Raw genomic sequence first — 56,355 nt, forward strand, 5'->3', positions numbered from 1 at the left:
ACTCACTTAACCTCAATCTCTCGAACCGCCCGGTGCGGACCCGCATGCCGGGTGGTGTGGCAGGGGCGCGATCAAATACGATCGCCCCCTATGCCGATGAGTCCCCTGTCCTGTCGCCTGGCTAGCTTTGCGGAACAGTGGCGTAAATTTCGATCATGTTACCGTAACGTACTTACCTGCGGATGCTTCCCTCCGCTATCTGGTTGCGGCTCGCGACAGCTGCGACCGGACAGCACGTGTTACCGAAAGCTGGAGGGGACATGAAGACCACACTCATTTCCGTCTCAGTGGCGTTGGCCGCTGCCTTTGCGTCTGTCGGGGCGGTCAGCGCCGATGCCGCCGATTTGGTCATCTCGATGCCGAATTGGCCTTCCGGTCAGGCGACGGCGAATATCCTGAAGGTGGCGATTGCCAAGGAATATAAGCTCGATGCCGAGGTCCGGGAGCTCGGAACGCTCACCGCCTTCAACGGTCTCGAAAGCGGCGATGTCGATATCAATCCCGAAGTATGGCGGCCGAATCTCGACAGCCTGATCGAGAAATACGTCAACGAAAAGCACGTCGTCGAGGTGGCGGCGCGCGGCATCGATGCCTGGCAAGGCCTCTGCGCCACGCCGGATGCAGTCGCCGCCGGTATAAAGGATATCGCGGATCTGAGTGATCCTGCCAAGACCGCGCTTCTGGATACCGACGGCGACGGACGCGGAGAGCTGTGGATCGGGGCGCCGACATGGTTGTCGACAGGCATCGAGAGAGTGCGGGCCAATAGTTATGGCTATGCGAAAAACCTGACGCTGGTCGAAGCCGAGGAAGAGGTCGGCATGGCTGCAGTCGATGCGGCAGTTGCGACCGGCCGACCTATGGTGTTTGCCTGCTACGCGCCACATCACGTCTTCGAGTTGCACAATATCGTGCGACTGACAGAGCCACCCTATGTCGCCGCCAAATGGAAGATCATGCCGGCGAGCGATCCGACCTGGATCAGCGATTCCAGCGCATCGGTCGCCTGGCCGGCTGCGAGTTTTCACATCGCCTATGCGACCGCCTTCGCAAAGAAGCACGCCGACGTTGCGAGTTTTCTCGAAAAGGTCGATTTCACGCCAGAGGAAATTACGCACATGACCTACGCCTTGCAGGTGGAGCGTCAGCCGCCCCTGGAATTCGCGAAGCAGTGGGTAGACAGCCATGCATCTCGCATCGACGGATGGGCAAAGCCATGAAAACAGATCCGACAAAGAACGCCGAGAGCGTAGTAGAGGCAAGATCGGAACGAGGCTGGAAGCCGAGGCGCAACGCAGCCGTCATGCTCCTGGCAGCGGTCGTGGGCCTTGGCCCTCTCGTTGCGCTCGCGGCGCAGACGCAGATCTTCGATCCCCAGACCCGAACCTGGGTCGACTATGATGCGAGGAAGGCTCGTCAATACTACGCCCGCAACAAACAAGTGCCGGATGCCTTTCGCAGGCAGGTCGTACCCTTCCGGACGGCTGAAGAGCCGGGAACGATCATTATCGACGGCAACCAGCACTTTCTCTACCTGGTCCAGCCCGGCGGCCAGGCGATCCGCTATGGCATAGGCGTTGGTCGGGAAGGCTTCGGCTGGGCCGGCATTGTGCGTGTCGGGCGCACGGCGGAATGGCCGACATGGACACCGCCCGCCGAAATGGTAGCCCGTGATCCGAATGCAGTGAAATGGGCGAACGGCATGCCGGGCGGTCCCGACAACCCGCTCGGGGCGAGGGCTCTTTACCTTTATGAAGGCAACAACGACACGATCTACCGCATTCACGGCACGCCGGAATCATGGTCAATCGGGCTGGATGTCTCCTCCGGATGCATACGCATGAACAACGACGATATCATCGACCTGCACTCTCGCGTGAAGATCGGTGCAAAGGTGATTGTGCTGATGCAAGGCGCCGCACTCTACAAGGGCGTATGATCGCAAAATAGGGGATGGAGAATGACGAAATTGAATGGCTGGGCCGCGGCACGACTGCTTATCCCGCTTGTGCTCCTAGCGCCAATGACGGCATGCGTGTCGTCGCCGCCGCCCGACCAGATGGCTCGGACGAAACTCCAGACGGCTCCCGCCGATCTGCAGCTCTTATGCGCTGACGCCGCGGCAAAATCTGCCGGCCTTACTCAGAGCAAGGTGCTTCCGACGAATTCGCAGCAGTTGGACGCTACCACCTACCGAGTCGAGTTGAATGCGACCGGCCGCAGATTTAATTGCATCATCGACAACACTGGCAAGGTCGCTTCGGTACAGCCCGTGGCGTAAGGTTTCTTCAGCCCGGCCCGCGCCAAGACGGCAAGGGGTGTCAGGTGATGAACTCCGCTCTGATCTTTTCAGAATCGCTGCCGATCGTCGGGGCGGCGAGATCGCTCTTGTGGCGCGCTCCATTGACACGGATCGGGCTCGCCGTCGTGCGGACCGAAACACCGTCGCCACGGGTTACCGTCTGCAGCATGTCGAGCTGACGGAAGGCGGCGGTTTGAAGCAGTTTCGGCCAGTCCAGCACTTCCGCCGCCCATATACCGGCAGGCTCCAGGATGGCGAGCCATTCCTTTACCGTCTTCTCGTGCAAGCGGCTGGTGATCAAGCTCTTGATCTCGTCGCGGCGAGAGAAGGCCTCGTCCGGCGTGTAGTCCGCAAGCGCCGGAAGCTCGAAAAGGGGCGCCAGTTTCGGCAACGGCGTCATGGCCAACGCCATCCAGCCATCGGCGCAGTGATAGACGCCGTAGGGGGCCGAGAGATAGGCGTGGGCGTTGCGCACGGACGATTTCTTCGGCAAGCGACCACCGTCGTTCAGATGGGTGGTCAGTACCTCGAACTGGAAATCGATCATCGCCTCCAGCAGACTGGTTTCGACATGGACGCCTTGACCGGTGACGCCGCGCCGCACGAGGCCGGCGAGAATGCCCTGGACGAGGAGATTGCCGGCCAGCATATCCGCGACGGCCAGGCCGAAGGGTACCGGACCGTCATCGGCCTCGCCGTTCAGCCACATTGCGCCGGAGCGGGCCTGGGCGAGTAGATCCTGGCCGGGAAACTGCCGCCATTCGTTGTCAGGGCCATAGCCGGTGATGCTGCCGTAGACGATGCGCGGATTGATTTTGGCGACCGCGGCGTAATCGAGTCCCAGGCGGTCGATGACCCCGGGGCGGAAATTCTGGATGATTACGTCAGCCTTCTCGATCAGCGCCTGCAAGTCCTGCAGGTCACCTTCATCCTTCATGTTGACGGCAAAACTCTCCTTGCCGCGATTGATCGCGTGGAACAGCGTCGAATCGCCACCGATTTCCGTGTCGCTGAGATAAAGCCGGCGGCAGAGATCGCCGCCATCGGGACGCTCGACCTTGATCACCCGCGCGCCGAGGTCGCCAAGCCGAAGGGCGGCCATTGGCCCGGCCAGGAACTGGCTCATATCCAGCACCGTGATGCCGGCGAGCAGGCTGTCGTCATTTCCTTCGGTCATGTCAGCCGTTCAATTCCGGAGCGTCAGCGGGCCGGCCGTGCTTGTAGCGCACCGTCTGGATATGCTCGCAATAAAGCACCAGTTCGCCTTCCCCCTTGAAGACTTCGTAGGAAGAGCGGATCAGGCCGAGATCCTTGTATTTCGGCTGTTTGTCGAGATTGGTGCGGATGGTGTAGATCGTGTCGCCGATGAAGGTGGGTTTGATGAAGCGCAGCTTGTCGTAGCCGTAGGAGAAGGCGTTGATACAGTTGGTGGCAACGAGGCCGAGGCCGGCGGAGAATACGAAGGCGCCGGCGACGAGGCGCTTGCCGAAAAGGCCCTCCGTCTCTGCGAAGATCTGGTCGCTGACATAAGGATGCATATCGAGGACGAGGGCGTTGAACTGCTGGGATTCGCCTTCGGAGATTGTCCGCCGCAGCGAGCGGATCTTGTGACCGATCTCGAAGTCTTCATAGAACCAGTTTTCCGAGTTCCAGACGGGAATGTCGGCGTGATCCGCCGGCATGGTCTTCGGATGGGTGCTGGAAATGCCGACGGTGGCAGTCATGGCATGGGCTTTCAATGGATTTGTATGGCGCACTCAGAAAGACCAGAGTCGCTTGGCGTTGAGCTGATAGAGAAGCGCTCGCTCGTCTGCGCTTGCTCCTTGCGTTAGTGCATGGGTCGCGGCGACCCACGTGGAGAGACCGCCGCCCAGCGTGCAGACCGGCCAATCGCTTCCCCATATGACCCGATCCCAGCCGAAGCTTGTGATCGAATGCTCTACGAAGGGGCGTAGGCTCTCGACAGTCCAGCTATCTGGATCGGCATAAGCGACGACGCCCGAAATCTTGACGACAACATTCGGCCGCTTGGCGATTTCGGTCATCCCCGAGGTCCAAACCTCCCTGAGGCCATCCTTGACGGCGGGCACGCCACAATGGTCGAGAACGAACTGAACATCGGGATTAAGATCGGCCAGCGCGATCGCCTTGGCGATCTGATGCGGCAGCACGCAGAAATCGAAGGTGAGGCGGGTGCCGGCAAGCCGCTTGAGATTTTCGCGGAAAAGTGCGCCTTCGGAGAGGTCGTCGGGAACCACATGCAGCACGCGGCGAAAACCCTTGACGAAGGGATCGGCAAGCACGCGCTCGAGATAGGCAGGAAAGCCCGCGTATTCCGGACGGCAGGCGGCAATGGCCCCGCGGATCAGACTGGAGGGTTGTCGGCTCAACTCTTTGACATAGTCCGTTTCCCGCTCGATGTCGCCTTCAGCGACATCCACTTCCATATGGAGCGTGTCGGTGATCCCCAGGCGCTGGGCTTCGCGGGCATAATCGTCATAAAGACTGTCGCGGTTCAGCGCGCCGGCCCCTTCCAGCCAGGGATATCCTAGTTTCCCGCGATTGACGATGTGCAGGTGGCTATCGAAAAGCATGGCGATCCTCCCATCATGCAGGTCAATATATACTCACAGAAGAATAGTTTATTCAAATAGAAATTATATCTCGGCGTTATCCAAGGTGCCCGCGACAGTGTCGGACACGTCTTTGGCCGCATCGCGCACATATTGGATCACCTGCTCGTAGCTTGGTGCATTCGGATTGACCGGCTGGATATAGGGGCAGGTGAGCGCGGCCAATGCGTAGCCGTCCAATGCCAGCACGGGCGCCGAAATGTTGCGTACGCCGTTGGTCTGCAGGCTGTCCATCGTCTCGAAACCTTGCTCCTTAATCAATTGAAGGCGTTTATCGAGATCGGCGGGCATCGCTACGTCGTCATCCTGCTGGCGCTGCTGCTCGTTGATCATCATCTTGCGCTGTTTTTCGTCGCGGAAGGCCAGGAGGACATGGCCGGAGCCGGTATTGAACAGATTGATCTGGGCGCCGACGCGGATCGAAATGCCCCAATAGGTCGGCGAATCCTGCTGGGCGATGACCACGACCGAGCCGCGGTCAAAAATCGCCAAATGGCAGGCTTGCTCGGCGCGGTTGGAGAATTCGCGCATCAGCGGGGTGGCAAAGGAAACGAGCCGGCGCACCGGCGCGTGATAATGCGCCAGACCAAAGAGTTTGAGGGTCAGATAGAAGCGGTCGCCATCCTGCCGCTGCACATAGCCGCGTCGGACCAGTCGATCGAGCATACGGTAGAACTCGTTCGGGCTTTTGCCGAGCGCCTTGGCGATTTCGGCCTGCGTCAGACCGCCGTCGATGCGCGCCAGCAGTTCGAGAATATCGAGGCCCTTGTCCAGCGCCGGTGCGCGGTATCGATCGCTATCGTCTTCTACGCTCATGGAAGGCCTCATATAGTGAAAATACATATCATTCATATATGAATGAAGGCGATTTGCAAGCGGCTCCGATCGCGTCTTGACGGTCAATGAATGAGATGTTTACATATAAATCATTGATCCATATTTGGGTCGTGAGGGCGATCGGGCGGCGTGCCCGGTCCTTTAGGGAGGAAAATTCAATGAGGATTTGGAAGACCGGCCCCGTAGCCGGTGTACTGGTATTGCTCGCGAGCTCCGCGATCTCTGCCGCCGACCTGCCCGGCAAGTTCCCGGGTGTGACGATCGACGCCAAGCTGATCGGCGGCCAGCAATATGAGCCGCTCTATGCGCGTATTTCCGAGTGGGAGAAGGAGACCGGCGCCAAAGTTAATATCCTCTCCAAGAAGAACCACTTCGAGCTCGACAAGGAAATCAAGTCGGACATGGCGTCGGGTGATATTTCCTGGTGCGTCGGTTCTAACCACTCGTCCTTCGCGCCCCAATATCCCGACCTCTATACCGATCTCAACAAGCTGCTTTCTAAGGACGAGATTGCCAAGTTCGTCGATTCGACCATCGAGGCATCCACCATCGACGGCCGGCTGATCATGCTGCCGCGCGCTCAGTTCGACGTGTCGGCTCTCTACTATCAAAAGAGCCTCTACAATGACGAGGCCAAGAAGACGGCATTCAAGACAAAGTATGGCTACGATCTGGCGCCGCCAAAGACCTGGAAGGAAGTCTCCGACCAGGCGACGTTCTTTGCCAATCCGCCGAACTTCTTCGGTACGCAGTTCCCCGGCAAGGAAGAGGCGATCAATGGCCGCTTCTATGAAATGCTGTTCGCCGAGGGCGGTGAATATCTCGACAAGGACGGCAAGCCGGCTTTCAATTCCGAAGCCGGCGTGCGCGCGCTCGACTGGTTCGTCAATATGTACAAGGCCAAGGCCGTTCCTGCGGGCACGACGAACTATCTTTGGGATGATCTCGGCGCCGGTTTTGCGTCGGGCACCGTCGCGCTCGATCTCGATTGGCCGGGCTGGGCGACTTACTTCAACGATCCGAAGTCCTCGAAGATCGCCGGCAATGTTGGCGTCGTCGTGCAGCCTGTGGGCTCGTCCGGCAAGCACACCGGCTGGTCCGGCCATCACGGTTTCTCTGTGACGGAAGCGTGCAAGAACAAGGACGCTGCAGCCTCGCTCGTCTGGTTCCTGACGAACGACGATTCGCAGAAGCTCGAAGCTGCCAATGGCACGCTGCCGACCCGCAAAGCCGTCTGGGATTGGGACATCCAGCAGGCTGTATCCGATCCCTATAAGAAGGAAGTGCTGAGCACCTTCCAGGAATCGATGAAGTACGCCTTCCCGGTTCCGCGCACGCCGCAATGGATCGAGATTTCCAACGTCGTCTATCCTGAGCTTCAGGCCGCCATCCTTGGCGACAAGACCTCCAAGCAAGCGCTTGACACCGCTGCACAGAAGGCAACCGACGTTCTGAAGGACGCCGGCGCGCTCTGATTGCCGCAATCAAAGTCCCGTATCCGGCATAGGGTACGGGGTCTTCTTCCACTATTGCTTATGACCAGTGCCTTTAGGGGCCGGTCTGTCCGGCCGGATATGCTCCGGCCTCTCGGCCCCATGCAATCGCATTCCAGGCAGTTCGGGCCACGCTGCTGAGGAATGCCGACAGGTGCAAACCATGTTTAAGAAAATATCTCCACCGGTCCTGCTGCTTCTTCCGGCGATTATCGTGCTCGTGGCGGTGGTGCTGTTTCCGTTGCTTCTGTCCTTTTATTCCAGTTTCACACCGTTTCGCCTGACGCGGCCGGCGACGCTCTTCACCTTCATCGGATTGCGGAACTATACACGCATTCTCACCGATCCGGTCTTCCTGGCCGCCTTCGTGCGCACCGTCGTGCTGCTGACGATCGCGCTCAATCTGGAAATGCTGCTCGGCCTCTGCCTGGCACTCCTGGTCAACAAGGCGACCCACGGCAAGCGCATCCTGCGCACGCTGATGATGTTTCCGATGATGTTTTCGCCGGTGCTCGTCGGCTTCCAATTCAAGTTCATGTTCAATGACAATGTCGGCATCATCAACAACGCCCTGCAATCCCTGGGCATTACCAACAATGCCATTCCGTGGCTGATCGACGGAAATCTGGCGCTGTTGTCCATCGTCATCGCCGAGGTCTGGTCGTCGACATCGGTCTTCGCGATCCTCATCCTCGCCGGCCTGCTCGCCATGCCGCAGGAGCCGGTGGAAGCCGCCAAGGTCGACGGCTGCACGGGCTGGCAGACATTCCGCTACGTCACCTGGCCGTTCCTGATGCCGTTCGCCTTCATCGCCATGACCATCCGTTCGCTCGATGTTGCCCGCGCCTATGACATCGTCAAGATCATGACCGATGGCGGCCCGGCGCGGCGCACGGAGCTGATCTGGACGCTGGTCGGACGCACGGCCTATGCCGATGCGCAAATGGGGCTTGCCAACGCCATGGCCTATGTCTCGATCATCCTGTCGATCGCCTTCACAGTCTATTTCTTCCGTAAGCTGGCGCTTGCCCGCACCCAGATCGGAGCGGAGTGGTAATCATGGATCGCAACGCCAAACAACGCACGCGCCGCCGTATCGCGAAAGTCGCCTATCTCTTCGGCCTCTTCATCGCGATGCTCATCATCTGCCTGCCGGGCTTCTGGATCATCCTCAGCTCGCTGCGGCCTACGGTCGAGATCATGGCGAAGCCGCCGGTCTGGATACCGCAGGAGCTGTCGTTCGAAGCCTATCGCGCCATGTTCGGCGGCGCAGGTCAGGGCGGTATCCCCGTCTTGGACTATTTCCGCAATTCGCTGGTGATTTCCGTCACCTCCACCATCATCGCACTGATCATCGGCATGTCCGGGGGCTACGCTTTCGCCCGCTACCGCTTTTCCGGCAAGTCGGCCGTCTTCCTTGGCTTGATGCTGACGCGATCCGTGCCGGGCGTGGCGCTATCGCTGCCGCTGTTCATGGTTTATGCACGGCTCGGCATTATCGACACGCATTTTGGACTGATCATCACCTATGTGGCGCTGAACGTGCCATTCACGATCTGGCTGATCGACGGCTTCTTCCGTCAGGTGCCGAAGGACCTCGCCGAAGCGGCGCAGATCGACGGCTGTACGCGCTGGCAGGCCTTCTGGCAGGTGGAGTTCCCACTGGCCGGTCCCGGCATCGCGTCGGCCGGCATCTTCGCCTTCCTGACTTGCTGGAACGAATATGCGCTGGCCTCGCAGCTTACCCGCTCCGTCGATTCCAAGACCCTGCCGGTTGGCCTGCTCGACTATACCGCCGAATTCACCATCGACTGGCGCGGCATGTGCGCGCTGGCGGTCGTGATGATCGTTCCGGCGCTCGCCCTTACCTTCATCATTCAGAAGCATCTGGTGTCGGGACTGACATTCGGTGCGGTCAAAGGTTGAAATCCCCATGGCTCAGGTTTCACTTAAAAAACTCGTCAAGCGCTACGGCGCCCTGGAAATCGTCCACGGGATCGATCTGGATATCAAGGACAAGGAATTCATCGCGCTCGTCGGGCCTTCGGGTTGCGGCAAGTCGACGACGCTGCGCATGATCGCCGGGCTTGAAGAAATTTCCGGCGGCGCCATCATGATCGGCGAAACCATCGTCAACGACCTGCCGCCGCGCGATCGCAACATCTCTATGGTGTTCCAGTCCTATGCGCTCTATCCGCACATGAGTGTGCGCGAGAACATGGGCTTCTCGCTGAAGATCGCCAAGCAACCGCAGGCGGAGATCGACCAGCGCGTCAACGAAGCAGCGGCGATACTCAGCTTGGAGGCGCTGATGGATCGCCGGCCGGCGCAGCTCTCCGGCGGCCAGCGTCAGCGCGTCGCCATGGGCCGCGCCATTGTCCGCCAGCCGGAAGTCTTCCTCTTCGACGAGCCACTGTCGAACCTCGACGCCAAGCTCCGCACGCAGATGCGCACGGAGATCAAGAAGCTGCATGCCAAGGTGCAGTCGACTGTGATCTACGTCACTCACGACCAGGTGGAAGCGATGACGCTTGCCGATCGTATCGTCATCATGCGCGATGGCTATATCGAGCAGGTTGGCACGCCGGATGAGGTGTTCAAGCGGCCGGCCACCCGCTTCGTCGCCGGCTTTATCGGCTCGCCGCCTATGAATATCGAGGAGGCTACGGTTTCGGCCGGCGCACTGGTATTCAAGAATGGCGACCAGCTGCCGCTGCCGGGGCAGTTTGAAGGCCGGGTCAAGGATGGCGAAGAGGTTGCCTTCGGACTGCGTCCGGACGATATTTTCCCAAGCGGTCACGGCCTGCATTCCGGCACCGAGGCGGCCGTGCATGAGGTAACGTTGCCCGTCGCCATTACCGAGCCTCTCGGCAACGAAACCTTGGTCTTCGTCGAATTCGCCGGCCGCGAGTGGGTGGCCCGCATGCTTAATCCGCGCGGTTTGAAGAGCGGCGAACAACTGAAGATGAGCTTCGACCTCAGTCAGGCGCACCTCTTTTGCGCCGCGACCGGCAAGAGCCTGGCGATCTAAGCGGGGGAGACCGGAACATGGCCCGCATCGAAAAAATTGAATTGCGCATGGTCGACCTGCCGCCGAAGGTCAAGCGGACGGATGCGATCCAGAGCTTCGTTAGCCAGGAGACGCCGATCGTCACCATTACCGATTCCGACGGTGCCGTCGGGACCGGCTACAGCTATACGATTGGCACCGGTGGTTCCTCCGTCATGCGGCTGCTGTCGGACCATCTCGTGCCCCAACTGATCGGCGAGGATGCAGATTGCATCGAAGCGATCTGGCATAAGATGGAGTTTGCCACTCACGCAACGACGATCGGCGCGATCACGGCCCTGGCGCTCGCTGCCGTCGATACGGCGCTTTGGGACCTGCGCGCGAAGAAGCAGTACTTGCCGTTCTGGAAACTTGCCGGCGGCGCCAAGGATCGTTGCCCGCTTTACACGACAGAAGGCGGCTGGCTGCATATCGAGAAGGAAGCATTGGTTGAGGATGCCCTACAGGCGAAGGCCAAGGGCTTCTCCGGCTCGAAGGTGAAGATCGGCAAGCCGCATGGGTTCGAGGACTACGACCGGCTTTCGGCGATGCGTTTGGCGCTCGGCTCCGGATTCGAGATCATGACCGATTGCAATCAAGGCTTTACGGTTGATGAGGTCATCCGCCGTGCTGCAAGGTTGAGGGAGCTCGATCTCGCCTGGATCGAGGAGCCGCTGCCGGCCGACGATCTCGACGGCCATATCCGCCTGACGCGCTCGACGCCGACACCGATTGCGGTCGGCGAATCCATCTATTCGATCCGGCATTTCCGCGAATATATGCAGAAGGGCGCCTGTTCGATCGTTCAGGTGGACGTTGCCCGCATAGGCGGTATCACGCCTTGGCTTAAGGTGGCGCATGCGGCGGAAGCGTTCGATATTCCGGTCTGCCCGCACTTCCTGATGGAGCTGCATGTCAGCCTTGTCTGTGCGGTGCCGAACGGGAAATACGTCGAATATATCCCGCAGCTCGACGATCTCACCACCAAGGGCATGGAGATCGTTGACGGCAAGGCCATCGCCCCCGCTGAACCCGGCATCGGCATCGCCTGGGACTGGGAAGCAGTGAAGGCGCGTTCGGTCGGTGAGTTCACGAAAGAGATTTACGGCTGAAGGAGGCAAGGGCCATGCAGCGGATGGGGATGGTGATCGGTCTGGAGCCGGCAAAGGTCGAGGAATACAAGCGCCTACATGCGGCGGTCTGGCCAGAGATCCTGGCTCTGATCTCCGAATGCAGCATCACCAACTATACCATCTTCCTGAAGGAGCCGGAAAACCTGCTCTTCGGTTATTGGGAATATGTTGGCACGGATTTCGAGGCCGATATGGCCAAGATGGCCGCAAGCCCAAAAAACCAGGAATGGTGGTCCGTCTGTATGCCCTGCCAGAAGCCGCTCGATACCCGCAAGGAAGGCGAATGGTGGGCCATGATGGAGGAGGTGTTTCATCTTGACTAGGGCTCGGAACGGAACGGACCGCGAAGCGATCACCTCCCCCTTGAGGGGGGGAGGTTGCGCGGAGCACGCGGTTGGGGGGAGGCTCGAGGCGTCCACTGCTGCTTTCTTTCCACGAGGAGGGATCACCCCACCTCGTAGCTTTGGTGCGACCCTCCGCTTCAGGGGGAGGGTAAGATGAGCTTTGATTCGAAATCGTTATGCCAATGGTGGCCCAAGCCGAGCAAGCCGCGCCCGATTGTCATCTTCGGCGCCGGCAGCATCGTAGGTGACGCGCATTTGCCGGCGTACCGGAAGGCGGGCTTCCCGCTCGCCGGCCTTTATGATCCGAACAGGGAAAAGGCAAAGACCTTGGCGGATCAATGGGGCATAGGAGCCTTCGCATCCGAGGCCGAGGCGCTGGCCGTTGAAGGTGCGATTTTCGATTTGGCAACTCCGCCGGCCGCCCATGCGGCTATCCTTGCCAAGCTGGCGCGCGGCTCTTTCGCGCTGATCCAAAAGCCGATGGGCAGCGACCTTATCGGGGCGACAGAAATACTCAGAGTGTGCCGCGAGCGCGACATCAGGGCGGCCGTTAATTTTCAGCTCCGCTTCGCGCCGATGATGCTGGCGCTCTACGATGTGGTCGAGAAGGGCTACCTTGGCGAGGTCGTCGATTTCGATGCCTGGCTGGCGCTTGCAACGCCCTGGGGGCTCTGGCCCTTCCTGAAGGGGCTGCCGCGCATCGAGATCGCCATGCACTCGATCCACTATCTGGACTTCATACGCGGCCTGCTCGGCAATCCCAAGGGCGTGCATGCCAAGACCATCGGCCATCCGAACCACGAGGTGGCGCAGACACGCACAGCCGCGATCCTGGACTACGGCGACAAGGTGCGCTGCGTGCTCTCGATCAACCACGACCATAATTTCGGTCGCAAGTTTCAGGCTTGCGAATTCCGCATCTCCGGCACCAAGGGTGCCGCCTATATCAAGCTCGGGGTCAATCTCGACTATCCGCACGGCGAGCCGGACGAATTGTGGATTAGGCCCGCCGGAGGCAGCGAATGGGTCGAGGTGAAGCTCGAAGGCGCCTGGTTCCCGGATGCCTTCGTCAACCGCATGGCCAATCTGCAGCGTGTTGCCTCGGGCGAGGACGAGACATTGGTCGGCTCCGTAGAAGATGCTTGGCAGACCATGGCGTTGGTCGAGGCTGCCTACCAATCGAGCGCTGAGCCGGCAACACCGATCGCCGGACTTCCAAAGGTGTAAGCGATGGCCGAACAGACGACCTACTACGAAGACTATGCGCTCGGCCATGCCCGTACGACGACCGGACGGACGATTACCGAGACCGATTTCGTCGTCCATGCCGGTCATACCGGTGATTTTTTTCCGCATCATATGGATGCGGAATTCGCCAAGACCTTGCCTGGCGGTCAACGCATCGCGCACGGCACGATGATCTTTTCAATCGGCGTCGGGCTGACGGCGTCGCTCATCAATCCCGTGGCTTTTTCCTATGGCTATGACCGGTTGCGGTTCATCCGCCCCGTGCATATCGGCGACACGATCCGCACGCGGGTGACGATATCGGCAAAAGAGGACGATCCGAAGCGCCCGGCCTGCGGTCGTGTCGTCGAGCGTTGCGAAGTGCTCAACCAGCGCGACGAGGTCGTACTCGCGGCTGACCATATCCTGATCGTCGAGCGCAAAGCGGCAAACTGAGAGAGGATAATGGTGAAACTCAAGGGAATGACCTGGTCGCATCCGCGCGGCTACGATCCGATGCTGGCATGTTCGAAACTCTGGTTGGAAAAGACCGGTGTAGAGATCGCTTGGGAGAAGCGTTCGCTGCAGGATTTCGAAACGTTTCCGGTGGAAGAGCTTGCGGCATCCTATGATCTGATCATCATCGATCATCCGCATGTCGGCCAGATCACCCGCCAGAATTGCCTGCTGCCGCTCGACGATGCGGATCATGCCGATGAACTTGTCGCAATCGCCGCCGGTACGGTCGGGCGTTCCTATCCGAGCTACAATTGGCAGGGCCGGCAATGGGCCTTTCCGATCGACGCGGCGACGCAGGTTCAGGCTTATCGGCCGGATCGGTTGAGAGGGCCGATCGCCGATCTTGCCGAGATCGTATCGCTGGCGGCCAAGGGCGGGGCGATCTTACCGATGCGGCCGCCGCATTCGCTGATGACCTTCTTCACGCTGGCGGCGCATCTTGGTACACCTTGCAGCGTCGAAGGACCGGAGTGCATAGCCAAGGCGGATGGAGAAGCCGTGCTCGGCTGGATGGCACGGCTCGTCGGCGGCATGGATGCCAGATGCTACGAATTGGACCCGATCGCGGTCTTCGATCTGATGGGTGAGCCGGATTGCCCCTATGACGTCGTTCCCTTCGCCTATGGCTATGTCAGCTATTCCTTTGCCGGATTCCGACCGGTGCGGATTGCCTTTGCCGACATGCCCGTGATCGACCGGCGGGCTCCGAACGGCTCGGCACTCGGCGGCACAGGTATAGCCGTTTCGGCCCGAACGGAGGCGCCCGAGGCGGCCAAGGCCTTTGCGCGCTGGATCGCCGGCGGGACGGTACAGGCGGGCGCCTATGCCAGCGGCAATGGACAGCCCGGTCACGCCGAGGCCTGGGTCAGCGATGCCGTCAATGCGCCGGCGCTCGATTTCTACCGCAATACGCGCGCCACGCTTGAGGGCGCCTATGTCCGGCCGCGTCATGACGGCTACATGGCGTTCCAAAGCGAGGCTTCGGAGATTATTACCAATGGACTGCGCATTGGCGAGCGGCATACAGTCCTCATCGACAAGCTCAACCAGCGCTTCGCGCAATCGTTCGAAGGCTAGGGCAAGATGGCTCTAGCTGTTTGTTTTCGCGTGATCTTATCCGCGGGCCGCCACGCATATCGCTAGGTGGTCTTCGGTCTCGAGATCATGCCCTGGAGGAAAGGATCAGGACTATGGGTCACGGACTGGAAGGCAAGAAGGTCGTCATCACGGCGGCGGGACAGGGTATCGGGCGGGCGACTGCCGAGCGGTTCATTTCGCTCGGTGCGCATGTATATGCCACCGACATCAACGAACAGACGCTTTCGACGCTGGAAGGCGCCAGCAAGCATGTTCTAAACGTCCTCGACAGCGCTGCGGTCAAGGCCTACGCCGACGAACTTGGCCCGATCGACGTGCTTTTCAATTGCGCCGGCTTTGTGCATGCTGGCACTATCCTCGACTGCGAAGAGAAGGATTGGGATTTCTCCTTCAATCTCAACGCCAAGGCGATGTATACGACCTGCCGCACCTTCCTGCCGGGCATGCTTGAAAAAGGCAAAGGCTCGATCGTCAACATGTCCTCGGTCGCCTCCAGCGTGAAGGGCGTGCCGAACCGCTTCGCCTATTGCGCATCCAAGGCAGCCGTCATCGGCCTCACCAAATCGATCGCCGCCGACTTCGTCTCCAAGGGCATCCGCGTCAACGCCATTTGCCCAGGCACCGTCGACAGCCCGTCACTGCATGAGCGCCTGCGCGCAACCGGCGAATACGAGAAGGCCATGACCGATTTCATTGCCCGCCAGCCCATGGGCCGCATCGCCGATGCCAAGGAAATCGCAGCCCTCGTAACCTATCTCGCCGGCGATGAGGCCGGCTTCACCACGGGCCAGATCCACGTCATCGACGGTGGTTGGACGGCCTGAACTATCCTCTTGTCCAAGATCGGGGGCCTCGCATCGCGAGGCCTCTTTTTATTTGCCACTTCCATCAAAGAATTTATATCTGAGAGGGTTCGTGATCGGGAGAGCGGCATGCCTACGGACGGACTACAGCATCGTTCCAGGGGCGCCATGCTGTTACGCAAGCATCAGGTGATTCTTGTCAGCGTCGCGGTCGGCGTCGCTGTCTTCGTGCTCCTGACGTCACGCGCCATGAACGCGAGCAATGTGCTCTTCGCGTGGAACGCTACCGCCGTCGTCTATGTCGTCTTCAGCCTATACCGGATGCTGACATCGGATGTGCATCGCATGCGCAAGCGCTCGGCCGATATCGATTTTTCGGATGCATTCCTGCTGTTCCTCTCGATTACGGCCGCAATCGCCAGCGTCGGCGGCATCGCTCTAGAATTGCTTGGCGTCAAGGAAGCGCCGCCGGAAATGGCGCTTTTCCGCGCATTGATGGCGATTGTGACGATCCTGATTTCCTGGGTGTTCCTGCACATACTTTTCACAAACCACTATGCGCATCGCTACTACCGTGATTTCCATGAGGGACGGGGGCTGAAATTTGCCGAACCGGTGGAGGAGCCCATCTACTGGGATTTCCTCTACTTCTCCTTCACCATCGGTGTCGCCGCCCAGACCGCGGATATCGGCGTCTCTACCGTCAGCATGCGCAAGCTGGTGCTGTTGCATGCGATCCTGTCCTTCCTGTTCAATACGACGATCCTGGCGCTTGCAATCAACGTCGGGGCGAGCTTGGTGTAGCTCGCCCCTTCAATCGCTTCGGTATTGCCGCGCCGACGTTGATCAGACGACCGCGTTGCCGGCCATGACCGCCAGGATCAGGAACACCAGGAACATGATCACGAAGATGGCAAAAAGCACGCGGGCAATCGTCGCCGCCGCGGCCGAAACGCCGGAAAAGCCGAAAAACCCCGCGACCAAAGAAATTACGAGGAATATCAGGGCCCACTTCAGCATCAGAAAGTCTCCTCTGCGTTGCACCTAACGAAGACGCAGCAGATGGGAGTTTGTTCCGATGCCGTTTCGATTGCCGGGAACCGCAGTTCGGCAAGTGCCGCACCACCGGCCCTTCGCGTGGCTCAGGGCGTTCGACGCTGCAATCGATCCATTGGGTCGATTGCTTCGGTGCGCCGAACCGCGCCTCACCCTCGCTCTCACCCGTGGTTGATCATCACGTGCCGGACGGCGGTATAGTCCTCCAGCGCGTAGACCGACATGTCCTTGCCGTAGCCGGATTGCTTGAGGCCGCCATGGGGCATTTCATTGACCAGCATGAAATGGGTATTAATCCAGGTGCAGCCATATTGCAGCCGGGCGGCGGTTTGCATGCCGCGGCTGATGTCCTTGGTCCAAATGGAGGATGCAAGGCCATAGTCGCTGTCGTTGGCCCAGGTCACGGCATCCTCGACATCGGTGAAGCGGGTGACGGAGACGACCGGGCCGAACACCTCGCGACGGACGATTTCGTCGTCTTGCGTGGCGCCGGCTACAACGGTCGGGGCATAAAAGAAGCCACGCTCGCCGGAGGTTTTGCCGCCGGTGGTGATCTGCATGTGCTTGTGTTCGGCGGCGCGGGTGACGAAACTTTCGACACGGTCGCGCTGACGTTTGGAGATCAGCGGGCCAATTTCGTTTTCGGCGTCGTCAGCCAGATTGAACTTGATGCTGGAGACGGCGGAGGTGAGGTCGGCGACGAAATTGTCATAGACCTTGGCATCGGCGTAGATACGGCACGCGGCCGTACAGTCCTGACCGGCATTGTAGTAACCGAAGGTCCTGATGCCGGCGACGACAGCGTCAATGTCGGCATCGCCGAAGACGATGACCGGGGCCTTGCCGCCGAGCTCGAGATGCGTGCGCTTGACCGTTTTGGCGGCGGCCTGCAGCACTTTCTTGCCGGTGGCGACGTCGCCGGTGATCGACACCATGGAGATTTTCGGGTGGTTGATCAGCGCGTTGCCGACGCTCTCGCCGCGGCCGAGGATGAGGTTGACGACGCCTTCCGGCAGGATGTCCGCCAACAGCTTCGCCATCTTCAGCGCTGTCAGCGGCGTCTGTTCGGAGGGTTTGAAGACGACCGTGTTGCCGCCGGCAATCGCCGGGGCCAGTTTCCAGGCCATCATCATCAGTGGATAGTTCCATGGCGCGATCGAGCCGACGATACCGATGGGATCGCGGCGGATCATGGAGGTGTGGCCGGGCAGGTACTCGCCGGCGACCGGGCCATGCAGGTTGCGCACCGCGCCGGCGAAGAAGCGGTAGCAGTCGACGATGGCGGGAATTTCGTCATTGAGAACAGCGTTGATCGGCTTGCCGCAATTCAGCGCTTCCAGCGTTGCGAAACCTTCGGCATCCTTCTCGATGGCGTCGGCGATCTTCAGGAGATAGGCGGAGCGCTGGCCGGGCGTCGTCTGCGACCAGCTCGCGAAAGCCTTTTCGGCGGCGTCGACGGCGGCATCGATCTGGCTGAGCGAAGCTTCCGGCAGGTTGAGCACGGTCTCTCCGGTCTTCGGATTGAGAATATGCTCTTCCGTCTCCGTACCGGCCTCAAAGCGGGAGCCGATCAGCATCTGGGTGTCCATAATAATCTCCCTTTTTATTTGCCCCCGCCGGCGATCTGATCGCCGTCGCGGGTAAGATAGTAGGCTGCCAGGATCGGCAGGAAGGTGACGAGCACAACGACCATGGCGACGACATTGGTGACCGGGCGTTGGCGCGGGCGGATCAGCTCTTCTAGCATCCAGATCGGCAAGGTCATCTGCTGGCCACCGGTGAAGGTGGTGACAATGACCTCGTCGAAGGAGAGCGCGAAGGCGAGCATGCCGCCCGCGAGAAGCGCCGTGCCGATATTCGGCAGGATGATATGGCGAAAGGTCTGGAAGCCGTCGGCACCGAGGTCCATCGAGGCTTCGATCAGCGAACCGGAGGTGCGGCGGAAGCGGGCAACGGCATTGTTGTAGACCACGACCACGCAGAAGGTGGCGTGGCCGAGAACAATCGTCCAGACCGAGAATGGAATATCGAACAGGCTAAAGGCCGAGCGCAGCGCAATGCCGGTGATGATGCCGGGGAGCGCAATCGGCAGGATCACCAGCAGCGAAATGGCCTCACCTCCGAAGAATTTCGTCTGGCTGACGGCGGCGGCGCATAGCGTGCCGAGCACTAAGGCGATGATGGTTGCGATGGTCGCGACCTGCACCGACAGCGCCAGCGACGACCAGACATCTGGCCGGTTCCAGGCTATGGAGAACCACTGCAGCGTAAAGCCTGGGGGTGGCCACTGATAGCTCTTGTCCTCGGTGGTGAAGGCATAAACAAAGATCAGCAGGATCGGCAGATGCAGGAAGAGCAGGCCGCCAGCGGCTGCGATCTTCAGCGGCAGGGAAGCGTTTTGGCCGCGATTAGAGCGCATCGAAAGCTCCCTGTTTCTTGGCGATCCAGAGATAGATGGCCATGATGAGGATCGGAACGACCGAGAAGGCGGCGGCGAGCGGCACGTTGCCGGCCGTACCCTGCTGCGCATAGACCGCCTGGCCGATGAAGAGGCGCGACGAACCGATGATCTGCGGGATGATGTAATCGCCGAGGGTCAGCGAAAAAGTGAAGATCGAGCCGGCTACAACGCCGGGCAGCGCCAGCGGCAACATGACGGTGCGGAAGGTCTGGTTCGGCGTGGCGCCGAGATCGGCGGACGCTTCGAGGAGATTGGCGGGCACGCGCTCAAGGGCAGCCTGCGTCGGCAGGATCATATAGGGCAGCCAGATATAGACGAAGACCAGGAAGGTGCCGATATAGCTTACCGACAGCGAATTGCCGCCGACGATCGGGAGATTGAGCACGCCGTCCAGCAGCCAGCCGACATGGAGCTTGTCGAAAAGCCAGGTCAAAATGCCCTCCTTGGCGAGGATCAGCTTCCAGGCATAGACCTTGACCAGATAGCTCGACCAGAGCGGCAGCATGACGCCGAGATAAAACAGCGCCTTCCATTTTCCCTTGGCGTAACGCGCCGCATAATAGGCGATCGGGAAAGCTACGAAGGAGGAGGCGACGGTCACCAGCGCGGCCATTACTATGGTGCGGATAATGATGTCGAAATTGGCGGAATTCAAAAGCTGCGCATAGGTCGAGAGCGTAAATTCGTAATTCACCGTTCCCGAGAAGTCGTCGATCGAGAAGAAGCTCTGGAGGAGCAGCGCGATCAGTGAGCCGATATAGATGATGCCGAGCCAGAGCAGCGGCGGCGTCAGCATCAAAAAAAGCAGGAGTTTCGGGCGCCGCCAGAAGAGATCCGACAGGCGGCCAAAGAAACCGCCGCGGCGTGGCAGGATCGAGGTGGCCGCCGGCGCGGTCGTGATTGCGGCTGACGTCATGCTGCGTCGTCCATGTAATGTATGTCTTTAGGCAGCCAGGCGATACGCACCGAGGCGCCGGTCTGCGGAATGGGCTGGCCTGCCGGCACGGTGACATGCATCCGCGTGCCATGCGCTTCCACCGAAAGGCGGGTGGCGGCGCCGAGGAAGCTGGTCGCCTGCACCGTCGCCGGAACACCGGCATCCTGCGTCAGTCGTATCGCTTCTGGCCTCAGGCTCGCCCAGCGCCGTTCGCCACCGAGCGACGACATGGTCTCGGGCGCGATCACGTTGGAGGAGCCGACGAAATCGGCGACAAAGCGGGTCTTCGGCCGCTGATAGATATCGTGCGGCGTGCCCTCCTGCACGATGCCGCCATTGTTGAAGACGGCGACGCGGTCGGCCATGGAGAGTGCTTCACCCTGATCGTGGGTGACGAAGACGAAGGTGATGCCGAGCGCCCGCTGCAGGCTTTTCAGTTCTTCCTGCATCTGCTCGCGCAGCTTGAGGTCTAGCGCGCCAAGCGGCTCGTCGAGAAGAAGAACCTTCGGCTTGTTGACGAGAGCACGGGCTAGCGCCACGCGTTGACGCTGGCCTCCGGAGAGTTGGCCGGGGCGGCGGGCGCCATAGCCCGGCAACTTCACCAGTTCCAGTGCCTGTTCAGCAGCCCTCAGCCGTAAGGTCCTGTCGATACCCTTGACCATCAGCCCATAGGCGACGTTGTCGAGGATATTGAGATGCGGGAAGAGGGCATAGTCCTGAAAGACGGTGTTGACGTTGCGGCGATAGGGCGGCACGCCTTCGGCGGTTTCGCCGAAAATCTCAATATGGCCGCCTGTCGGTTGCTCGAAACCGGCAATGAGCCGCAGGCAAGTGGTCTTGCCGGAGCCGGAGGGGCCGAGCATTGCGAAGAATTCACCGGAGGCGATCTCCAGATCGACGCGGTCGACGGCGCGGACCTGGCCGAAATGGCGCGATACCTGCTCAAAACGGACGGCGGTCATGGGATGCTCCGGGGTATGCAGGGACGACGGCCATATTCCGCCGCAGTCTCTCCGTTTGGAAAAGGGCTGTGTGAGGCGATGAGGGGCTTTCGATATCGGGCCCCTCATCGTCCCGATGCGATCGCGCTCTTTAAGATGGAGGCGGTCGCCACAATCGGCGTGAACTATCTGCCCCCAATCACACCGATATAGTCGGAAACCCAGCGATGATACGGCACGCATTCGCCTTCGCTAGTGCACTTGGCAACCGGGGTTTTCCAGAACTTGATCTTGTCGAAATGATCGTAGCCGTTGGTGGCGCAACCGCTGTCGGTCAGGAGTTCATTGCCCTTGCAGGCGGCGGGAACCGAGGGCACCGCGCCGAACCAGGCCGCAGCGTCACCCTGGACCTTTGGCTGCAATGAATGTTCGATCCACATATAGGCGCAGTTCGGATGCTGGCTGTCGGCATGCAGCATGGTGGTATCGGCCCATCCGGTCGCGCCCTCATCCGGGAAGGTCGAGCCGATTTTCTGTTTGTCGGCCTGCAGGAGGTTGACCTGGAACGGCCAGGAGCCAGAGGCGACGACGCCTTCGTTCTTGAAGTCATCCGTCTGGATCATCGCGTCGTGCCAATAGCGGCTGACGAGTTTGCGCTGGCCGCGCAGCAGGTCGAGAGCGGCCTTGTATTGGTCTTCGTTGAGTTCATAAGGATCCTTGATGCCAAGTTCCGGCTTGTGAGCCATTAGGTAAAGCGCGGCGTCGGCGATATAGATCGGGCCGTCATAGGCCTGGACGCGACCCTTGTTGGACTTGCCATCCGGCAGGGTCATTTCCTCGAAGACGACATTCCAGCTCTTCGGTGCCTGACCCTTGAAGGCGTCTGTATTGTACATCAGCACGTTCGGCCCCCAGAGATAGGGAACGCCGTAGTGGACGCCGTTGACGGTATGCCATGGCGCATTTTTCAAACGTTCATCGAGATTTTTCCAGCTCGGGATCAGATCGACGTTGATCGGCTGGACACGCTTGCCGGCGACAAGGCGCAGCGACGCGTCGCCCGAGGCGGTAACAAGGTCGAAGCCACCTTCATTCATCAGCGCCACCATTTCGTCCGAGGTAGCGGCGGTCTTGACACTGACTTTGCAGCCCGTGTCCTTCTCGAACTGGGTGACCCAGTCGTAATTCTTGTCGCTTTCGCCGCGCTCGATATAGCCGGCCCAGGCGACAATACTCACAGCGCCTTCTCCCTTGCCGAGCGTTTTCAACGGCTCAGCGGCGATGACCTGCGTGGCGAAGCCTAGGCATGCTAGCGCAGCCGTGCATGATTTCAGCAGATGCTTCATCGAATTCTCCCGGTTCTTGAGCCAGTTGGTCTCGGAGCCAGTTTCTGGCGTTTTGTTCCCGGAGAAAAAAGTGACGCGATTTGGTCGTATTCGCAAATTCATTTATCAGAAAGGCGATATCGGAATTTCCGATGGAAAGTGGAAACCTACCGCTGACGGCCCGAACGCATGGCTTCGGCGATACCGACGAAATCGCGGGCGGCTTGCGGCAGGCTCGAGCCCTTGCGCCAAACCATGCCGACCTGCACGACCGGCAGCGAGCCGGAGACATCGCGGCTTTCGATACGATCACCTTCCAGCGACCAAGGCCGGTAGACGAGATCTGGCAACAGCGCAACGCCGGCGCCTGTGGCAACCAGGCTGCGCACCGCCTCGACCGAGCGGGTGCGGAAGGCCACATGCGGGCGCGCGCCGAGTGCCGTCAGCAGCTTGCCGGTATTCTCTTCGATCTCGTCGATGGTCAGCATGATCAGTGGTTCGCGCGAAATGTCGGCGACGCTGATGATGTCGGCGGAGACGAGGGGATGGCCCATCGGCAGCCAGAGGCGATAGGGGGATGTTTCGAGGATTTCGGCCTGTAGCGCCATGCGGTCGCGCAGGTTGGAAATGACCATGACGGCAACGTCGAGTTCGCCGCCGACCAGCAGATGTTCGAGATACCCGCCATTGTCCTCGATGGCGCTGACCTCGACGCCGGGGCAGGCGCGACGATAGCGCGCCAGGAGGTCGGACAATACATAGCCGGCAACCAGCGAAGTCACGCCGATATTTAGCGAGCCGCCGGCGGCGTTCTGCTGGCTGGAGAAACTGGTGCGGGCGTCGGAAACGGTCGCGAGGATCTTCGTGGCATGGCGGAGGAACTGGTGGCCATTATGGGTAATCGACAAGCCGCGCGGATGGCGGTCGAAAAGCTCGACGCCGAGGTCGCTCTCCAGTTCCTTCAGCGCTTCGGTGACCGAGGATTGCGAGATCGACAGGTTCTGCGCGGCGCGGGTAATGGAGCCCTGTTCCGCCACGGCAACGAAATACTGAAGCTGTCTCAAAGTGAAGGCCATGCCCCGGTTAGAGCATGGCGGTGCCATCCGAGGCAAGCGCCGGCATCGGTCTGAAAGGCTTGGACCTTTTTTGGTAACGGAAACGAGAGCAGTACAAGATTCATCACTTCTTTAAGTATTCCGAAACGCCATGTCCCTAACGTGAGAGTTGATCATTTTGTCGCGTTGGAGTGCTCTATGGTGGAGCAGTTGGCGTGAGCGCCTTACTGCACATTTTCCGGCCATCCCGGAAGCTTGTCGTCATCGTCGGCGGAGTGGCCCTGTTTATGGGCTGTTCCGGCGTCTTTGCGCTTTATATCGGCAAAGACAAGCTCCTGGGCCTGGCCGCAGCCTCCCCGAACGGCCTGAAATGCAGCGACGTCAATCTCGTCACGATCCGCAAGGAAGATCGGTTCTGGGTGCGCAAATATATCCGCACCGATCCGACTGACGGATTGACGCGGGTTAAAACGGCGCTTCGCGTTGCCAAGGCCGTCTATGACGAACAAAAACCGGATCTGGTTCAGGTGGTGGTTCTCGACAAAAATGGGCCGACCTTGCGGTCCGATATTCGCGGCCGGGCGCTAGGCGCCGACGTCGTATATGTGCCGCATCCCGGCAGGGTTGCCGATGGTACCGTCGAGGAGCCGGTCACGGCTCGTTACTACAATGGCGGTGCGAGCGCCGAAGGTCTCTTCTATGGCGAACAGATCAACATGTTGCCCAAGGATATCGACGACGCGCTGGCGGCGCTGAAAGATCACACCGACTGCGACAATCCGTTGGCCGCCGAGAACGGCGGCGATGCGAAGAAGGACAAGCAGAAGGCCGCCGAAGCAGCCGAGCAGAAAGCCGCCGCCCGCGTAGAAAAGGACGAAACGCCCAAGACACCTCCAGAACAGCGCCCTCCGGCACCTACCGGCAAACTCCCGCCTGAGGGCGACAATACCGGCAGCTTCATCGGCGCCGACGCCGCCGCCCCATATAACACGCTATCGCCGGGTCTCGATCCGACCATGACGGGCGCCAGCGATCGAAGGTCGCCAGTGACGAATTGACCGCCGGCGACCTTCGCCTTGCCGAGACGAAGGCGGAAATCCCTCAATCCGCCAAATGCTTTTCCCCGATGGCCTGATAAAGCGCAAACAGCGCCTCGTGGACCGCGCCCGCGAGACGGTAGAAATCGGGATTGGCAAGAATGGCCGGGTGTTGCAGCAACTGATCGTCCGTCAAGTCGAGCATGAGCGATGTGGTATGCATCGCTTCATGGCATCCGAACGTGCCCGGCGCGTATTGCGCCAGATCAACATCGCCCAATTCGGAGAGATCGGCCAGGCGCTGTTGCTCGAGATCGGCGTCCGTGATCAGGTTTTCTGTCTCAGTCATTATTGTGCACCTTATTTCCCGAGGGTGAGAATTCGCCGCGCGTGGGCGGTATTTATACGCAATCTGCAAACAATGGCCCAACGAAAAAGCCGCCAGGCATAAGCTGGCGGCCTATCGTCTCTATCGTCTGTGCGAAACTGTCCTAGTCTGCCTTGCTGCGCCGTGCCGGGAACAGGATGATGTCGCGGATCGACGGGGAATTGGTCAGCAGCATGATCAGGCGGTCGACGCCGATGCCGAGGCCGCCGGCGGGTGGCATGCCCTGGTCGATGGCGTCGAGGAATTCTTCGTCCAGTTCCTTCTGCTTTTCGCCACGGGCATGCGCCTGTTCGAGCTGCTCGACCATGCGGGCGCGCTGCTCTTCCGGATCGTTGAGTTCCGAGAAGGCGTTGCCGAGTTCCCAGGTATTGCAATAGGTCTCGAAGCGTTCGACCAAGCGCGGCTCGCCCGGCACTTCCTTGGCGAAGGGCGAGATGTCCTTCGGGAAATGCGTAACGTGCGCCGGTTGAATCAACGTGCCTTCGACCTTCTCTTCGAAGATGAAGGCAAGGCATTCACCCCAGGTCGCATCCTTCTCGACGGCGAAGCCGGCGGCTTGGGAGGCAGCGCGGGCTTCCTCATCAGTCTTGAGCGCCAGGAAGTCGATGCCAGTCGCTTGCCTGACGGCATCGGGCATCGGTACGCGGCGGAATGGGCCCTTGAAGGAGATCTGCTTGTCGCCGAAAGTAAATTCCGTGCTGCCGTGGATCGACATGGCGAGCGTCGAGAATAGCCGCTCGACGAGGTCCATGATGTCCTCGTAGTCGGCATAGGCCCAGTAGCACTCCATCATGGTGAATTCGGGATTGTGCCTTGTGGAAACGCCTTCGTTGCGGAAATTGCGGTTGATCTCGAAGACCTTGTCGGTGAGGCCCGAAACCAGGGTGCGCTTCAGGAACAGCTCCGGCGCGATGCGCAGGTACATGTCGAGCTTCAGCGTGTTGTGATGCGTCTTGAACGGCTCGGCGGTGGCGCCGCCATAGACTGAGTGCAGCATCGGCGTTTCGACTTCCATGAAGCCGTCATTCTCCATGAAACGGCGGATGCCGGAGACGATGCGGCTGCGCTGCTGGAAGCGAAGCTTCGATTCCTCGTTGGTCATGATGTCGAGGTGGCGCTTGCGGTAGCGCAGCTCGATGTCGGACAGGCCATGCCACTTTTCCGGCATCGGCAACAGTGACTTGGTCAGCATGGTGATCTGCTGGGCGTTGATCGTCAACTCGCCGCGCTTGGTGCGGCGCACGATACCGGTTACGCCGATGATGTCGCCGATATCGATCATCGGCAGCAGGGCGCGGGCCTCTTGGCCAGTGACGTCCTTGTGGCTGAAGATCTGGATCTTGCCGGAGGCGTCATGGATATCCATGAACATTCCGGAATTGCGCGAGGAATAGACGCGGCCGGCGACGGTGACGACATCGCCCGTTTCCGTATCCGGCTCCAGCCCCTCGTATTTCGCGGCCAGTTCGGCGTTGGTCAACGTCCGGTGAAAGTGAGCCGGATAGACCTCGCCGATCTGTTCGCGCAGCAGCTTCAGCTTCTGTGCGCGGACTTCCGTCGCGTCGGATGAAAGGGCTGATGTTTCAGTCTTGTCGTTCATATTGGTAAATCCGGTTCAGTTCTTCGGGCCGACGAGGGTCGCAACGGTCTGGGCGGCAAGTTTCAGCCGCTGACGCACGACGGAGCGGCCGAGAATCGCCATGCTATCGAAGAGCGGCAGCGAACGCGACGAGCCCGATACGGCGACGAAAAGCGGCGCAACGATGACCTTCAGCTTTTTGCCCATGCGGTCGGCGATGGCGCGCAATTCGGCCTCGATCGTCTCGACATTCCATTCGAGGATCTTTTCGAGGTCAGGCTGCACGGCGTTCAGGATTTCCAGCAGCTCCTCCGGCGTCGACTTGATCTTGGCAAAAGCCGAGGGATCGAGATTGAGGTCGGACTTGAAGAGGAAGCCCGTGAGGTCGGGCAGTTCGCCGAGCTTGGAAATGCGCGACTGCGACAGCTTCAGGCCTTCCCTCAGCCGGTTGTTTTCCATCGCCCAGGTCAGAACCCGGTGCTGGAATTCCTCTTCCGACAGTTTCTCGCGGATCCAGCGTCCGTTCAGCCAGTCGAGCTTCTGGATGTCGAAGATCGCGCCCGCCTTCGAGAGGTTTTCCGGGTCGAACTTTCCGGCGAGTTCGTCCATGCTCAGAAGCTCTTCGCCCTCAGCGATCTGGATGAAGAACAGGCCAAGAAAATTCATCAGCGCTTCGGGGATATAGCCGAGTGCCGTGTAATAGGAGATCGAGGTCGGGTTCTTGCGCTTCGACAGCTTCGACTTGTCGGCATTGCGCATCAGCGACAGGTGCATGAACACCGGCGGCTCCCAGCCGAGATACTGGTAGATCAGGATATGCTTCGGCACCGAGGCGAGCCATTCCTCGCCGCGTGCGACATGGGTGATCTTCATCAAATGGTCGTCGACGACGTTGGCCATATGATAGGTCGGCATGCCGTCGGCCTTCAGCAGGACCTGCATGTCGACCGCATCCCAGGGGATTTCGACATCGCCATAGACGCCGTCATGGAACTTGCAGGAGCCTTCGGTCGGGATCTTCATGCGTACGACATGCGGCTCGCCGGCGGCAACGCGCGAGGAGACTTCTTCGGCAGTAAGGTTCAAACAGTGCCCGTCATACTTTGGCGGCAGGCCGGCGGCGCGTTGCGCAGCGCGCATCTGTTCCAGCCGCTCCGGTGTGCAGAAGCAGCGGAAACCGTGGCCGGCATCGACGATCTTCTCGACATAGGGCTTGTAAATATCCTTGCGGTCGCTCTGGCGATAGGGGCCGTAGGGGCCGCCCACGTCAGGGCCTTCGGACCATTTCAGGCCGCACCATTTCAGCGCGTCGAGCACCTTCGTCTCGAATTCCGGTGTCGAGCGCGTCGCATCCGTGTCTTCGATGCGCAGGATGAACTCGCCACCATGCTTCTTGGCGAAGAGATAGTTGAACAGCGCAATATAAGCGGTGCCGACATGCGGTTCGCCGGTCGGGGAGGGTGCGATGCGGACGCGAACGCCTGAAGTGGTCATCTTGTTTGCTCGTCAGAAAAAGCCAAGCCGCTGCTTGCCATAAGCGCTGCCTCGCTGGAGATGTTTATCTGAATTAGGAAACTGGCCGGAAAAGGGCGTCTTGACGCTTCAATCCCGCGTTTTCCGTTTGGCTGGCCTTAGGCCATATTCAACGGATGACGTCAAGGGAAACTGCGCCGCGGAATTGCCTGGGCGAGATTGAAGACCTTGCGCCGCATCGATTCGAGCGGCTTGATCTCCTGATCAACGTCCGCCGGCGGCCCTTTTTCGCCTGTTGCGCGCCAGCGTATTCAGCATCTCGACTGCGGCGGAGAAGGCCATGGCGGTGTAGACGTAGCCCTTGGGAACGTGGAATCCCATGCCTTCGGCGATCAGCGTCGTGCCGATCATCAGCAGGAAGGCGAGCGCCAGCATGACGATGGTCGGGTTCTTCTCGATGAAATTGGCAAGCGGGGTGGCGGCTACCAGCATGACGGTGACCGCGGCGATGACGGCGATAAACATGATCGGCAGATGCGGCGTCATGCCGACGGCGGTGATGATGCTGTCGACCGAGAAGACGAGGTCGAGCAGCAGAATCTGGCCGATGGCCGATGCAAAGGTTGTGGTCGTCGATTTGGCAATGAAGTCCTCGCCATGTTCTTCGGGATCGACATTGTGATGGATTTCCTTGGTTGCCTTCCACACCAGGAACAGGCCGCCGGCAATCAGGATCAGGTCCCTCCAGGAGAAGCCCTCGCCGAAGACTTCGAAGACCGGTTCCGTCAGTTGCACCATCCAGGCGATGGTCGCGAGCAGCACAAGACGCATGACCAGGGCGAGGCCGATGCCGAACCTGCGGGCTTTCACACGGTGTTCGACGGGTAATTTGTTGGTCAGGATCGAGATGAAGATCAGGTTGTCGATGCCGAGGACTACTTCCATGACGACGAGCGTGACGAGCGCAATCCATGCGCTCGGATCCTGCACCAAATCAACAATGTCCATCGACGATTTTCCTCCGGCCAGCGTCGGCCGACGCTGCCCCCAGCTCCGGCTCCCCAGCAATGGTCGCTAATGTAAGGAGTGAAATCGCAGGCGCAAGCGCCATCCGCATTTTCGCGGATGGCGCGCATATTTCTATGCCTTCAGGGGAATCCATATCTCCGTCACACCCATGCCGGTGTGGGGATCGAAACGTTCGTCGTAACGTTCCATCATGTCGGGCACGCCGCCGTGCTGGTGGCCGGATTGCGGCAACCAGTCGCCGAAGATCTGGTGCACGGTAGCGGAGATACCGGAAACATGGCCGCGATGAGTGAAGACGGCATAGCGCTGCGGCGGCAGCTTCATGGTCGTGAAGCCCTCCGGCAGATCGTCGGTCGCCGTGACCTCGGCGGCGGACATATAGCGGAAGCTGTCGGTTTCGCCTTCGGCCTGGGTGCAGACGCCGTAGGCGACATTGCCGACCTGGGCGGGGATATGGCCGAAATACTGGTTGAATTTTTGCCAGAGCGAAGGAATTCCCTGCGTGGCTTCATAGGCATAGGTTTCCGCAAGGCCGGCCAATAGCAATGTGGGGCGGGTTTCGAAACGCGGTGCGTCGAGTTTGGGAAGGCGGTTGTCGTCCATTCTAATCGGCTCCAGCAAGAAAAGGTTTCGGGCGTGCCCCTGTTTGCGCAAACTGTCGGGCGTCATCCCGAATTGTTCGCGAAAGGCACGGGTGAATGCCTCGTGCGAGCCGTAGCCCGCATCGAGGGCAACCTCGAGAATGGTCGAGGAGCTGTTGATCAGCGCAAGGGCCGCCCCGCTGAGGCGCCGGCCCCTGATATAACCGCTGATCGAATGGCCGGTGGTCAGTCCAAAGACGCGTGACAGATGATAGCGCGACAGGCCGGCCGTATCGGCGATCTCGTCCAGCGAGATATCAGATGAGAAATGGCTTTCGATAAACCATATCGCTCTTCCAATCGCGCTCATGTTCGATTTCCCTGGTTGCCCGCCCATTGTTAGGCGCGGACCGGCTCTCGGGCTTGATCGCGATTGCGGGATTGGCGGGCATATCCACCGGCTGACGGAAGGCGATCAAGCCTGATCGTTCCGATTATTACCATAAGCTGCCATGAAGACGCGAACCGCGCCGCGCACGACATAGTCGATCTCCTCTTTCGAGGGAGGGATATCCATGTCTCCAAACAGTCTCAGCTTGAAGTAGCTGCCGCTGGCCATGTCGAGGAAATGACGTGCGGCCATATCGAAGTCCTCGATGCGAAGACGGCCGGCGGTGACCTGACGTTCGAGGAAGCTGCGCAGAACGGTTCGCAGGTTTTCCGGGCCAGCGAAAAAGCGTTGACAGAGGGATGGCATCCGTTCGCGCACACCGATGACGGTGCGCATGGCGCTGATGGTCTTCTGCGATGTGACGTGGCTCACGAACACCATGCCGAAATCATAAAGACTGGTTGAAACATCGGCGTCGTCCGCAAGCGTGGTGCGCACGGTCTCGACGAAACGCGCGCGCTCACTGTCTATCATAGCGGAGAACAGATCTTCCTTATTGGCGAAATAGACGTAAAGAGTGCCCTTGGAGACGCCGGCTTCGCGCGTGACGTCGTTCATGCTCGCCGCATCGAACCCCATTTTCATGAAGACGCGTGTGGCACCATCCAGAATCTGCTGGCGCTTGACGGGGTCCTCGCCGGCCGCCCAACGCCCTCCCGATGCGGGTGCGTTTACGACTGCGGTGTTTTCAGGTTCGTGTTTCATCGTCTCCGTTTAGCTCGATCACTTTTTCTGAATCTTAATCAGATTCATTAATTAAATCGAACCGGATGGTTCGATATGACTTGATATGGAATGAAAAACGATCTATGTCAACTGAACTGAACCGTTCGGTTCGATTATTCTAGCCAGATTCCGGTGGTAGGGCAATGTCGTCAAGTCATGGTAACAATGTAGCGCGCATCGTTGATGATTCCGCTGATGTCGAAGTGGAAGCAAAGGGCGTCCGCACATCTGTTGAGGCTCCTGCCGCGGAACGGCCTGGCAACGCACCCCCCGCCCAGGCTGCGCCTGCTGCTCCAGAACAGGCGGCCCCACCGCCGGCTGAGAAGAAGCGGCGCAGCCTGGTGCTTCCGATCATTGTCGTTCTGGCGCTCGTCGGTGGCGGCTGGTACGGCTATGAGTGGTGGACGAACGGTCGCTTCCTGGTGTCGACCGACGATGCTTACATCGAAGGCGACATCGCGACCATTCAGCCGAAGGTGACGGGTTATGTCGCCAAGGTGAACGTCGTCGCCAACCAGCAGGTCAAGGCCGGCGATGTGCTCGCCACGCTCGACGACGGCGACTACAAGCTTGCGCTTGGCCAGGCCCAGGCTTCGCTAGACACCGAGCAATTGTCATTGCACACGATCGATGCGCAGATTGCCGCCGGCCAGGCCGCACTTGCCCAGGCGCAGGCTCAAAAGGTCGCGCTAGAAGCGACCGTGCGCGGTGCGCAGATCACCCAGACCCGTGCTGCCGAACTTCAATCGAAGTCGGTCGGTACCACGGCCTCCTTGGATAGCGCCAATATCGCCCTCGACCAGGCCAAGGCCAATCTTGTCGGCGGCGATGCCGCTATCGCATCGGCTCAGGCCAACATCAACCTGCTGCAGGCGCAGCGTCGCCAGGCCGAAAGCACAATCAAGGGCCTGGAGGCCGCTCGCGACAAGGCGGCCCGCGACCTCTCCTTCACCGTGCTGAAGGCGCCCTATGACGGCGTTGTCGGCAACCGTTCGGTTCAGGAGGGCGATCTTGTCTCTCCCGGCCAGAAGCTGATGGCGCTGGTTCCGACGCGCCAGCTCTATATCGACGCCAACTTCAAGGAAACGCAGATCCAGCACCTGGTTGCCGGTTCCAAGGTTAACGTCCATGTCGATGCCTATAGCGATCATCCGATCGTCGGTACGGTAACGTCGATCGCTCCGGCCTCTGGCTCGGTCTTCTCACTGCTTCCGCCGGAAAATGCGACGGGCAACTTCACCAAGGTGGTCCAGCGCGTACCGGTTCGTATCGCATTGCCGCAGGATGCGCTCGACAGCGGTCGTTTGCGGGCTGGTCTGAGTGTGGTTGTCGATGTCGATACCCGCACTGCGCCTGATCGTGCCGGCTGGGCCAATAACTAAGTTCGGAGAGCGCCGATGGCCTCGACAGCAGCGACGGTAGGTTCGATAGCCGGTCCCGCCGTCCCAGCGGCGGAACATATGGACCCCCGCAGACTCATCGCATTCTTCGCGATGGTGCTCGGCATGTTCATGTCGATCCTGGACATTCAGGTGGTTTCAGCCTCCCTCAGCGAAATCCAGGCCGGCCTTAGCGCCGGCTCGGATGAAATTCCATGGGTCCAGACAGCCTATCTGATCGCTGAAGTCATCATGATTCCGCTTTCGGGAACGCTGGCCCGCATCATTTCGACACGATATCTTTTTGCCGCCTCCGCTGCCGGCTTTACGATAGCCAGTGGTCTTTGTGCGACGGCGACCAACATCGATCAGATGATCGTCTATCGTGCGCTTCAGGGCTTTATCGGCGGCGGCATGATTCCGTCAGTTTTCGCTGCTGCCTTCACCATTTTCCCACCGTCAAAGCGCAATGTGGTGTCGCCGATCATCGGTCTGATCGCAACGCTTGCTCCGACCATCGGCCCCACGGTTGGCGGCTATCTCAGCCACGCATTTTCCTGGCATTGGCTGTTCCTGGTCAACATTGGACCCGGTATCATCGTCACCATCGTCACCTGGAATTTCATTGACTTCGACAAGCCAGAACTGTCGTTGATGAAGAAGTTCGACTGGTGGGGGTTATTTTCCATGGCGCTGTTCCTCGGCGCGCTGGAATATGTGCTTGAGGAAGGCAATACCAACGACTGGTTCAATGACGACTATATCGTGATGGCCGCGATTGCCTCCGCAATTGGTGCGCTCATCTTCTTTTACCGGGCGTTTGCCGTCGATTTCCCCGTCGTCGATTTGAAAGCCTTCGGCAATAAAAATTTCGCGTTTGGTTCGATGTTCTCCTTCGTGATGGGCATCGGGCTTTATGGTCTGACCTACATCTATCCCGTCTATCTCAGCCGTATCCGCGGATATGATTCTTTGATGATCGGCGAGACGATGTTCGTCTCCGGCCTGGCGATGTTCTTCACCGCGCCTCTGGCCGGTATTCTGTCCGGCAAGATGGATCTTCGGATCATGATGATTATCGGGTTCTGCAGTTTCGCGACCGGTACGTGGATCATGACGGGCTTGACGATGGAGTGGGATTTCTGGGAACTCTTCATCCCGCAGATACTTCGCGGCTTCGGGCTGATGATGTGCATGGTGCCGATCAATAACATCGCGCTCGGAACCATGCCTCCTGCTCGCATGCGCGGCGCTTCCGGCCTGTTTAACCTGACCCGCAACCTTGGCGGTGCCGTCGGGCTCGCTATCATCAATACGGTGCTCAGCACCCGTCAGGACGCCCACTATATGCATCTGCGCGAGCATGTGCATTGGGGCAGCCCCGCCGCCATGGATCAAATCAACAATATGTCGGCTAATTTCAGTGCCAGTGGCTTGGACGGCCCGCAGGCGGCGGTGCGGCAGTTGGTCAATATGGCGGAGCAGCAGGCGATCATCATGTCCTTTAGCGACGTCTTCCTAATGCTGACGGTATTGTTCCTTGCGATGATTTTCGGCGTATTGATGCTCAACAAGCCGAAGGCCCCGCCGAAAGGCGCGGGCGGCGGTGGCCACTAGAACATCCCGCTTTCAGGTGGCATCATCTGCAAACGGATAGAATGCTTCCGGCATCGCGTTTCACTCCTATCTCCCTGTAATGGAAAGGCTTCTCGGATCGAGGAGCCTTTTTCTTTTCGTTGGCATCGACCGGAATTTCTCGACACTGGAAAATTTTTGATTTACGTACATCAGAATTAGCGGTAAGAATCTCATTAGGAGGAGCTGATGAGACCCACCGTTTACGATATCGCTGCCGCAGCGGGCGTCAGCCTTGCGACTGTGGACCGGGTGCTGAACCAGCGCCCGGGCGTGCGTCTCGTGACGCGTGAGAAAGTGGAAGCGGCAATTCGCGACATCGGCTATGTGCGCGACGTGGCAGCCGCCAATCTTGCCAAGGGCCGTGTCTATCCGCTCGTCTTCATCCTGCCGACCGGCGATAATTCCTTCATGCACGGCCTCTACGCGGAAGTGCGCCAGGCGATGACCCGATCGGCGTTCGAGCGCACCGAGATTAGCATAGTGGAGGTGCCTGCCTTCGACACAGCGGCCCTGGTGGCCGCGCTTGACGCATTGCACGGCACGGACCTTGCCGGCGCGGCCTTGGTAGCGATCGATGCGCCGGACGTGCGGGCCGCCGTCGACCGGTTAGTGGCGGCGCGGCTACCCGTTGTCACCCTCGTTTCCGACCTAACCGGATCCACGCGGCATCACTATGCCGGCGTCGACAATATCGCTGCGGGCCGGACAGCGGCGCGGCTACTTGGCCGTTTTCTGGGCGGGCGCAACGGTGATGTCACCGTTCTCGCCGGCTCCATGCTGGTGCGCGACCATCGTGAGCGCTTGGAGGGATTTGCCTCTGTCATGGCGGCGGAATTTCCGCAACTACGCCTTCTGCCTGTGCTCGAAGGCCGCGACGATCCGGAGATCGCCAACGCGCTCGTTTCCGAGGCCCTATCCGGCAGCAACAGCATCATCGGCATCTACAGCCTCGGCGCCGGCAATCGCGGCTTGATCAGGGCGCTGAAAGCGACCGGGCACGGCCGCGGGCTGACCGTCGTCGTGCACGAACTGACAGAACATACCCGTGCGGCCTTGCAGGACGGCACGATCGATGCCGTCCTGAACCAGGACGCCGGCCACGAGGTGCGCAGCGCCATACGCGTCATGAAGGCGACGGCGGACGGACAGGACGTCATCGCCGGGCAGGAACGCATCCGCCTCGACATTTTCTTGAAGGACAATCTGCCCTGACCATCAAACCTGCGGCAGAGCATAGGGAGTACATCTGATGTATTTGGGTCTCGATCTCGGAACGTCCGGCGTCAAAGCGATGCTGATCGACGGCAATCAGAAGATCATCGGATCGGCCAATGGCGGGCTCGATGTGTCGCGTCCGTATCCGGGCTGGTCGGAACAGGAGCCGGCGCACTGGATTCGCGCCACCGAGGAGGCGGTCGCCGGCCTGAAGGCGGCTCACCCGAGGGAACTTGCTGCGGTGCGGGGTATCGGCCTTTCCGGCCAGATGCATGGCGCTACGCTGCTCGACGCGGACGACAAGGTGCTGCGCCCCTGCATCCTCTGGAACGATACGCGCAGCTATAACGAGGCAGCCGCACTCGACGCCGATCCGCGATTCCGGACGCTGACCGGCAACATCGTTTTCCCCGGCTTCACCGCACCGAAGCTCGCCTGGGTCGAAAAGCATGAGCCCGACATCTTCGCCAAGGTGCGCTGGGTACTGTTGCCGAAAGATTTTCTGCGCCTATGGCTGACCGGCGAGCACATGTCGGAAATGTCCGACTCCGCCGGCACATCCTGGCTCGACACCGGCAAGCGCAAATGGTCTTCCGAGCTGCTTGCCGCCACCAATCTCGACGAGAAACAGATGCCGACACTGGTCGAAGGCACGGAAGCCGCCGGTAAGCTGCGCGGCGAATTGGCCTCGAAGTGGGGCATTGCCGGCGACGTCGTCGTAGCCGGCGGGGCAGGGGACAATGCGGCCTCGGCTTGTGGTATGGGCACCGTCAGCCATGGCGCCGCCTTCGTCTCGCTCGGCACCTCCGGCGTGCTCTTCGCTGCCAACGGCTCCTACCTGCCGAAGCCGGAAAGCGCCGTTCATGCCTTCTGCCACGCGCTGCCGAACACCTGGCACCAGATGGGCGTCATCCTATCAGCGACCGACGCTTTGAATTGGCATTCGGGCGTCACCGGTAAATCTGCAGCCGAACTTACTGGCGAACTCGGAGATGCCTTGAAAGCGCCGTCTGGTGTCACCTTCCTTCCCTATCTTTCCGGCGAACGCACGCCGCACAACGATGCGACCATCCGCGGCGCCTTCATTGGTCTCGGTCATGAAAGCAGCCGTGCCGTGCTCACCCAGGCGGTGCTCGAGGGCGTCACCTTCGCTATTCGTGATAACCTCGAAGCACTGCGCTCGGCAGGCACCAATATTGCCCGCGTTACCGCCATCGGCGGCGGCTCGCGCTCGCGCTTTTGGCTGGCCTCGATTGCAACGGCCCTCGGCGTTCCCGTCGATTTGCCGGCCGACGGTGATTTCGGAGCTGCATTCGGCGCTGCCCGTCTCGGCCTGATCGCAGCAACCGGCGCCGATCCGGTCGCCGTTTGCGCGCCGCCTGAAACCGCCGGCACGATCGAACCGATAACAGCGCTAACGGGCGCTTACGAGGATGCCTACATGCGTTACCGTGCGCTTTATCCGGCGATCAAGCCGCTGTCGGCGCATTGAAACACCGTGGCGCAAAGCCGCTCATCCGGCCTATCGGCCACCTTCTCCCCGTTTTTGACGGGGAGAAGGTGGGAGGCACACCATCACCGGCCCTCTCACCTCCGAAGCGCGCGAGGAAACAGAGGTCGTCCCCTCTCCCCACAAACGGGGAGGGGGTTAGGGTGAGGGGCAGACCGCCAACACGGCACGAATAACACTACCGAAAATACCAAACCCAAGGAGATGAGACATGAGCACCGGATTTTTTGGTGACATCAAGAAAGTGAAATATGAAGGCCCCGACAGCACCAATCCGCTGGCCTTCCGCCACTACAACAAGGACGAAGTGGTTCTTGGCAAGCGCATGGAAGACCATCTGCGTTTTGCCGTTGCCTACTGGCATACCTTCACCTGGCCGGGCGGCGACCCCTTCGGCGGTCAGACCTTCCTCCGTCCCTGGTTCCGGGACACGATGGAAGCGGCCAAGCTGAAGGCCGATGTCGCTTTTGAATTCTTCACCCTGCTTGGCGCGCCCTACTATTGCTTCCACGATGCCGACGTGCGTCCGGAAGGCAAGAATTTCGCCGAGAACACCAAAAATCTGAATGAGATCGTCGACTACTTCGCCCAGAAGCAGGCTGAAACGGGCGTCAAGCTGCTGTGGGGCACGGCGAACCTGTTCTCGAACCGCCGCTTCATGTCAGGCGCTGCGACCAATCCGGATCCGGACGTTTTCGCTTTCTCGGCGGCGACGGTGAAGACCTGTATGGACGCGACGCACAAGCTCGGCGGCGAAAACTACGTTCTCTGGGGCGGCCGCGAAGGCTATGAAACCCTGCTCAACACCGATCTGAAGCGTGAGCTGGACCAGATGGGCCGCTTCCTCAACCTCGTGGTCGAGTACAAGCACAAGATCGGCTACAAGGGCACGATCCTGATCGAGCCGAAGCCGCAGGAGCCGACCAAGCATCAGTACGATTACGACGTCTCGACCGTCTATGGCTTCCTGAAAAAGAACGGCCTCGAAAACGAAGTGAAGGTCAACATTGAGCAGGGCCACGCTATTCTCGCCGGCCATTCCTTCGAGCATGAGCTGGCGCTCGCCAATGCTCTCGGCATCTTCGGCTCGATCGACATGAACCGCAACGACTATCAGTCCGGCTGGGATACCGACCAGTTCCCGAACAATGTTCCGGAAATGACGCTCGCTTACTACCACGTTCTGGCAGGCGGCGGATTCAAGACCGGCGGCACCAACTTCGACGCCAAGCTGCGCCGCCAGTCGCTCGATCCGGAAGACCTGCTGATCGGCCATATCGGCGGCATGGATTGCTGCGCCCGCGGCCTGAAGGCTGCTGCTAAGATGATCGAAGACAAGGCCCTGTCGCAGCCGCTCGCCGATCGCTATGCCGGCTGGGATTCCGCTGAAGGCCAGAAGCTTCTGCGCGGCGAATATTCCCTCGACCAGATCGCGCAGTGGGTCGAAAGCAAGGATGTCAACCCGCAGCCGAAATCCGGCAAGCAGGAACTCCTGGAAAACGTCGTCAATCGTTACGTTTGATTGTTAACATGCGGGAGGCGGTGGTTCATCGCCTCCCGCACTATCGCCTGAATGCGCGGCTCGAAATGGATATGGAGTTTCCGCTGGGGTCTTTGGCATTGGCAAATACATAGCCGTCGGCCTGATGCAACGGTCCGAATTCAAGTCCCCCGCTCGCGCATTTGGCGCGGAACGCTTCGACAAGTTCGACGTCGAAGACCAGTTTTACCGATGATTGGCCCATCTTCTGGGTCTTTGCCGCAGGATGGACCATTAGATTGGCGCCTCCGTCCGGCGCCAGCAGCTCGACAATTCGATCGCCGGCCTGTCGGAGCGGTTTGAACCCGAAATGTTTCTCGTAGAAGCCGATCGTCGCTTCCACATCGCGGGCGTAAAGGATGATCCTGCCGAGCGCCACGTTATGCCTCTCTATCGCCGGGCGCGCGACGGGGCCGAGACCGAGTTGCGCACCACTAGATCGGGCAGCAGCAGGATTTCCGTTTCCGCGGGCTGGCCGTCCGATAGGAGTTCGATCAGCAGCGACATCGCGTGCTTGCCGATGGCGGTCCGCGGCTGCCGGATGGTCGTCAGCGAGGGCGTCATGAAGACAGCCTGCGGCACATCGTCGAAGCCGGTCACCGAAAAATCCCTCGGAATGTCATAGCCGCGCGCCTTCAGCCCGATCATCACGCCGATGGCCGTCTGGTCGTTGACACACATGAAGGCTGTCGGCAGCGTGTCGCGCATGAAAAGCTGCTCGACGGCCAGCCGTCCGCTCTCGATGGTGCCGTCACCCTCGAACACAATGCGTAGGTCGGAACTGATATCGGCGGCATCGAGCCCCGCCTCATAGCCCATGCGCCGCCGGCAATAGGCAAGGCGGGTGCGCGAATCGCCGATGAATGCAATTTTCCGATGACCCTCGGCGATCAGAAGGTCGACCGCCTTGCGCGCTCCGGCGATATCGTCCACGCCGACATAGGGGATGCCGCCATTGAAGACCGGCTCGAAGACGCCCACGCTCGGCGGAAGCCGCGCTGTCATCGTCTGGTGTCCGAAGGGTAGGATACCTGTGAACAGGATCAAACCGGCCGCCTGGTTGGAATTCAGGAACTTTAGATATTCCAGCCCGCGCTGAGCATCGTTCTGCGTGTGGCCGATTAGGACGCCATAGCCGTGCGCGCGTGCCTCATTTTCCAACCCGATGAGAATATTGGAGAAATTGGGATCGCCGATATCAGGTGCGACAACGAGAATCATGTTCGAACGGCCAAGCCGCAGGCTGCGCGCCATGGCATTGGTGGTATAACCGGTGATCGCAATCGCCTGATTGACCTTCAGGCGCGTCGAGTTCGCGACCTTCTCAGGCATATGGATTGCCCGCGAGACCGTTGCGATCGAAACATTGGCAATTCTGGCGACGTCTTCGATAGTTGCGGGCGTGGAATTAGACACTGCGCTCTGCCTTGGGTCTCGTCTCGGACCGGACACTACACAGACTTCCGCCGAGGTCAAAGGCGACCGCGAAAAATTGTGCAATGTGCAATCATGTAAACCTTTACAGGCAATATGTAAAGGTTTACACAGCTTGGAAGTGGGTGGAGCCACGGGGGAGGACGTGATGAGTTCGGAGGCCGTCGACGGTGCGGTGGTGCTGTCCGCGAGGCGAATTTGCAAGTCCTTCAGCGGCGTGCAGGTACTGTTCAGCGTCAATTTCGATCTGCGTGCCGGCGAAATTCATGCGCTCATGGGCGAGAACGGTGCCGGCAAGTCGACGCTCGTCAAGGTTCTCTCCGGTTTCGAGCAGCCAAGCTCCGGCGAGATCCTGCTTGACGGCCAGCCGGTAAGGCTGCCACCCAACGGCGCAGCGGAAGCGCTCGGCATCGTCATCATCCACCAGGAATTCAATCTTGCCGAACATCTGACCGTGACCGAGAGCCTGTTTCTCGGTCGCGAAGTCACGCGTTTGGGTGTGCTCGACCGCAAATATATGCGCGCCGAAACGCGGCGTGTCCTCGATCTCCTCGGTTCGCATGTCGACGAGAGAGCCTTGATCAGCACGCTTTCCATCGCCGACAAGCAGATGGTTGAGATCGCCAAGGCAATCAGCCGGGACGCCAGGATCGTCTTCATGGACGAGCCGACCGCCGTCCTGTCGCGCGAGGAAACCAACTTCCTGTTCAAACAGGTGCGCAAGCTGCGTGACCAGGGGACGAGCTTCGTCTTCGTGTCCCACAAGCTAGACGAGGTCATGGAACTGACGGACCGGGTCACGGTCCTGCGCGATGGCCAATGGGTCAAGACATCGCAAACCTCGCTGCTCGACGGCGAATCGATTGCCCAGTTGATGGTTGGACGTGAGCTTTCCAGCCTTTATCCCGCCAAGAACGAGCCCGATGTCGACGAGAAGGTTGTGCTCAGCGTCAGCTCTCTTTCGACCGGCTATGTTCGCGATGCGAGCTTCGAACTGCGCAAGGGCGAGATATTGGGCTTTTCCGGCATGATCGGCTCGGGCCGCACCGAACTGATGGAAGCGGTCGTTGGGCTGCGCTCACGCGCTTCCGGTGAAGTGGTCGCCAACGGCCAAGCGGTGCCGTCACATGACGTGCATGCGGCCATCGATGCCGGGCTTGCCTATATGACCAAGGACCGGAAGTCCAAGGGCCTGCTTCTAAATTCGGGGATGGCCGTCAACCTGACCCTCCAGTCCTTGGATCGGCACGGCAAGTTCGGTTATCTGAGCGCTTCCAGCGAGGCCAATGCGCTGGCGCGGGCGCGCCGCCGCTTCGACATCCGGGTTCGCGACGGAAACATCATCGTTGGCCGCATGTCCGGCGGCAATCAGCAGAAATTGCTTCTGGCAAAGGTCATGGAAACCGGTCCGCGGATCATCATCATCGATGAGCCGACGCGCGGCATCGATGTCGGCACGAAGCAGCAGATCTATCATTTCATTTCGGCGCTGGCGCGCGACGGCCATTCGATCATCGTGGTCTCCTCGGAAATGCCCGAGGTCATCGGGCTGTGTACGCGGATCGCGGTGATGCGCGAGGGCCGGATCGTCGGCATGCTTGAAGGCGACGAGATCACCGAGCAGGAAATCATGCGTTATGCGGCGGGCCTGAAGAAAAAGACCGCTGCCTGAACGGGCGGCATAGGCAGGGCGAATTCCCAGCAATCATGGGACGGGAGGTTGGTTTTGGTTATGAGCGTGGGCGAAGACAGCAGCGGCAAGGCCGGTCAGCGAGGGCGTTCCTGGCGTGATATCGATCTCAGGGCCGTGGCTCCGTTTGCAGCGCTGGTGCTGCTTCTGATCGTAGGCGCACTGGTCAACCCGAATTTTATCGGCCTTACCAATCTCACCAATGTCGCGACGAGATGCGCCTATATCGCGATCATCGCAGTCGGCGCCACCTTCGTCATCTCGGCAGGCGATCTCGATTTGTCTGTCGGTGCGATGGTCGCATTCGTCGCAAGCCTGATGATCCTCTTGATGAACTCAGGCGTCATCGCCGATCCGGCCCTGATGCTGACGGCGGCTGTGTTGTTCTCGATCGTCGCCGGTCTCCTGTGCGGCTTGGCCAATGGTCTGATCACGACCATGGGCAAGATCGAGCCGTTCATCGCGACCCTCGGCACGATGGGCGTCTATCGTGGCTTGACGACGTGGCTGTCGCAGGGCGGCGCGATCACCTTGCGTCCGGCCAATTTGCAGGCGCTCTACAAGCCGGCTTACTACGGTTCCGTGCTCGGCGTGCCGGTGCCGATCGTCGTCATCATCGTCGTTACCTGCATCGCGGCTTTCATTCTTTATCGCACCCGTTATGGGCGGCATGTCATCGCCGTCGGCTCCAGTCGCGATGTTGCACGTTATTCGGGCGTCGCGGTCAATCGCGTGCGTACCGTCGCCTTCGTCATCCAGGGCCTGTGCGTGGCGATCGCCGTGCTTCTCTACGTGCCACGGCTTGGTTCGACATCGGCAACGACGGGCAGCTTATGGGAGTTGCAGGCGATCACGGCCGTCGTCGTTGGCGGCACGGCGCTAAAGGGCGGCGCGGGCAGGGTGTGGGGCACCGTTTGCGGCGCCTTCATTCTCGAGCTGGTCGGCAACATCATGCTGCTTTCCAATTTCATCAGCGAGTATCTGCTGAGTGCCATCCAGGGCGCGATCATCATCATCGCCATGCTCGTTCAGCGCTCGCTTGCTCGCAAACAGCAATAACCGGGTCCAAGGGGCGCCCGGTCATCATGACAATGCCCTGTCTCTATCTGGGAGGATGAAATATGCGTAAAAGACTATTTGGCCTGGCTGTCGCGCTGGCGGCTTTGGCCAGCACGGTTCACGCCGAGGACAGGAAGGTCACCATTGGCGTTTCCATTCCGGCAGCGGACCATGGCTGGACTTCGGGTGTCGTCTTCCACGCCGAACGCGTCGCCAAACTTCTGATGGCGGAACATCCGGGCCTTAACGTCATCGTCAAGACCTCGCCCGACGCAGCAAGCCAGGCAAATGCGGTACAGGACCTCGAGACTCAGGGCATCGACGCTCTCGTGATCCTGCCGTCGGATCCCGATCCGCTGGTCAACGCCATCAAGGAAGTCAAGGACAAGGGCAAGTTCGTCGCTCTGGTCGACCGCGCGCCAAGCAACAACGACAATTCCGTCCGCGACCTCTATGTTGCGGGCAACAATCCTGCGCTTGGCCAGACGGCAGGCGAATACATCAAGGCCAATACGCCGAATGCTCAGGTCGTTGTCATCCGCGGCCTGCCGATCCCGATCGACCAGCAGCGTCAGGACGGTTTCGACAAGGGCATCGCCGGCTCCAACGTCAAGGTTCTCGATCGGCAATACGGCAACTGGAACCGCGACGACGCTTTCAAGGTCATGCAGGACTATCTGACGAAGTTCCCGAAGATCGATGTCGTCTGGTGTCAGGATGACGACATGGCCGTCGGCGTGCTGCAGGCGATCGACCAGGCCAAGCGCACCGATATCCAGTATATCATCGCCGGCGCCGGTTCGAAGGATATGGTCAAGAAGGTCATGGACGGCGACAAGCTGATCCCGGTCGACGTTCTCTATCCGCCGGCAATGGTGGGAACGGCCATGGAACTGACCGCTGCCAACTTCTATGATCAGGTTCCAGTCCGCGGCAATTATATCCTGGATGCGACCTTGGTCACCAAGGATAATGCCAAGGATTTCTACTTCCCCGATTCGCCGTTCTGAATGGATGATCCACACATTTCGAGCAAGGCGCCCGCCGTTCCGGCGGGCGTTTTTTTCGGTTCCGCCACGGAGTTTCGCTCAGTCCGGTAATTTTTGCGGCACGTACCTCTTGTCGTCGAAGGCGGGCCGTGATTAGGTCTCGATGCATTCGACTTTCGGCCAGACGGCCCTATTGTTTTTGAGGGAAGGACGCCTCGTTCGCCCCGAATGAGGTGTTGAATCGCTTCGGAAACGTTTACAGCACACGACCAGGGAGGAATTACGCATGAAGACGATCAAGGGCCCAGGCCTGTTTCTCGGACAATTCGCAAGCGACGAAGCTCCGTTCAACTCGTGGGATTCGATCACCAAATGGGCGGCCGAGGCCGGCTATGTTGGCGTGCAGGTACCGACCTGGGCAGGCCAGCTGATCGACCTGAAGAAGGCCGCGACCTCCAAGGATTATTGCGACGAATTTGCTGGCGTCGCCCGCGCCAACGGCGTCGAGGTCACCGAGCTTTCGACCCATCTGCAGGGCCAGCTCGTTGCCGTGCATCCGGCCTATGACGAGGCCTTCGACGGTTTTGCGGCGCCGGAAGTGCGCGGCAACCCGAAGGCGCGGCAGCAATGGGCCGTCGAGCAGGTGAAGATGGCGCTGTCGGCTTCCAAGCATCTCGGCATCAAGGCGCACGCGACCTTCTCCGGCGCGCTCGCCTGGCCGTTCCTCTATCCCTGGCCGCAGCGTCCGGCCGGCCTGGTGGAAACTGCATTCGACGAGCTTGCCCGCCGCTGGACGCCGATCCTCGATCATGCCGATTCCTGCGGCGTCGATGTCGCCTACGAAATCCATCCCGGCGAAGATCTGCACGACGGTATTACTTTCGAAATGTTCCTGGAGCGGGTCGGCAACCATCCGCGCGCCAACATGCTCTATGACCCGTCGCACTATGTCCTGCAGTGCCTCGACTATCTCGACCATCTCGATATCTACAAGGACCGCATCAAGATGTTCCACGTTAAGGATGCGGAGTTCAATCCGACTGGGCGTCAGGGCGTCTATGGTGGCTATCAGAGCTGGGTCAACCGCGCCGGCCGCTTCCGTTCGCCAGGCGACGGCCAGGTCGATTTCGGCTCGATCTTCTCGAAGCTGACCGCCAATGATTTCGATGGCTGGGCCGTGGTCGAATGGGAATGCTGCCTTAAGCATCCGGAAGACGGCGCACGCGAAGGTGCCGAATTCGTCAAGTCGCACATCATCCGCGTTACCGAAAAGGCGTTCGACGACTTTGCCGGCAGTGGCACGGATCAGGCTGCCAACCGTCGCATGCTGGGGCTTTGATAATTCTCTCTTCTCCCCCCGGGGGGAGGAGAGAGGGCTCCCTCGTCCTTCTTGGCTTCAGTCCTTCAACAGAGCTCAGGAGGCTGCACACCTCAGGACGAGGGTGGAGCGGGCTCTCGCGATATTCCTAGGAGCCATCGGCGCCATCAGTAGATGGAAGAGCGTGGGTGCAAAAGATCAGCCTCACCGTGAGGTGGCCCGGCCCTCGAAGGGCGAGGCGGGTTGCTTGGAACGGCAGGCACCAAATCTCCCCCGCAAGGGGCGAATTCTAATTCATTCAGGAGGAACATATGGCAATCGAAGGATCATCGGAGCAGACGCGTGAGCCGCGCATTCGGCTTGGTATGGTGGGTGGAGGCGCCGGCGCCTTCATCGGTGCGGTGCATCGCATCGCCGCCCGCATCGACGACCAGTTCGATCTCGTCGCTGGCGCGCTGTCGGCCTCGCCGGACAAGGCGATCGCTTCGGGCCGCGATCTCGGTCTCGATCCGACCCGCACCTATTCCAGCTATCGAGATATGGCAATCCGCGAAGCCAAGCTGAAGAACGGCATCGAAGCAGTTTCGATCGTCACGCCGAACCATGTTCACTACGCCGCCGCCAAGGAATTTCTGAGGCGTGGGATCCATGTCATCTGCGACAAGCCGCTGACCTCCAACCTTGCCGATGCCAAGAAGCTGAAGAAAGTGGCCGACGAAAGCGGTGCGCTGTTCATCCTGACGCACAACTACACCGGCTATCCGATGGTCCGCCAGGCGCGTGAGATGATCGCCAATGGCGAGCTCGGCGATATCCGCATCGTGCAGGCGGAATATCCGCAGGACTGGCTGACGGAAAACATCGAGCAGTCCGGCCAGAAGCAGGCCGCCTGGCGCACCGATCCGTCGCAGTCCGGCGCTGGCGGCTCCACCGGCGATATCGGCACACATGCCTACAACCTCGCCTCCTTTGTCACCGGCCTGGAACTCGACAGCCTTGCCGCCGATCTCGACAGTTTCGTCGAAGGCCGCCGTCTGGACGACAATGGTCATCTGCTGCTGCGGTTCAAAGCCAAGGGTTCGGAGAAGCCGGCCAAGGGCATGCTGTGGTGCAGTCAGGTGGCGCTAGGCCATGAGAACGGCCTTAAGCTCCGCGTCTACGGCACCAAGGGCGGCATCGAATGGACGCAGGCCGACCCCAACTATCTCTGGTACACGCCGTTCGGCGAGCCGAAGCGCCTGATCACCCGCAATGGCGCCGGATCGGGTGCTGCGGCCGCGCGCGTCTCGCGCATCCCGTCCGGCCATCCGGAAGGCTATCTCGAAGCCTTCGCCACAATCTACACTGAAGCTGCGCGCGCCATAAACGCCCGCAAGAAGGGCGTGGCAGTCGATCCGGGCGTCGTCTACCCGACCGTCGATGACGGCGTGAAGGGTGTCGCTTTCGTCGAGGCCTGCGTTGCTTCTTCGAAGCGCAATGGCGCTTGGGTCAAGCTCTGATCCGTGCGTAGGGGACGGCTGGTTGTTTGCCGTCCCATCCTCCTCGACTTCTGACTGCAACGTTGCAGTTTTGTCATTGCAGGACTGTACAAGGACGTTTTCGTAGGTTTAAACCGCACGAAAGCCCAATGTCGTGAGCGCGGGTCGATCGCACCCGGCCGTCCCGCCGTTTGAGAGAAACGAGGTTAGTCATGATTGATCCCAAGAGCTTTGCCGCCCGTTTCCCGGGCGATTTCACGTTCGGTGTCGCCACCGCCGCCTTCCAGATCGAAGGCGCCACCAAGGCGGACGGCCGCAAGCCATCGATCTGGGATGCTTTCGCCAACATGCCGGGCCGCGTCTACCATCGCCATAACGGCGATGTCGCCTGTGATCATTACAATCGCTTGGAACAGGATCTCGATCTGATCAAGGAGATGGGCGTCGAGGCTTATCGCTTCTCGATCGCATGGCCGCGCATCATTCCTGACGGTACGGGTCCGGTGAACGAAGCCGGTCTCGATTTCTACGACCGTCTCGTCGATGGCTGCAAGGCGCGCGGCATCAAGACCTTTGCGACGCTTTATCACTGGGACTTGCCGCTGACGCTTGCCGGCGACGGCGGCTGGACGGCGCGTTCCACGGCCTATGCCTATCAGCGGTATGTGAAGACCGTCGTGGCCCGCCTCGGCGACCGCCTGGATTCGATCGCCACCTTCAATGAGCCCTGGTGCATTGTCTGGCTGAGCCACCTTTACGGCATCCACGCACCGGGCGAACGCAACATGCAGGCGGCGCTTTATGCCATGCACACCATGAACCTCGCGCACGGCCTTGGTGTCGAGGCGATCCGCGCGGAAGCGCCCAAAGTGCCGGTTGGTATCGTCATCAATGCCGCCTCTATCCTTCCGGGTTCCGATAGTGCGGAAGATCAGGCCGCCGTCGAGCGCGCGCATCAGTTCCACAACGGCGCCTTCTTCGATCCGATCTTTAAGGGTCAGTATCCGAAGGAATTCGTCGAGGCGCTTGGCGACCGCATGCCTATTGTCGAGGACGGTGACCTGAAGATCATCAACCAGAAGCTCGATTGGTGGGGTCTGAACTATTATATGCCGATGCGCGTCTACGATGACGCCTCCAAGAGCGGCGACTTCCCCTGGACGAATGAAGCGCCCCCGGCAAGCGAGGTGAAGACCGATATCGGCTGGGAAATCTACGCGCCAGGCCTGAAGCACGTCGTGGAAGATCTCTACAAGCGCTACGAGCTGCCGGAATGCTACATCACCGAGAACGGTGCCTGCTATAACATGGGGGTCGTCAACGGCGAAGTCGACGACCAGCCGCGCCTCGATTACTACATCGACCATCTCGGCATCGTCGCTGACCTGATCAAGGACGGTTATCCCATGCGCGGCTATTTCGCCTGGAGCCTGATGGATAATTTCGAGTGGGCGGAAGGTTACCGCATGCGCTTCGGCCTCGTACATGTCGATTACGAGACGCAGGTGCGGACGGTCAAGAAGAGCGGCAAGTGGTATCGTGAACTCGCCGGTCAGTTCCCGAAGGGGAACCATAAGACGGCTTGATCCACGTCGCCTTTCCGGCCCATCAATTAAGGGCTGGACGGCTGTCGCACGAATCGCTGGCGCTTGATAGGCTTCGCGGATGATCCAGCGTCCGCTTTCCTTCTACGCGCTCTGGGGAAGTCAAAGACAGGCCTCCACCAGCCGCCGGCTGCTGGAGGCTCTCCGACTGATATCGCCTGACGGAGTTTCGATAGAAATCTGCGATTTGATCGGCAATCTGCCGATCTTCAATCCGGATCATGAAGGTGACAGGACGCCTTCCGTTGTCGATGCATTTGCGGCCAAGATCCGCAACGCGGACGGGCTGATCGTGTCCTGTCCGGAATATGCCCATGGCATTCCTGGCGGCTTCAAAAACGCGCTGGATTGGCTGGTGTCGCGCGACGAGGTGCCGTTCAGGCCGCTGATGTTTGCGCACGCCTCGCATCGCGGCGATCTTGTGCTGGAGCAACTGACCGAAGTGTTGCAGACCATGTCGCTCCGTATCGTGCCGGAGGCTTTTCTGCGCGTGCCGCTCGCCGGCAAGAGCGATGAGGCGCAGGCGGCGCTCCTGGCGGAGATGCAAGAGAATGGCGCGCTGAGGGCAAGCCTCAATCGTTTTGCGCAGGCAATCCGCGGATCCATATGAAATGCTTGCGGCGCCGATCAACATGCAACCCTGTCACGCAATAATCATAGGTTCGCTTTAACCGTTTTTTGAAGACCTGAAGGCAGACTTCTCAAGCTAAGGAGAAGCGCATTGGGAGCAGTTTTCGGGTCATTCCAGCGGAATACGCAAATCGGTCGTCATTCCATCGTGACGGCCGTTTTGTTTTCGTTCGCTCTGGTCGTCATAGTCGTCACGCTGATGGTGCTGACGGCGATCGGCCGGGTGGCTGATTATTCCAACAAATTGGACGACGAGCGTTCCTGGGAAACCACCGCCGGTGCGCTGAAGACCTTCGAAGGCCTGCTCGACGCGACGCTGCATGACTATGCGGCGCGCAATGCTGCCGCCCGGAATGTCTATGAGGTAAACGATCAGGACTGGATCGCCGGCAACTATGGCGAAATGTCCGCCGATGGCGCCCTGTTCGACATGGCGCTGGTCGTCGATGACGACAACAAGCCCGTCATTGCCTATCGGGATGGCAAACCGATGACCGATAAGATCGAGGATGTCTTTGATGCCTCGATCTGGGCCCTGGTGGATCAGGTGCGCAAGACGCGGGCAACCAGCGTGCCGGAGGCGAGCGGCTATGTGATGACCGACAAGGGCATTGCCGCCATCGGTGTTGGGACGATCCGCGAAAAATCCGGCCACATCCCCGTCCCGGAAGGCAAGCGCCGCTATCTGATCTTTGTCCGGCACCTCGATGCGGCCAAGATCAAGATGCTCTCCAATACCTATGTCATCAGCGGCCTCAGGCTGGTGCCGCCGGACACGATCGCGCGCTATGCCGTCTCGATCGTCGATCCGCTCGGCAAGCCCCTCGGGCGGCTGGTCTGGACATCGCGCGGACCTGGTGACGTCAGCTATCAACAGGCCCGTCCGCTGGTGGTCGGCGCACTCGGCCTGGTCGGCATGTTTTTCGTGGTGCTGCTCATATTGGGGTCGCTGGCAGGTCGACGTTTGAGGGCGGAAGAGACGCTGGCGCGCCAGGGTTCGCTGCGAGACCGGCTTAGCGGCCTTCTCAATCGCGAGGGCCTGCGCCTCGATGTCGACCGATTGGTGGAAAGCGCCCGGGCCGACGGCAGCAATGTCCTGCTGCTCTATCTCGACCTCGACGGATTCAAAGAGATCAATGACGCCTATGGTCACGGCACCGGGGATCAGTTGATCCGCGCCGTCGCCGCCGGGCTGAATGTGCTCATTCCGCCGACGGCGACGCTCGCGCGACTTGGCGGCGACGAGTTCGCTGTGGCCTTTCCGACCAAGGAGCTGAACGACGCGCCGGCGCTTAGACTTGCCGAACAGGTGCTGGATTTCTTTGCCGAGCCATTGGAGATCGGCCGGCGCGTGGTCGTTGTCGGCGCCAGCATCGGCATCGCCAGTTCGCCTGAGGGCCGGATCGACCGCGAGGAACTGGTGCGCCGAGCCGACCTTGCCATGTACAAAGCCAAGGAAGCAGGCCGCGCTCGCATGACCTGCTACGAGACGGCCATGGATGCCGATCGCGAGGAACGCAACGCGTTGGAACTTGACCTGCGCAATGCTATCGAAAAGGAAGAGTTGACGCTTGCCTATCAGCCGCTGGTCGATGCCAAGAGCCATGAGATCACCGGCGTCGAGGCGTTGGTGCGCTGGAGCAGGCCCGGTTACGGGCCGATTTCGCCCGATGCCTTCATACCCATTGCTGAAACGAGCGGCCTGATCGAGGCACTCGGGCTACTCGTGCTGCGCAAAGCCTGCGAGGCAGCGCAGCAATGGCCGGGCCTGCGCGTTGCAGTCAACGTCTCGCCGGGCCAATTCCGCAATCCCGCTTTTGCGGACTATGTGCGGCATGTGTTGAGCCGTACGGAGATTGAAGCCGAACGCATCACGCTGGAAATCACCGAAGGCTATATCATCCAGAATCCGGAGCGCACGCGCCAGTCGATCGAGCAGCTCAAGGCGCTCGGCGTCAAGGTGGCGCTCGATGACTTTGGCTCGGGCTTCTCGTCGATCGGGTATCTCCGCCAATTCGGCTTCGACCGCATCAAGATCGACCGGTCGCTGACCATGGATGTGCTAACGGATAGCCGTGCCCGCGAGATGCTGCAGGCGACGGTGGCATTGGCGCGTTCGCTCGACATGCCCGTGACGGCGGAAGGCATCGAGACGGAAGAGCAGGGGATCGCCCTGGAACTCTTCGGCTGCGACGAGCTGCAGGGCTATTTCTTCGGCAAGCCGCTGCCGGAAGCCGAAATCAGCAAGCGGCTGAAGGCGCAGACGGCGGCCCATACGATCGCCGACGAGCGGGAAGCAGCCGCCTAAATTCCTTAGCCGCCTATGTGCTCTTGGCCGCGCTTGCGGGCGAGCGCGATCTGGCGTTGCCGTTCGCGATAACGTTCGCGGTCGGCCTCGGTGCGGTCGTGGTAGCATTGGCTGCAGGACACACCGGCTTCATAAAAGGGAGAGGTGACCTCTTCGACGGTGATGGGATTGCGGCAGGCATGGCAGAGCCTGTGATTGCCTTCCTTCAGGCCATGTTCGACGGAGACCCTTTCGTCGAAGACGAAGCAGGCGCCTTCCCAAAGGCTTTCTTCGGCGGGCACTTCCTCGAGATATTTCAGGATGCCGCCCTTCAGGTGGTAAACCTCGTCAAACCCCTGCTCCTTCATGAAGGCAGTCGCCTTCTCGCAGCGGATGCCGCCGGTGCAATACATCGCGATTTTCGGCTTGTTGTGCAGGCGCTCGTTCTGGCGCACCCATTCCGGAAATTCGCGAAACGTCTTGGTCTTCGGATCGACCGCGCCCTTGAATACACCGATCGCCGTCTCGTAATCGTTGCGTGTGTCGATGACGATTGTGTCGGGGTCGGAGATCAACGCATTCCAGTCCTTCGGCGCGACATAGGTGCCTACGATCTTGGTGGGGTCGATACTCTCGACGCCCATGGTGACGATCTCTTTTTTCAGCTTCACCTTCATGCGCACGAAAGGCATTTTCGATGCCCTGCTTTCCTTGTGCTCCAGACTTGAAAATTCCGGCTGGGCGCGCAGGAAAGAGAGGACGGTGCCGATAGCTGCATCCGTACCGGCGATGGTGCCGTTGATGCCTTCGTGGGCGAGGAGCAGTGTGCCCTTGACGCCGTTTGCTTCGCAGAGCGCAAGCAGCGGCTCCCGCACGGCCTCGAAGCGCGGAAAGGAAGCAAAATGATAGAGGGCGGCAACGAGGAATGCGCCGCCTGCCTCATGTCGTGGAGTGGAAAGGATGTCCGTCATGCCGCGGAAATACAATTTTGCGCGCCGGCAAGCAATCGGGATTTATATTATGCGTCACAGTGGCCGCGATCCGACTTGCGTCAACCTTTGCAAAGATCATGCGGAGAAACGATGAATGGATCAGCCGGCCGTAATTTGTGCGGGAGCGATCGATACGCCACCAGAGGTGAAGGTGCCAAAGAACATGCTGACTGTAAGAGCATATGTCCCGGCGGATGCCAATCAGACCAGCGACATATTCCAGAGAGCGATCCGGCAAGTGGCGTCTAGGGACTACAATCAGGCCCAAGTCGATGCCTGGGCTAAAGTGGACGACAGGGAAGCCTGGGCAAAACGCCGGTCAAGCAGGCCGACCTGGATCGCGCAGCATGCGAGCGTGCCAGTCGGATTTGCGGATCTCGAGGCCGATGGGCACTTGGATATGATGTTTGTTCATCCCGACTATCAAGGCATCGGGGCTGCCAGCCTGCTCCTGACGGCGATCGAGGCAGAGGCGAGAAAACAGGGGCTCGGGTGCATTTTTACGGAAGCCAGCCTTACCGCCAGACCATTCTTCGAACGACGAGGTTTCCTCGTCCTGGCATCGCAGACGGTGGAAAAGCGCGGGCAGATGCTCGAAAATTTTCGTATGGAGAAATTGCTTCGATAGATGGCGCACCCGGCAAAACTTGTTGCCGGCGATGATTGCTTCCATGGGCGAGGAACCGATTTCACGCCTTCGGTGACGAGCGTGTAGCGGAGACTACCTCAATCCCCAGCTTCCAGCCAAAGCCGTTTGATCGTCCGCGCTTCCTGCTTTGGCTCGTCGGCGAAAACCCAACGGGCCTTGTCAAGGGCATCCTGGCGGGCGGTTTGTTGGCGGGAGATGATCGCCTCCAGCAGGCGGGCGCGGTCGTCGTTTCCGTTGAAGAGATGCGGCTCGCGATCGGTGACTTCGGAAAGCATCGACAGATCGAGATAGCGGCCGAGCACATCGACCAGTGCCTTGGCTTCGAGCTGTTTTGCGTGCATGGCGGCCGGCCAGATGTCACGCAGCAGCGCATGATGCATCCAGCAATCCTGGCCACGTTTGCGCAGTTCGTGAAATTGATCGGTACGGGCTTCGGCATGGCACTCGGCGAGTGCCTTCGCCGCCTTGCGCCCCGTCTTGCGCCAGCTTTTTTGAAAGAGGCGCCCGGCCTCGCGTCGGCCGCTGTCGAAAGAGGTCGCATTCAGCGCCTCCAATGCGTCGCGGCAGGTAGCGACCGCGGCCTCCGCCTTCTCTTCGAGGTCGGTTTGCGTCTCCGATAGCCGATCGCGCCGGGCCGTGAGGACGTCGATGACACGTCCTAGCGCCTGGGCTTCTTCCTCACATGTCGCCGTCTCGTGCAGATGACGACCAGCCTCGATCAGAGCAGTCGCGTCGCGAACGTGGGAGAGGGTTCGCGCCATTTCCCGCAGCCTGCTATTTTCCTGTTGTTGGAACTCCGGCGCGCGGTCAGCGATCAGCCGGTAAAGCGCGCGCACGCGCTTGATATGCTTGCGCGCAGTGTGCACGGCCTCGTGCAGTCCCTCCGGCCGATCGGTCAATGCCGCTATCGCCTTGCCGAGCTGCCGCGCGGCGGCGGTATGCACATCGTCGTCGAAGGCCTTGTCAGGCCGAATGCGATAACTCATCGTATTCCTGTTCGAATTGCGTCGCGAGCGCCTGGTTGGAGTAGCGATATTCGCCGGTCACCTCGCGGCCAACCCAATCTGGCAGTTCAGGATTATCGCTTTCGCACTCCATCTCGACCTCGGCCGTCACCAGGCCGCGATGCGCGCCGCGAAAGACGTCGACTTCCCAGACGAAGCCTTTGTAGGGCACCTTGTGGCGGGTCTTCTCGATGACGAGGCCGATGGCGTTGCCGAGCAGTTCTTCGGCATCGGCAACCGGGATCTCATATTCGAACTCGTCGCGCGTCATCGCCCTGCCGATCTTCATCGTCAGGGTGGCGACCGTGTCGTTCGTCAGGCGGACGCGCACGGAGCGATCGTCCATGGAGGCTATATAGGCCTGCCGTAGGGTGAGTTTCTCGGAAGCGAGGTCGCGCCAATGATCGCCGCGCACCAGAAACTTTCGCTCGATCTCTTTTGCCATGCGCTCGACATGCTCCGTCAGCATCATATCTAAATAGACTAACGGATGTTTTCGGAATTTCCTACCCATGTTCATCAAACTTCGCTTTTGTCTCGACAATGACTTCTCGGAGGGCTATTCGAACACCGGATTTCAATCGTTTTAAGGGAGCACGCCGACCATGGGCGAGAAAACCGAAAAGCTTCTTTCCATCCTGAAACTGCAGCCCGTCGTTCCTGTCCTCATTGTCGAAGATGCGAAATCGGCTGTGCCGCTCGCCCGGGCGCTGGTTCAAGGCGGTTTGAAGGCAATCGAGATCACGCTGCGCACCGCCGGCGCGCTCGATGCCGTCCGCGCCGTGGCGGAGGAAGTCGAAGGCGCTGAAGTCGGCGCCGGCACGATCCTGAATGTCGCGCAATGGGAAGCTGCCGTCGAGGCTGGCTCGAAGTTCATCGTCAGCCCCGGTACGACGCAGGAGCTACTAGACGCTGCCCGCTCCTCCCACGTGCCGCTGCTGCCGGGTGCGGCGACAGCGAGCGAAGTCATGGCGCTGCGCGAGGAAGGCTACAAGGTGCTGAAATTCTTTCCGGCCGAACAGGCTGGCGGCGCTGCCTATCTGAAGGCGCTGTCCTCGCCGCTCGCGGGCACGCTGTTCTGCCCGACCGGCGGCGTTTCGCTGAAGAATGCCCATGATTACCTGTCGTTGCCGAACGTCATCTGCGTCGGCGGCTCCTGGGTTGCGCCGAAGGAACTGGTCACGGCCGGCGACTGGGCCGGGATCACCAAGCTCGCCGCCGAAGCGGCCGCATTGAAGGGCTAAGACCTTCCGAAAAGTCGACCAAAGGGCGTGTATGGCTCCATACGCGCCCTTTTGCTTTTCGGCAGGTTTGTATTCGCAATCGTCTCTTCCTATTTCCCTCTTGCAGGTTTGTTTGCGCATGATCTCGCCAAGAACCGCCGCGCAGGTTTTGGGATCATGCTTTACAAAGGACGGAGGACCATCAAGATGATCGACGCCCGCAAGCTTCTGGACCAGTTCCTGGGATCGCAAGTTCCGGGAATGCAGGGAAGCGTGAGAGACAAGGCGACTGAAGCCATCAATCTTGCCAGGGACAATCCGCTGGCGACCAGTGCCATTGCCGGCGTGCTGCTGGGCACAAAGACGGGCCGCGAGATTACCGGCAACGTATTGACGCTCGGCGGTCTCGCCGCCATCGCCGGGCTTGGCTATCAGGCCTACAAGAACTACCAGGCCGGCAATGCGCCGGAGCCGGCGCCGCAACCTGCCGAGCAGGCGGAGCCGCAATTCCTGCCGCCGCCTTCCAATTCCGGCTTTAGCACCACGCCGGCGATCGCAAGCAATGATTTCGCACTTTCCCTTGTCCGCGCCATGATCGCCGCCGCCCGCGCCGATGGGCATATAGACGATGCGGAGCGCAAACATATTCTCGGCAAGGTGCAGGAAGCGGGTGTCGGCCCAGAAGCGGAAGCTTTTTTAAAGCGTGAGCTCGCTAACCCTGTCGATCTCGACGCCATCGTCGCATCGGCGCAAACGGAGGAGCAGCGCGTGCAGGTCTACACTGCGTCGCGGCTGACGATCGAGCCGGATTCGCGGGCAGAGCGCGGTTATCTCGATCTTCTCGCCGGCCGTCTCGGTCTCGCCGACGCGTTGGTCGATCATATCGAGGCAACGGTCGCAAGCGCCAAGGTCTGATCATCCTCGGGAAGGGCCGGTTGCCTTTCACGGGCGGCTGGCCTAAGCCTTCGCCGGACAACGATTAGTGGCGCGCGAAGGAATAGCCATTTTGACGGATAAAAACAGCGAAACCCGCTCAACGGCGATCGCAGCCGCCATTATTTTGTTGGCAGCCATGGCGCTACTGTACCTGATGCCCGATGTCATCGTCTGGCTCGGCAATGTTTCGCCGTGGCTCGGCACCGGCTTCGGCGTCCTGGTCATCCTGGCCTTCTTTTTGGTCTTCTGGCTGAGAGCCCGCTATCAGAGGCGCAAGAACCGATAATCCACGGGGTCAGGTCTGCAGCGACGCACCGAGCAATATCACGCCGGAGCAGATGACCAGCAATGCGCCCAGGATTTCGATGCCATTGCCGACCCATGTCGAAAGCTTCGAACCGCGACCGGTGAAATGCACGGCGGTGCCCTTGGCGAAGACGGCGATAATGGCGAGCAGCGAGACGGTCAACGCGGTGCCGACCGACATGGCGATGACCGAAAGCAGACCGCCGAAATAGAGCCCGTTCAGCATCGAGAAGGTCATGACGAGCAGCGCGCCCGAGCAAGGGCGCAGGCCGACGGTGATGACCGCAGACCAGGCTTCACGGACACTGAATTTTTCGTTCGACAGCATTTTCGGATCCGGCAGGTGCGAATGGCCGCAGGTCTCGCAGACCATGTCATTGGCCAAATCATGCGTCGAGTCGTCGCAATTATAGCGATTGCCCGACTGCGCAATCGCGCGGAGACGGGAGAGTTTTTGCACAGGACCTGAGCTTTTGGAGGCATCTTCGAAAAGCGATATGCTGACCGGGCCGGCCGACGTCGCGAATTGCACCTCCTGGCGCTGCGGCCCGCTCTGGATCATCGAGCGCAGTTTGCGAAACAATAGCCAGCCACCAAAGATAATCACCATGACGAAGCTGGTGATTTCCATCGCATTGGTGGCCATCGTCATGGTGATGCCCGAGCCGCGCAGAACGAAATAGGCGGCCCCGACGACGAGAACGGCGACGATGCCCTGAATGAAGGCCGAGATAAACGAGATGACGATACCACGCTTCAGCTCGATCTCGTTTGCGACCATGTAGGAAGAGATGACGGCCTTGCCATGGCCGGGGCCGGCGGCATGAAAGATGCCGTAGGCGAAGGAGAGGCCGACCAGCGTCCACAGCTGCCAAGGGTCCTGGCGCATGGCCTCGATGGATTTGGTGAGCGCCCGATAGAAGGTCTGTTGTTGGTAGTTCACATAGAGAAAGATCGGCGCCAACGGCCCCCCGGTCGGCTGGAAGCTCGGTTCCGC

At 60.1% G+C, this 56,355-nt stretch carries 55 protein-coding genes (1 of these 55 only partly in view); 32 read left to right on the top strand and 23 right to left on the bottom strand.

The window, feature by feature from the left end; translation table 11 throughout:
- Positions 1 to 260 precede the first annotated feature (260 nt).
- The 3 genes from PY650_RS06955 to PY650_RS06965 all read left to right on the top strand — a co-directional run bounded on the left by PY650_RS06955 (position 261) and on the right by PY650_RS06965 (position 2,281).
- Complete coding sequence (locus tag PY650_RS06955) at positions 261 to 1,220, top strand: ABC transporter substrate-binding protein (protein WP_285878322.1); 960 nt, start codon at positions 261 to 263, stop codon at positions 1,218 to 1,220.
- Positions 1,221 to 1,303: 83 nt separating this feature from the next.
- The gene (locus PY650_RS06960) at positions 1,304 to 1,939 is read left to right on the top strand and encodes a L,D-transpeptidase (RefSeq protein ID WP_285878518.1); all 636 of its coding nucleotides are present in this window, start codon (positions 1,304 to 1,306) and stop codon (positions 1,937 to 1,939) included.
- Between the two features lie 84 nt (positions 1,940 to 2,023).
- Positions 2,024 to 2,281 carry a hypothetical protein gene (locus tag PY650_RS06965; protein ID WP_285878519.1) on the top strand — a complete coding sequence of 86 codons (258 nt, stop codon included), beginning with the start codon at positions 2,024 to 2,026 and terminating at the stop codon, positions 2,279 to 2,281.
- A gap of 40 nt (positions 2,282 to 2,321) precedes the next feature.
- Here the strand turns inward: PY650_RS06965 and PY650_RS06970 are convergent, their stop codons facing one another.
- The 4 genes from PY650_RS06970 to PY650_RS06985 form a co-directional block, all read right to left on the bottom strand.
- Positions 2,322 to 3,479: a CaiB/BaiF CoA transferase family protein gene (locus PY650_RS06970; protein ID WP_285878323.1), complete on the bottom strand. Its 1,158-nt coding sequence runs from the start codon at positions 3,477 to 3,479 to the stop codon at positions 2,322 to 2,324.
- Position 3,480: 1 nt separating this feature from the next.
- Positions 3,481 to 4,026, bottom strand: coding sequence for a MaoC family dehydratase (locus PY650_RS06975; protein ID WP_285878324.1), 546 nt, complete (start codon positions 4,024 to 4,026; stop codon positions 3,481 to 3,483).
- A 33-nt stretch (positions 4,027 to 4,059) separates the two neighbouring features.
- On the bottom strand, positions 4,060 to 4,896 hold the full coding sequence (locus PY650_RS06980) for an amidohydrolase family protein (RefSeq protein ID WP_285878326.1): 837 nt from the start codon (positions 4,894 to 4,896) through the stop codon (positions 4,060 to 4,062).
- Positions 4,897 to 4,959: 63 nt separating this feature from the next.
- On the bottom strand, positions 4,960 to 5,751 hold the full coding sequence (locus PY650_RS06985; RefSeq protein ID WP_285878327.1) for an IclR family transcriptional regulator: 792 nt from the start codon (positions 5,749 to 5,751) through the stop codon (positions 4,960 to 4,962).
- Positions 5,752 to 5,930: 179 nt separating this feature from the next.
- Between PY650_RS06985 and PY650_RS06990 the strand changes: the two genes are divergently transcribed.
- From PY650_RS06990 to PY650_RS07040, 11 genes are all read left to right on the top strand, one after another.
- The gene (locus tag PY650_RS06990; RefSeq protein WP_285878328.1) at positions 5,931 to 7,247 is read left to right on the top strand and encodes an ABC transporter substrate-binding protein; all 1,317 of its coding nucleotides are present in this window, start codon (positions 5,931 to 5,933) and stop codon (positions 7,245 to 7,247) included.
- 181 nt (positions 7,248 to 7,428) lie between these two features.
- Positions 7,429 to 8,322 carry a carbohydrate ABC transporter permease gene (locus PY650_RS06995; protein ID WP_285878329.1) on the top strand — a complete coding sequence of 298 codons (894 nt, stop codon included), beginning with the start codon at positions 7,429 to 7,431 and terminating at the stop codon, positions 8,320 to 8,322.
- A gap of 2 nt (positions 8,323 to 8,324) precedes the next feature.
- Positions 8,325 to 9,191, top strand: a complete 867-nt coding sequence (locus tag PY650_RS07000) for a carbohydrate ABC transporter permease (RefSeq protein ID WP_285878330.1) — start codon at positions 8,325 to 8,327, stop codon at positions 9,189 to 9,191.
- Between the two features lie 7 nt (positions 9,192 to 9,198).
- Positions 9,199 to 10,296 (top strand): ABC transporter ATP-binding protein, encoded by a 1,098-nt coding sequence (locus PY650_RS07005; RefSeq protein ID WP_285878331.1) that lies wholly within the window; start codon positions 9,199 to 9,201, stop codon positions 10,294 to 10,296.
- 17 nt (positions 10,297 to 10,313) lie between these two features.
- Positions 10,314 to 11,426 (top strand): mandelate racemase/muconate lactonizing enzyme family protein, encoded by a 1,113-nt coding sequence (locus PY650_RS07010; protein WP_285878332.1) that lies wholly within the window; start codon positions 10,314 to 10,316, stop codon positions 11,424 to 11,426.
- A 14-nt stretch (positions 11,427 to 11,440) separates the two neighbouring features.
- Positions 11,441 to 11,770 carry an L-rhamnose mutarotase gene (locus PY650_RS07015; protein ID WP_285878333.1) on the top strand — a complete coding sequence of 110 codons (330 nt, stop codon included), beginning with the start codon at positions 11,441 to 11,443 and terminating at the stop codon, positions 11,768 to 11,770.
- A 174-nt stretch (positions 11,771 to 11,944) separates the two neighbouring features.
- Positions 11,945 to 13,018 (top strand): Gfo/Idh/MocA family protein, encoded by a 1,074-nt coding sequence (locus PY650_RS07020; protein ID WP_285878334.1) that lies wholly within the window; start codon positions 11,945 to 11,947, stop codon positions 13,016 to 13,018.
- A gap of 3 nt (positions 13,019 to 13,021) precedes the next feature.
- Positions 13,022 to 13,474 carry a MaoC family dehydratase gene (locus PY650_RS07025; RefSeq protein WP_285878335.1) on the top strand — a complete coding sequence of 151 codons (453 nt, stop codon included), beginning with the start codon at positions 13,022 to 13,024 and terminating at the stop codon, positions 13,472 to 13,474.
- 9 nt (positions 13,475 to 13,483) lie between these two features.
- Positions 13,484 to 14,614 carry an extracellular solute-binding protein gene (locus PY650_RS07030; RefSeq protein ID WP_285878336.1) on the top strand — a complete coding sequence of 377 codons (1,131 nt, stop codon included), beginning with the start codon at positions 13,484 to 13,486 and terminating at the stop codon, positions 14,612 to 14,614.
- A 113-nt stretch (positions 14,615 to 14,727) separates the two neighbouring features.
- Positions 14,728 to 15,459: an SDR family oxidoreductase gene (locus PY650_RS07035; protein ID WP_285878337.1), complete on the top strand. Its 732-nt coding sequence runs from the start codon at positions 14,728 to 14,730 to the stop codon at positions 15,457 to 15,459.
- A 108-nt stretch (positions 15,460 to 15,567) separates the two neighbouring features.
- Positions 15,568 to 16,242: a DUF1345 domain-containing protein gene (locus PY650_RS07040; RefSeq protein WP_432761500.1), complete on the top strand. Its 675-nt coding sequence runs from the start codon at positions 15,568 to 15,570 to the stop codon at positions 16,240 to 16,242.
- A 42-nt stretch (positions 16,243 to 16,284) separates the two neighbouring features.
- Here PY650_RS07040 and PY650_RS07045 read toward each other — a convergent pair whose 3' ends face one another.
- The 7 genes from PY650_RS07045 to PY650_RS07075 form a co-directional block, all read right to left on the bottom strand.
- Entirely contained in the window at positions 16,285 to 16,458 is a 174-nt protein-coding gene (locus PY650_RS07045) for a DUF1328 domain-containing protein (protein ID WP_285878338.1), read from the bottom strand.
- A 197-nt stretch (positions 16,459 to 16,655) separates the two neighbouring features.
- Complete coding sequence (locus tag PY650_RS07050) at positions 16,656 to 18,083, bottom strand: gamma-aminobutyraldehyde dehydrogenase (RefSeq protein WP_285878339.1); 1,428 nt, start codon at positions 18,081 to 18,083, stop codon at positions 16,656 to 16,658.
- Positions 18,084 to 18,097: 14 nt separating this feature from the next.
- Positions 18,098 to 18,913, bottom strand: a complete 816-nt coding sequence (locus tag PY650_RS07055) for an ABC transporter permease (protein ID WP_285878340.1) — start codon at positions 18,911 to 18,913, stop codon at positions 18,098 to 18,100.
- Entirely contained in the window at positions 18,903 to 19,871 is a 969-nt protein-coding gene (locus PY650_RS07060; RefSeq protein ID WP_285878341.1) for an ABC transporter permease, read from the bottom strand. The genes PY650_RS07055 and PY650_RS07060 overlap by 11 nt, the downstream gene beginning before the upstream one ends.
- Positions 19,868 to 20,854: an ABC transporter ATP-binding protein gene (locus PY650_RS07065; RefSeq protein WP_285878342.1), complete on the bottom strand. Its 987-nt coding sequence runs from the start codon at positions 20,852 to 20,854 to the stop codon at positions 19,868 to 19,870. Before PY650_RS07065 ends, PY650_RS07060 begins: the two co-directional genes overlap by 4 nt.
- Before the next feature lie 164 nt (positions 20,855 to 21,018).
- Entirely contained in the window at positions 21,019 to 22,179 is a 1,161-nt protein-coding gene (locus PY650_RS07070) for an ABC transporter substrate-binding protein (protein ID WP_285878343.1), read from the bottom strand.
- A 146-nt stretch (positions 22,180 to 22,325) separates the two neighbouring features.
- Complete coding sequence (locus PY650_RS07075; RefSeq protein WP_285878344.1) at positions 22,326 to 23,234, bottom strand: LysR family transcriptional regulator; 909 nt, start codon at positions 23,232 to 23,234, stop codon at positions 22,326 to 22,328.
- A gap of 194 nt (positions 23,235 to 23,428) precedes the next feature.
- On the opposite strand from PY650_RS07075, the gene PY650_RS07080 reads away from it, so the two are divergent.
- Positions 23,429 to 24,271 (top strand): hypothetical protein, encoded by an 843-nt coding sequence (locus PY650_RS07080; protein WP_285878346.1) that lies wholly within the window; start codon positions 23,429 to 23,431, stop codon positions 24,269 to 24,271.
- 43 nt (positions 24,272 to 24,314) lie between these two features.
- Here the strand turns inward: PY650_RS07080 and PY650_RS07085 are convergent, their stop codons facing one another.
- The 6 genes from PY650_RS07085 to PY650_RS07110 form a co-directional block, all read right to left on the bottom strand.
- Positions 24,315 to 24,599 carry a hypothetical protein gene (locus tag PY650_RS07085; protein WP_285878347.1) on the bottom strand — a complete coding sequence of 95 codons (285 nt, stop codon included), beginning with the start codon at positions 24,597 to 24,599 and terminating at the stop codon, positions 24,315 to 24,317.
- Positions 24,600 to 24,741: 142 nt separating this feature from the next.
- Positions 24,742 to 26,238 (bottom strand): lysine--tRNA ligase, encoded by a 1,497-nt coding sequence (gene lysS, locus PY650_RS07090; protein WP_285878348.1) that lies wholly within the window; start codon positions 26,236 to 26,238, stop codon positions 24,742 to 24,744.
- A 15-nt stretch (positions 26,239 to 26,253) separates the two neighbouring features.
- Positions 26,254 to 27,711 carry a glutamate--tRNA ligase gene (gene gltX, locus PY650_RS07095; RefSeq protein ID WP_285878349.1) on the bottom strand — a complete coding sequence of 486 codons (1,458 nt, stop codon included), beginning with the start codon at positions 27,709 to 27,711 and terminating at the stop codon, positions 26,254 to 26,256.
- A 243-nt stretch (positions 27,712 to 27,954) separates the two neighbouring features.
- Positions 27,955 to 28,698, bottom strand: a complete 744-nt coding sequence (locus PY650_RS07100) for a TerC family protein (protein WP_285878350.1) — start codon at positions 28,696 to 28,698, stop codon at positions 27,955 to 27,957.
- A 132-nt stretch (positions 28,699 to 28,830) separates the two neighbouring features.
- The gene (locus tag PY650_RS07105) at positions 28,831 to 29,670 is read right to left on the bottom strand and encodes an AraC family transcriptional regulator (protein WP_285878351.1); all 840 of its coding nucleotides are present in this window, start codon (positions 29,668 to 29,670) and stop codon (positions 28,831 to 28,833) included.
- 105 nt (positions 29,671 to 29,775) lie between these two features.
- Entirely contained in the window at positions 29,776 to 30,456 is a 681-nt protein-coding gene (locus PY650_RS07110; protein ID WP_285878352.1) for a TetR/AcrR family transcriptional regulator, read from the bottom strand.
- Between the two features lie 164 nt (positions 30,457 to 30,620).
- Here PY650_RS07110 and PY650_RS07115 point away from each other — a divergent pair, with 164 nt between their 5' ends.
- The 5 genes from PY650_RS07115 to xylA all read left to right on the top strand — a co-directional run bounded on the left by PY650_RS07115 (position 30,621) and on the right by xylA (position 37,741).
- Positions 30,621 to 31,859 (top strand): HlyD family secretion protein, encoded by a 1,239-nt coding sequence (locus PY650_RS07115; protein WP_285878353.1) that lies wholly within the window; start codon positions 30,621 to 30,623, stop codon positions 31,857 to 31,859.
- 15 nt (positions 31,860 to 31,874) lie between these two features.
- Entirely contained in the window at positions 31,875 to 33,473 is a 1,599-nt protein-coding gene (locus tag PY650_RS07120; RefSeq protein WP_285878356.1) for a DHA2 family efflux MFS transporter permease subunit, read from the top strand.
- 207 nt (positions 33,474 to 33,680) lie between these two features.
- The gene (locus tag PY650_RS07125; protein ID WP_285878357.1) at positions 33,681 to 34,706 is read left to right on the top strand and encodes a LacI family DNA-binding transcriptional regulator; all 1,026 of its coding nucleotides are present in this window, start codon (positions 33,681 to 33,683) and stop codon (positions 34,704 to 34,706) included.
- A gap of 37 nt (positions 34,707 to 34,743) precedes the next feature.
- Positions 34,744 to 36,201: a xylulokinase gene (gene xylB / locus PY650_RS07130; protein WP_285878358.1), complete on the top strand. Its 1,458-nt coding sequence runs from the start codon at positions 34,744 to 34,746 to the stop codon at positions 36,199 to 36,201.
- A 229-nt stretch (positions 36,202 to 36,430) separates the two neighbouring features.
- On the top strand, positions 36,431 to 37,741 hold the full coding sequence (gene xylA / locus PY650_RS07135; protein WP_285878359.1) for a xylose isomerase: 1,311 nt from the start codon (positions 36,431 to 36,433) through the stop codon (positions 37,739 to 37,741).
- Between the two features lie 40 nt (positions 37,742 to 37,781).
- On the opposite strand, the gene PY650_RS07140 is transcribed toward xylA, so the two are convergent.
- Positions 37,782 to 38,138, bottom strand: coding sequence for a VOC family protein (locus tag PY650_RS07140; RefSeq protein WP_285878360.1), 357 nt, complete (start codon positions 38,136 to 38,138; stop codon positions 37,782 to 37,784).
- An 11-nt stretch (positions 38,139 to 38,149) separates the two neighbouring features.
- Complete coding sequence (locus PY650_RS07145) at positions 38,150 to 39,175, bottom strand: LacI family DNA-binding transcriptional regulator (RefSeq protein WP_285878361.1); 1,026 nt, start codon at positions 39,173 to 39,175, stop codon at positions 38,150 to 38,152.
- A gap of 166 nt (positions 39,176 to 39,341) precedes the next feature.
- Here PY650_RS07145 and PY650_RS07150 point away from each other — a divergent pair, with 166 nt between their 5' ends.
- The 8 genes from PY650_RS07150 to PY650_RS07185 all read left to right on the top strand — a co-directional run bounded on the left by PY650_RS07150 (position 39,342) and on the right by PY650_RS07185 (position 50,269).
- Entirely contained in the window at positions 39,342 to 40,865 is a 1,524-nt protein-coding gene (locus PY650_RS07150) for a sugar ABC transporter ATP-binding protein (protein WP_285878362.1), read from the top strand.
- A 60-nt stretch (positions 40,866 to 40,925) separates the two neighbouring features.
- On the top strand, positions 40,926 to 41,942 hold the full coding sequence (locus tag PY650_RS07155) for an ABC transporter permease (protein WP_285878363.1): 1,017 nt from the start codon (positions 40,926 to 40,928) through the stop codon (positions 41,940 to 41,942).
- A gap of 62 nt (positions 41,943 to 42,004) precedes the next feature.
- On the top strand, positions 42,005 to 42,952 hold the full coding sequence (locus tag PY650_RS07160; protein WP_285878364.1) for a substrate-binding domain-containing protein: 948 nt from the start codon (positions 42,005 to 42,007) through the stop codon (positions 42,950 to 42,952).
- 265 nt (positions 42,953 to 43,217) lie between these two features.
- Positions 43,218 to 44,270: a sugar phosphate isomerase/epimerase family protein gene (locus tag PY650_RS07165; protein ID WP_285878365.1), complete on the top strand. Its 1,053-nt coding sequence runs from the start codon at positions 43,218 to 43,220 to the stop codon at positions 44,268 to 44,270.
- A gap of 290 nt (positions 44,271 to 44,560) precedes the next feature.
- A complete protein-coding gene (locus PY650_RS07170; RefSeq protein ID WP_285878366.1) occupies positions 44,561 to 45,748 on the top strand; it encodes a Gfo/Idh/MocA family protein in 1,188 nt (395 codons plus the stop codon).
- Between the two features lie 191 nt (positions 45,749 to 45,939).
- Positions 45,940 to 47,313: a GH1 family beta-glucosidase gene (locus PY650_RS07175; protein WP_285878367.1), complete on the top strand. Its 1,374-nt coding sequence runs from the start codon at positions 45,940 to 45,942 to the stop codon at positions 47,311 to 47,313.
- 79 nt (positions 47,314 to 47,392) lie between these two features.
- Complete coding sequence (locus tag PY650_RS07180) at positions 47,393 to 47,941, top strand: NADPH-dependent FMN reductase (protein ID WP_432761501.1); 549 nt, start codon at positions 47,393 to 47,395, stop codon at positions 47,939 to 47,941.
- A 111-nt stretch (positions 47,942 to 48,052) separates the two neighbouring features.
- Positions 48,053 to 50,269, top strand: coding sequence for a bifunctional diguanylate cyclase/phosphodiesterase (locus PY650_RS07185; protein ID WP_285878368.1), 2,217 nt, complete (start codon positions 48,053 to 48,055; stop codon positions 50,267 to 50,269).
- 5 nt (positions 50,270 to 50,274) lie between these two features.
- Here PY650_RS07185 and trhO read toward each other — a convergent pair whose 3' ends face one another.
- Positions 50,275 to 51,219, bottom strand: a complete 945-nt coding sequence (trhO, locus tag PY650_RS07190) for an oxygen-dependent tRNA uridine(34) hydroxylase TrhO (protein WP_285878369.1) — start codon at positions 51,217 to 51,219, stop codon at positions 50,275 to 50,277.
- A 184-nt stretch (positions 51,220 to 51,403) separates the two neighbouring features.
- On the opposite strand from trhO, the gene PY650_RS07195 reads away from it, so the two are divergent.
- Positions 51,404 to 51,868: a GNAT family N-acetyltransferase gene (locus tag PY650_RS07195; RefSeq protein ID WP_285878522.1), complete on the top strand. Its 465-nt coding sequence runs from the start codon at positions 51,404 to 51,406 to the stop codon at positions 51,866 to 51,868.
- Positions 51,869 to 51,966: 98 nt separating this feature from the next.
- Here PY650_RS07195 and PY650_RS07200 read toward each other — a convergent pair whose 3' ends face one another.
- Positions 51,967 to 52,875: a CHAD domain-containing protein gene (locus PY650_RS07200; protein WP_285878371.1), complete on the bottom strand. Its 909-nt coding sequence runs from the start codon at positions 52,873 to 52,875 to the stop codon at positions 51,967 to 51,969.
- A complete protein-coding gene (locus PY650_RS07205; protein WP_285878372.1) occupies positions 52,853 to 53,338 on the bottom strand; it encodes a CYTH domain-containing protein in 486 nt (161 codons plus the stop codon). The genes PY650_RS07200 and PY650_RS07205 overlap by 23 nt, the downstream gene beginning before the upstream one ends.
- A 160-nt stretch (positions 53,339 to 53,498) precedes the next feature.
- On the opposite strand from PY650_RS07205, the gene PY650_RS07210 reads away from it, so the two are divergent.
- From PY650_RS07210 to PY650_RS07220, 3 genes are all read left to right on the top strand, one after another.
- The gene (locus PY650_RS07210) at positions 53,499 to 54,137 is read left to right on the top strand and encodes a 2-dehydro-3-deoxy-phosphogluconate aldolase (protein ID WP_285878373.1); all 639 of its coding nucleotides are present in this window, start codon (positions 53,499 to 53,501) and stop codon (positions 54,135 to 54,137) included.
- 186 nt (positions 54,138 to 54,323) lie between these two features.
- Entirely contained in the window at positions 54,324 to 55,031 is a 708-nt protein-coding gene (locus tag PY650_RS07215) for a tellurite resistance TerB family protein (RefSeq protein ID WP_285878374.1), read from the top strand.
- Between the two features lie 91 nt (positions 55,032 to 55,122).
- A complete protein-coding gene (locus PY650_RS07220) occupies positions 55,123 to 55,338 on the top strand; it encodes a hypothetical protein (protein ID WP_285878376.1) in 216 nt (71 codons plus the stop codon).
- Between the two features lie 9 nt (positions 55,339 to 55,347).
- On the opposite strand, the gene PY650_RS07225 is transcribed toward PY650_RS07220, so the two are convergent.
- A protein-coding gene (locus PY650_RS07225) for a nickel/cobalt transporter (RefSeq protein ID WP_285878377.1) crosses the window boundary here: on the bottom strand, positions 55,348 to 56,355 show its 3' portion. Its footprint extends 105 nt past the window's final position; 1,008 of the gene's 1,113 nt are visible here — the last part of the coding sequence; its start codon lies off the right edge, out of view; it ends in the stop codon at positions 55,348 to 55,350.

Origin of the sequence: Martinezella calliandrae, assembly GCF_030272695.1 — a bacterium.
In the GTDB taxonomy this organism is placed as follows: domain Bacteria; phylum Pseudomonadota; class Alphaproteobacteria; order Rhizobiales; family Rhizobiaceae; genus Rhizobium; species Rhizobium calliandrae.

Excerpts from the sequence above, each read along its gene's own strand:
- PY650_RS06955 (WP_285878322.1), top strand. The coding sequence starts at position 261 with ATGAAGACCACACTCATTTCCGTCTCAGTGGCGTTGGCCGCTGCCTTT.
- PY650_RS06960 (WP_285878518.1), top strand. The coding sequence starts at position 1,304 with ATGCTCCTGGCAGCGGTCGTGGGCCTTGGCCCTCTCGTTGCGCTCGCG.
- PY650_RS06965 (WP_285878519.1), top strand. The coding sequence starts at position 2,024 with ATGACGGCATGCGTGTCGTCGCCGCCGCCCGACCAGATGGCTCGGACG.
- PY650_RS06970 (WP_285878323.1), bottom strand. The coding sequence starts at position 3,479 with ATGACCGAAGGAAATGACGACAGCCTGCTCGCCGGCATCACGGTGCTG.
- PY650_RS06975 (WP_285878324.1), bottom strand. The coding sequence starts at position 4,026 with ATGACTGCCACCGTCGGCATTTCCAGCACCCATCCGAAGACCATGCCG.
- PY650_RS06980 (WP_285878326.1), bottom strand. The coding sequence starts at position 4,896 with ATGCTTTTCGATAGCCACCTGCACATCGTCAATCGCGGGAAACTAGGA.
- PY650_RS06985 (WP_285878327.1), bottom strand. The coding sequence starts at position 5,751 with ATGAGCGTAGAAGACGATAGCGATCGATACCGCGCACCGGCGCTGGAC.
- PY650_RS06990 (WP_285878328.1), top strand. The coding sequence starts at position 5,931 with ATGAGGATTTGGAAGACCGGCCCCGTAGCCGGTGTACTGGTATTGCTC.
- PY650_RS06995 (WP_285878329.1), top strand. The coding sequence starts at position 7,429 with ATGTTTAAGAAAATATCTCCACCGGTCCTGCTGCTTCTTCCGGCGATT.
- PY650_RS07000 (WP_285878330.1), top strand. The coding sequence starts at position 8,325 with ATGGATCGCAACGCCAAACAACGCACGCGCCGCCGTATCGCGAAAGTC.
- PY650_RS07005 (WP_285878331.1), top strand. The coding sequence starts at position 9,199 with ATGGCTCAGGTTTCACTTAAAAAACTCGTCAAGCGCTACGGCGCCCTG.
- PY650_RS07010 (WP_285878332.1), top strand. The coding sequence starts at position 10,314 with ATGGCCCGCATCGAAAAAATTGAATTGCGCATGGTCGACCTGCCGCCG.
- PY650_RS07015 (WP_285878333.1), top strand. The coding sequence starts at position 11,441 with ATGCAGCGGATGGGGATGGTGATCGGTCTGGAGCCGGCAAAGGTCGAG.
- PY650_RS07020 (WP_285878334.1), top strand. The coding sequence starts at position 11,945 with ATGAGCTTTGATTCGAAATCGTTATGCCAATGGTGGCCCAAGCCGAGC.
- PY650_RS07025 (WP_285878335.1), top strand. The coding sequence starts at position 13,022 with ATGGCCGAACAGACGACCTACTACGAAGACTATGCGCTCGGCCATGCC.
- PY650_RS07030 (WP_285878336.1), top strand. The coding sequence starts at position 13,484 with ATGGTGAAACTCAAGGGAATGACCTGGTCGCATCCGCGCGGCTACGAT.
- PY650_RS07035 (WP_285878337.1), top strand. The coding sequence starts at position 14,728 with ATGGGTCACGGACTGGAAGGCAAGAAGGTCGTCATCACGGCGGCGGGA.
- PY650_RS07040 (WP_432761500.1), top strand. The coding sequence starts at position 15,568 with ATGCCTACGGACGGACTACAGCATCGTTCCAGGGGCGCCATGCTGTTA.
- PY650_RS07045 (WP_285878338.1), bottom strand. The coding sequence starts at position 16,458 with ATGCTGAAGTGGGCCCTGATATTCCTCGTAATTTCTTTGGTCGCGGGG.
- PY650_RS07050 (WP_285878339.1), bottom strand. The coding sequence starts at position 18,083 with ATGGACACCCAGATGCTGATCGGCTCCCGCTTTGAGGCCGGTACGGAG.
- PY650_RS07055 (WP_285878340.1), bottom strand. The coding sequence starts at position 18,913 with ATGCGCTCTAATCGCGGCCAAAACGCTTCCCTGCCGCTGAAGATCGCA.
- PY650_RS07060 (WP_285878341.1), bottom strand. The coding sequence starts at position 19,871 with ATGACGTCAGCCGCAATCACGACCGCGCCGGCGGCCACCTCGATCCTG.
- PY650_RS07065 (WP_285878342.1), bottom strand. The coding sequence starts at position 20,854 with ATGACCGCCGTCCGTTTTGAGCAGGTATCGCGCCATTTCGGCCAGGTC.
- PY650_RS07070 (WP_285878343.1), bottom strand. The coding sequence starts at position 22,179 with ATGAAGCATCTGCTGAAATCATGCACGGCTGCGCTAGCATGCCTAGGC.
- PY650_RS07075 (WP_285878344.1), bottom strand. The coding sequence starts at position 23,234 with ATGGCCTTCACTTTGAGACAGCTTCAGTATTTCGTTGCCGTGGCGGAA.
- PY650_RS07085 (WP_285878347.1), bottom strand. The coding sequence starts at position 24,599 with ATGACTGAGACAGAAAACCTGATCACGGACGCCGATCTCGAGCAACAG.
- lysS (WP_285878348.1), bottom strand. The coding sequence starts at position 26,238 with ATGAACGACAAGACTGAAACATCAGCCCTTTCATCCGACGCGACGGAA.
- gltX (WP_285878349.1), bottom strand. The coding sequence starts at position 27,711 with ATGACCACTTCAGGCGTTCGCGTCCGCATCGCACCCTCCCCGACCGGC.
- PY650_RS07100 (WP_285878350.1), bottom strand. The coding sequence starts at position 28,698 with ATGGACATTGTTGATTTGGTGCAGGATCCGAGCGCATGGATTGCGCTC.
- PY650_RS07105 (WP_285878351.1), bottom strand. The coding sequence starts at position 29,670 with ATGAGCGCGATTGGAAGAGCGATATGGTTTATCGAAAGCCATTTCTCA.
- PY650_RS07110 (WP_285878352.1), bottom strand. The coding sequence starts at position 30,456 with ATGAAACACGAACCTGAAAACACCGCAGTCGTAAACGCACCCGCATCG.
- PY650_RS07115 (WP_285878353.1), top strand. The coding sequence starts at position 30,621 with ATGTCGTCAAGTCATGGTAACAATGTAGCGCGCATCGTTGATGATTCC.
- PY650_RS07120 (WP_285878356.1), top strand. The coding sequence starts at position 31,875 with ATGGCCTCGACAGCAGCGACGGTAGGTTCGATAGCCGGTCCCGCCGTC.
- PY650_RS07125 (WP_285878357.1), top strand. The coding sequence starts at position 33,681 with ATGAGACCCACCGTTTACGATATCGCTGCCGCAGCGGGCGTCAGCCTT.
- xylB (WP_285878358.1), top strand. The coding sequence starts at position 34,744 with ATGTATTTGGGTCTCGATCTCGGAACGTCCGGCGTCAAAGCGATGCTG.
- xylA (WP_285878359.1), top strand. The coding sequence starts at position 36,431 with ATGAGCACCGGATTTTTTGGTGACATCAAGAAAGTGAAATATGAAGGC.
- PY650_RS07150 (WP_285878362.1), top strand. The coding sequence starts at position 39,342 with ATGAGTTCGGAGGCCGTCGACGGTGCGGTGGTGCTGTCCGCGAGGCGA.
- PY650_RS07155 (WP_285878363.1), top strand. The coding sequence starts at position 40,926 with ATGAGCGTGGGCGAAGACAGCAGCGGCAAGGCCGGTCAGCGAGGGCGT.
- PY650_RS07160 (WP_285878364.1), top strand. The coding sequence starts at position 42,005 with ATGCGTAAAAGACTATTTGGCCTGGCTGTCGCGCTGGCGGCTTTGGCC.
- PY650_RS07165 (WP_285878365.1), top strand. The coding sequence starts at position 43,218 with ATGAAGACGATCAAGGGCCCAGGCCTGTTTCTCGGACAATTCGCAAGC.
- PY650_RS07170 (WP_285878366.1), top strand. The coding sequence starts at position 44,561 with ATGGCAATCGAAGGATCATCGGAGCAGACGCGTGAGCCGCGCATTCGG.
- PY650_RS07175 (WP_285878367.1), top strand. The coding sequence starts at position 45,940 with ATGATTGATCCCAAGAGCTTTGCCGCCCGTTTCCCGGGCGATTTCACG.
- PY650_RS07180 (WP_432761501.1), top strand. The coding sequence starts at position 47,393 with ATGATCCAGCGTCCGCTTTCCTTCTACGCGCTCTGGGGAAGTCAAAGA.
- trhO (WP_285878369.1), bottom strand. The coding sequence starts at position 51,219 with ATGACGGACATCCTTTCCACTCCACGACATGAGGCAGGCGGCGCATTC.
- PY650_RS07195 (WP_285878522.1), top strand. The coding sequence starts at position 51,404 with ATGCTGACTGTAAGAGCATATGTCCCGGCGGATGCCAATCAGACCAGC.
- PY650_RS07200 (WP_285878371.1), bottom strand. The coding sequence starts at position 52,875 with ATGAGTTATCGCATTCGGCCTGACAAGGCCTTCGACGACGATGTGCAT.
- PY650_RS07205 (WP_285878372.1), bottom strand. The coding sequence starts at position 53,338 with ATGGCAAAAGAGATCGAGCGAAAGTTTCTGGTGCGCGGCGATCATTGG.
- PY650_RS07210 (WP_285878373.1), top strand. The coding sequence starts at position 53,499 with ATGGGCGAGAAAACCGAAAAGCTTCTTTCCATCCTGAAACTGCAGCCC.
- PY650_RS07215 (WP_285878374.1), top strand. The coding sequence starts at position 54,324 with ATGATCGACGCCCGCAAGCTTCTGGACCAGTTCCTGGGATCGCAAGTT.